Consider the following 53,837-nt stretch of genomic DNA (forward strand, 5'->3'; position numbering starts at 1 on the left):
CGCCTCCCGGTAGCCGACGACCATGCCCTCCCGGCTCGCGCCGACCGCGTCGAGCACCCCGCACATCGGCAGCCCGTCCAGCTCCCGGGCCAGCCAGAGCAGGCCGGCGCCCTCGGCGACCACCGGCCGGCCGGTGCGGGCCAGCTCGGCGACCGCTATGCAGAGCCGGCGGTTGGCGGAGAGCCGCTCGGCGTACGACTCGGGCAGGCCGCCGCCGACGACCAGCGCCCGGCTGCCGGCCGGCAGCGCCTCGTCGCGCAACGGATCGACAGTGACCACCTCGGCCCCGGCCGCCCGCAGCAGCTCGGCGGTCTCGGCGTGGCTGTAGCTGCCGCCCGGCCCGCCGGCCAGCGCCACCACCGGACGGTCCCCCGCCGGCGGCTCCCCGCCCGGCGCCGGCGACCAGGGCTCGGCGGGCAGCGGCGGAGCGGAGCGGGCCAGCCCGAGCAGCCGGTCCAGGTCGACGGTGGCGGCGACCGCCTCGCCGAGCCGGCGCACCGCCCGGGTCGCCTCGCCGGAGCCGGCGAGCGCCGGCACGGCGCCCAGGCGGCGCGCCGGCAGCACCGGCGGCAGATCCTGCCGGCGCAGCGCGCCGTAGACCGGCACGCCGATGTCGTCGAGCGCCTCACGCAGCAGCGCCTCGTGCCGGGCCGAGGCGACCCGGTTGAGGATCACCCCGCCCAGCCAGATCTGCTCGTCGTACGACCGGAAGCCGTGCACCAGCGCGGCCACCGACTGCCCGGTGGCGGCCACGTCGACCACCAGCACGACCGGGCTGCGCAGCGCGATCGCGACGGCCGCCGTCGACTCGGTCTCGGGACGGCCGGCGAGGCTGTCGTAGAGGCCCATGCTGCCCTGCACCAGGGCGAGCGCGGCCCCGGCGGCGCCGTGCCCGAGCAGGGGGGCGATCCGGTCCGCGCCGACCAGCCGGGGATCCAGGTTGCGCCCGGGCCGCCCGGCGGCGAGCCCGAGGTAGGCCGCGTCGACCTGGTCGGGGCCGATCTTGAACCCGGCGACGTGGTCGCCCCGGTCGGCGAGCGCGGCGAGCAACCCGATCGCCAGCGCGTTCTTGCCGTGCCCGGAGGACGGCGCGCTGAGCACCAGGCGCGGCACGACGGTCATCATCGACTCCCTCGCGGCGGCGGGTACGCGGTTACGGACCGCAGCCGCGGTCCGCCCGCGTGACGATAGCCGAACCGACCGCCGGGCGAGCGCCGCGAAGCGGGCGGGTCGCGGCGGGCGCCGCTGACGACGACACCCGGTCCGGCGCAGTGGCCCGGGTCATACGGGTAGCCTCGTGGGGGTGTACCGGTTCCTGCTGACGCCGCGCTGGCTGGGCATCCTCGCGCTGACCCTGGTCGCCGCGACGGTGATGGTGCTGCTCGGCAACTGGCAGCTGGACCGCTACCGGGGTCGCACCGAGGTCAACGAGCGGATCGACGCCGGCCTGCGGATGGCCCCGGTGCCGCTGCGGGAGGCGGTGCCCGCCCCCACCGGCGGCAGCGGCACGGCCGGCCCCGCGCCCGCCGAGGAGAAGGTCTGGACCCGGGTCACCGTGACCGGCCGGTACGACACCGCGAACGTGGTCCTGGTCCGCGGCCGGACGGCGGAGAACCGGGTCGGCTTCGAGGTGCTCACCCCGCTGGTGCTGGCCGACGGCACGGCGGTGCTGGTGGACCGGGGGTGGATCCCGCCGGCCCCGGGTGGCGCCACCGCCCAGCCGCAGGTGCCGGCCGCCCCGACCGGCGAGGTCACCGTGGTGGGTCGGGTGCACGAGACCGAGAGCGGGTCGGTCGGGGTGTCCCGGCGCGAGGGCCGGCTGGAGACCCGGCGGATCGGCGTCCCGCAGCTCGCCCGCGAGCTGCCCTACCCGGTGCACGGGGCGTACCTGCTGCTGGACGAGCAGACGCCGGCGGCCGACCCGGCCTTCACCGCGGTGCCGGTCGGGCACGCCAACAACTGGCAGAACTTCGGCTACGTCGTGCAGTGGTGGCTCTTCGCCGGGATGACGCTGTTCGGCTACGGCTGGGCGGCCCGCCGGGAGGCCCGCCGGTTGTCCGGGGGGACGCCGCAGCGGCCGGTCGACCGGGCCGCCGAGCCTGCCCCGAGCACCCCGGCCTGAGGGTGACCGGCGCTCCGGCGGGCCGGGGCGGTGGTCAGCCGGTGGGGCGGCCGGCGTGGATGGCGCGTACCGCGTCGATGGTGTCGGCCTCGGCGGCGGTCTTGTCGTCGCGGTAGCGCACCACCCGGGCGAAGCGCAGGGCCATCCCACCCGGATAGCGGGAGCTGGTCTGCACCCCGTCGAAGGCGATCTCCACCACCTGCTCGGGGCGGACCCGCACCACCCAGTCGCCCTTCTCCACCGCGAGGTCGAGGAAGCGCTCGGTCTGCCAGCGCAGCAGCTCGTCGGTGAGCCCCTTGAACGTCTTGCCGAGCATCACGAACTCGCCGGTGCGCGGGTCGCGGGCGCCGAGGTGCAGGTTCGACAGCCAGCCGGTACGCCGGCCGCTGCCCCACTCCACCGCGAGCACCACCAGGTCGAGGGTGTGCCGGGGCTTCACCTTCACCCAGGCGGAGCCCCGCCGGCCGGCGTCGTACGGTGCCTCGGGCGACTTGACCACGACGCCCTCCTGGCCGGCGTCGACCGCGGCGGCGAACGCCGCGCCGGCCTGCTCCGGCCCGTCCACCGCCATCCGCCCGACCAGCAGCGACGCGTCGACCGCGCCGGCCAGCGCCGCCCACCGCTCCCGGCCGGGCAGGTCGATCAGATCCTCGCCGTCGAGGTGCAGCAGGTCGAAGAAGTACGGCGTGAGCACCGTCTGGCCGGTGGCCTCGGCGGCGGCGAGCACCGCCGGGGCGACCGGTGCGCGGCCGGTGGTGCTCGGGGTGGTGCGCCGGGCGGCCCGGCTGGCGGTCTCCTGGAACGGCAGCGGCCGCCCGGTCGCGTCCAGCCCGATGGCCTCGCCGTCGAGCACCAGCTCGCGGCCGGGCAGCGCGCGTACGGCGGCGACCACCTCGGGCACCCGGGTGGTGATGTCGTCGAGGCTGCGGGTGAAGACGGCGATCTCCGACCCGGAGCGGTGCACCTGGATCCGGATGCCGTCGAGCTTGACGTCGACCACGGCCGGGGTGCCGGTGGCGGCGAGCGCCTCGTCGACCGACGGCGCGCTCTGCGCCAGCATCGGTGCCAGCGGGCGCCCGACCCGCAGACCGAAGCCGGCCAGCGCGGCGGCGCCGCCGGTGAGCGCGGCCACCGCCACGGCCCGCAGGTCACCGGCGAGCAGCAGGGCCCGGCGGACGGCGGTGAGCGGCACGCCGGCCGCCCTGGCCACGGCGTCGGCGAGCAGCCCAGCCTGGGCACCCTGCCGCAGTTCGCCGCTGAACAGCGCGGTGAGCAGGCGTTGCTCGTCGGCGGTGGCGGCGCCGAACAGCGCCCCGAGCAGCGCCCGACGGCGGGCCTGCGAGCCGGGCCCGTGCACCGCGGCGATCTCGTCAATCGCCGCGTCGACCGCGGCCACCGTCAGCGTGGACTGCTCGGCGGCCGGCGGCAGGTCGCGCAGGCTCGCCCAGCCCACCCCGGTCTGCCGCTGGCGCAGCTCGCCGGCGAGCCAGCCGGCGCCGGCCGCGATCTCCGCCGGGTCGAGCCGGCGCAGCGCGTCGGCGAGCAGCTCCACCTTGGCGCGCCGGCCGCTGGTGGCGCCGACGGCGGCGGAGGTGGCTGCCAGGTCGATGAACCGCACGGGTTCATCCTGCCAGCCACCCCCGACACCACCGCGGCATTGCCGTGCCCGGGCCGGCGCGGCCCCCCAGGACCACTCGCCACGCCGGCCACGATTCCGGGCACCCGCCGCGCGAACCGTACGCCGGTCAGGCCGAGACGGGCTCCTCGATGCGCAGGCCGCGGGCGCGGACCTCGTCGGCGACCCGGGAGAGCACCGCGTCCAGCGCAACCAGGGCGGCGGAGAGCTCGCCGAGCTGTTCCTTGAGCGTGTCCTCGGGCCACGCGGAGACGTCGACGTCCCCCAGAGCGCTGACGGCGGCCCCCAGCCGGGCCATCACCTCGTTCGTACTCATGTTCGAAAGGCTATAACAGCCCGGCGCCCGACACACCGCAAACTCCCACATCCATCGGGAAGTTACGGTTCCGACGCCTACCGGCCCTTCGTGCCCGCCTCGGCCACCTTGGCCAGCAGCAGGGTCTCGGCCAGGCAGACCCGCGCGAACTCGCCCAGGTGCAGGCTCTCGTTCGGGCCGTGCGCCCGGGCGTGCGGGTCCTCCACCCCGGTCACCAGGATCGCGGCCTGCGGGAACATCTCCTGGAAGGTGGCGATGAACGGGATCGACCCGCCCACGCCGATGTCCACCGGGTCGGTGCCGTCCCAGGCGGTGCGGAACGCCGACCGCGCGGCGTCGAACATCGGGCCGGCGGCGTCGATGACGCACGGGAAGCCGTCGTGCTCGAAGCTGACCTCCACCCGCGCCCCCCACGGCACGTGCTTCTCCAGGTGGGTGCGCAGCGCCGCGTACGCCCGCTTGGGGTCGTCGCCCGGCGCGAGCCGGACGCTGAGCTTGGCCTTGGCCGCCGGCACCAGGGCGTTCGGCGCCTCACCGGTGGCCGGCGCGTCGATGCCCAGCACGGCCAGGGCCGGCTTGGTCCAGAGCCGGTCGGTGATCCGGCCGGTGCCGATGAACGACACGCCCTCGGCCATCCCGGCCTCGGCGCGGAACCGTTCCTCCGGGTAGTCGACGGTGGCGCCCTCCCGCCCGACGAGGCCCTCCACGGCGACGTCGCCGGCGTCGGTGTGCAGGGTGGCCAGCAGCCGCACCAGGGTGGTGAGGGCGTCCGGCACGGCGCCGCCGAACATCCCGCTGTGCACCGCGTGGTCGAGCGTGCGCACCTCGACGAAGCAGTTCACGATGCCGCGCAGCGAGGTGGTCAGCGCCGGCACGCCGATGTCCCAGTTGCCGGAGTCGGCGATCACGATCACGTCCGAGGTGATCTCGTCGCGGTGCTCGGCGAGCAGCCGCTCCAGCGAGTCGGAGCCGTACTCCTCCTCGCCCTCGATGAAGAGCACCACGCCGACCGGGAGGGCGTCGCCGAACGCGCGCAGCGCCGCCACGTGCGCCATGATGCCGGCCTTGTCGTCGGCGGCGCCGCGGCCGTAGAGCCGGCCGTCCCGCTCCACCGGCTCGAACGGGTCGGACTCCCACAGCGACAGGTCGCCGACCGGCTGCACGTCGTGGTGGGCGTAGAGCAGCACCGTCGGCGCACCGGGCGGGGCCGCCTTCTTCCCGATCACCGCCGGTTGCCCGCCGGAGCGCACGATCTTCACGTCGAGGCCGCAGCCGCGCAGCAGCTCGGCCACCGCCTCGGCGGAACGCTCGACGTGCGAGTGGTCGAAACCCTCGAACGCGATGCCGGGGATGCGCACGAGGCGCTCCAGGTCGGCGCGGACGCCGGGCAGTTCCCGCTCGACGGCGGCCCGCAGGTCGGACTCGGACATGGTCGGTGTGGTCATGACCGGCATCGTATGCCGGCCTTACCGGGCCGCACCGCCCGAGGCGGCAGCAGCGCTGGTCAGGGCAGCCGCAGGTAGTAGCGGTCGGCGTCGTGCGGCAGCCCCGGCGCCCCGTCCACCACCACGTCGGCGCGCGCCCGGGTGCGGTCGGCGGCGAAGTGCGCCCGCTCGCCGGCGTGCCAGCGCCGCAGCTCCGGCAGGATCTGCGCGCCGTCCCGCTCGACCGCGCGGGCGAGCCGCAGCGGCGCCGGGGCGGTGACGTAGACGGCGAGGGTGAGGTCCGGCCGCGCTGCGGCCCGGGCCGCGCTCACCCCCTCGACGAGCAGCACCGGCGTCACCGGCACCGGCACCGGGCGCGGCAGGAATCGCCGCCGCACCCAGCTGTACCGCTGGTAGGCGCCCGGCCGCCCGGCGCGCAGCGGCGCCAGCACGCACGCCTCCAGCCGGGGCCAGAAGGTGAACTGGTCGGCCCAGCCGTCGAGCAGGTCGTCGGTGTGTACCACGGGCGGCCGCCCACCACCGGGCAGCCCGGCGAGCGCGTCCGCGAGGCGCGCCGCGAAGACGCTCTTGCCCGCGCCGCTGGGCCCGTCGACGGCCACCAGCCGGGTCCGCCCCAACCGCGCCGGCGCGGCCAGCACCCGGCGGGCCAGTTGGACGTACGCCTCGACCACGACCACCACCCGCCGACGGTAACCGGCCCACCCGGCCACGGGCCGGTTCGGACGGGTGCCGGCGTCCGGCGCGCCCCGGCCGGCGCGGACGCGGTGCGGTCGCCCGTTCGGGCGGTCGTGGCACGGACCAGGGCCGTTCCCCGGCCGGACACCGGGACGGGACGGGATGATCGGCTGGTGTCCCACAGCGTGATGAGTCCGGGCGTCGACGCCCTGCTGGAACAGGCCCGCGCCGGGGTACGCCGGCTGACCCCGCACCAGACCGTCGATGCGGTCCGCACCGGGGCGTTGCTGATCGACACCCGCACCGAACGGCAGCGGCAGGAACAGGGCGAGCTACCTGGCGCCATCGTCGTCGACCGCACCGTGCTGGAGTGGCGGCTGGACCCGGCCAGCGCCTGGCGGATCCCCGAGGCCACCGGGTACGACCTGCGGGTCGTGCTGGCCTGCCAGCACGGCTTCAGCTCCAGCCTGGCGGTGGCGAGCCTGCGGGCGTTGGGGCTGCACCGGGCCACCGACATGATCGGCGGAGTGCAGGCCTGGCTGGCCGCCGGGCTGCCGATGTCCGATCGCCCGGCCGACGTCCGCTACTGACCGGCGCCGGTACGGCCCGCGGGGGCGTGGACCGGATCGACTGGGCGAGCCCGGCGGGCTGCGCGTCGCCGGGCGGGATCCAGGCGCCCGGCTCGCCCGGCTGCGGAGCAGCCCCGCCGCGCCGCCGGGTGGTGTCAGTCGTCCAGCGGGTTCCCGGCGGGCGCGACCTTGGCCAGCCAGGCCGCCGCGTCGGCGGGGCCGAGTTCCCCGTCCACGACCAGCGAGCCGGGCACCGTCGGGTATCGGCGGACGTTCTCCCAGCTACGGGTGTAGGACGGCGGGTCCAGCACGACGACCCGGACCCCGTCCAGCAGCGGGATGTCGGCAGGAAGTCCCTCGTTCCAGATCCACGCGCCGTGGCCGTCCACCAGGTTGAAACTGCCGGTAACCATGCCGCCGAACCGCTCCGGCGGCGCGTCGGTGGCGACCGCGACCCACGCCGGGTCGACGGTGAGCCCGGCGATGCGGCCCGGTTGCGCCAGCGCTCCGGCCAGCAGGGTGTGCAGCTGGAAGTTGTCGCCCACGCCGTCGACGGTGACCCACCAGCCGCGGCCGGTCTCCCGGTGCAGGACGAGCAACCGCTCGGCGTCGAGCAGTCGCAGCAGCCCGAGCATGCAGTCCAGGTCGCTACGGGCGTCGGCCAGCCCGCTGCCCAGCTCACGCAGCCGCGCCCGGTGCGGGAACGTCTCCCGTAGGGCCGTCGAGTGCTGCAGCAGCGTCGTCGCCGGCATCGCCCAGTTGCCGGCCGAGAGCCAGCCCAGCGCCGCCCGGACGGTGCCGTCCTCGTCGCCCCCGGCCGCGGTCATCGCCGCGATCGCCGGCTCCAGCGCGGTGGGGTCACCCGGCTCGGGCAGTTCCTCGTCGGGGTGGACCCGTTCCCATGCGGCCCGGAACCGCTCGGCCTCGGTGAGGGCGTCCAGCAACCCGTCGGCGACGGTGCTGATCAGCGGATCCGGTCGGGCGCCCAGCTCCACCAGCGCACCGCAGAGCACCGCGAACTGCCCGCCCGCGCTGACTCCCAGCTCGGGCAGGAGCGCGACGCAGCGGGACAGCGCCTCGTCCAGCTCGGCGGGCGTGGCCTGCTGGGCCGCCTCCCACAACCGCGGCACGGCTTCGGTCATCCGGGCGCTGTCATGGGCCCGCACGGCCGCCTCCACCTCGGCGCAGCGATCAGTCAACTTTCCGGAACGATTCAAGAACACCCGGCGCACTCTAGCGATCCCGCCGCCCGCACGGTGTCCCGCCGGCGTCCACGCCAGCCGTCGTCGGCCGGCCGTTGCTTCGCTGGCCACCGCCGGTCTCGCCACCGGCCGGGACGGAAGGCCGGTGATCGCCGCCGGTCGGCGCACCGCCGCTGGCCGTCACCGGCCGTGTTCCGGAGGTCTGCCTGGCGCTGCACGCCGGCCGGCCGGCGCTGGTGTGGGTCCGCGCGACGCCTGCCCGGCCGCCGAGGGGCCGGACGACAGGTCAGTGGTCGACGCCGGGCGGGGCGCCGGGCGGGATGAAGGGCAGGCCGGGCGGCGGCCCGGTCTCGACCAGCCGCCAGAGGGCGTCGGTGTCCAGGTGCTCCTCGACCAGGTCGCCGAGCAGGTCCAGGGACCGTTCCCGGGCGGCGGCGAACGAGGTGTCCGGCGCGACCCGGAAGCCGTGCCGGCCGGCCATCCGGGCGGCCTCGGTGAGGAAGCGCCGGCGGAACTCGTCGGACTCGAACGCACCGTGCCAGTGGGTGCCGTGCACGGCCCCGGCGACGGCTCCCTCCCCGGTGCCGTCCGCGCAGGTCAGCAGCGGGGCCAGGGTGGGGTCGGCCGACGAGACGTAGCCGTGGTGGATCTCGTAGCCGCGTACCGGCACGCCGGGGCCGGCGGTGCCGGTGGACTGCCGGACGGTCTTGCGCGGGTGGAAGGTGATCTCGACGGGCAGCAGGCCCAGGCCGGGCACGCTGCCCCGCCGGCTCTCCACCGAATCGTGGATCGCCCGGGCCAGCATCTGGAAGCCGCCGCAGATGCCGAGCAGCGGCTTTCCCGCCGCCACGTGCGCCAGCACGGCGTCGGCGAGCCCGGTCTCCCGCAGCCAGGCCAGGTCGGCCACTGTCGACTTCGAGCCGGGCAGCACGACCAGGTCGGCGGCGGCCAGCTCGGCCGGTTCGACGGTCAGCCGGACCCGTACGCCCGGCTCGGTGGCGAGCGCCTCCACGTCGGTGGCGTTGCTGATCCTGGGCAGCCGGACCACGGCCACGTCGAGCCAGTCGGTGCCGTGCGGGCCGGCCGGCCGGCCGAGCACCCGGCCGTACGCGAGCGAGTCCTCCGCGTCCAGCCACAGGTCGAGCGACCAGGGCAGCACCCCGTACGTCGGGCGGCCGGTGACTCGGTGCAGCATGTCCAGCCCGGGTTGGAGCAGCCCGAGGTCACCGCGGAACTTGTTGATCACGAATCCGGCGAGCAACGCCTGGTCGGCCGGGTCGAGCAGGGCCAGGGTGCCGAACATCGAGGCGAAGACGCCGCCCCGGTCGATGTCGCCGACCACGATGGTGGGCAGCCCGGCGTGCCGGGCAAGTCCCATGTTGACGTAGTCGCCGGCGCGCAGGTTGATCTCGGCGGGGCTGCCCGCGCCCTCGCAGACCACCACGTCGTAGGCGGCGCGCAGCTCGGCGAGCGCCGCGTACGCCGTCTCGGCGAGCCGGGGACGCAACTGGCGGAAGTTGCCAGCGGTGACCGTGTCCACCGCCTCGCCGAGCAGCACCACCTGACTGGCCAGGTCGCTGCCGGGCTTGAGCAGCACCGGGTTGAACCGCAGGTCGGGGGCGAGGCCGCAGGCGGCGGCCTGCATCGCCTGCGCCCGACCGATCTCGCCGCCCCGGCCGTCCGCCCCGACCACCACCGCCGAGTTGTTGGACATGTTCTGGGCCTTGAACGGCGCCACCTTGACACCCCGGCGGTGCAGCCACCGGCAGATGCCCGCGGTGAGCACGCTCTTGCCGGCGTCCGAGGTGGTGCCGGCGACCAGCAGTCCCCCGTTCACCGGGCGCTCCCCCGCCCGCCGCCGAACACCCGGCGCCCGGCGGCGCTCACCAGCCGGCCCACGGTCACCGGATACGTGGCGGCCAGCCCCAGCGCGGCCAGCCCGACCGCGCCGGAGATCCGGGCCGCCCGCCTCAGGTGCCGGGCCTCGGGGCGGGGACCCTCACCGAGGAACGGGCGCACCTCCGACCGCCCGAAGTAGACGTTGCGCCCACCCAGCCGTACGCCGAGCGCCCCGGCCATCGCCGCCTCGCACTGCCCGGCGTTCGGGCTCGGGTGGTCGTTGCGGTCCCGGCACCAGACCCGCCAGGCCCGGTCCCGGTCGCCGTTCCCGGCTGGCGCCAGGGCGACGGTGAGCAGCCCGGTCACCCGGGCGGGCACCAGGTTGAGCAGGTCGTCGAGGCGGGCGGCCGGGGTGCCGAACCGGGCGTACCGCGGCGAGCGGTGGCCGACCATCGCGTCGAGGGTGTTCGCCGCCCGGTAGCCGAGCAGGCCGGGCAGCCCGGCGACCGCGCCCCACAGCAGCGGGGCGACGACCGCGTCGGAGGTATTCTCGGCGACCGACTCGACCGTGGCCCGGGCGAGTTCCGGCTCGTCGAGCGCGGACGGGTCCCGCCCGCAGAGGTTGCCGAGCCGTTGCCGGGCCGCCGGCAGGTCGCCGTCGCGCAGCGCCCGGCCCATCACGGTGGCCTCGTGGCGCAGGGTGCGCCCGCCGAGCACGGTCCAGGTGCCGGCGGCGACCAGCACCGCCCGGGCCACCGGCCGGCGTCGGGTGGCGATCGTGGCGGCCGTGCCGAGCAGCACCGGCACCCCGACCGCCATCGCCGTGAACGCGGCGCCGGCCGGCCGGTCGGGTCGGTACACCCGCCGTTCCAGGGCGCCCGCCGCGCGGCCGAAGCCCGCCACCGGGTGCCACCGCCGCGGGTCACCGAGGAGCGAGTCCAGGGCGTACCCCGCGGCCAGTCCCACCGCGTTCGCCACCGGCGCAGCCTGCCGCACCCGTCACCACCTCCGGCCGGCCAGCCTAGACCAGCCCCACGCTCCCACCCCGCCCCACGCTCCCACCCCGCCCCGCGCACCCGCCCGGCACGCTCCCGCCGCGCAGAACGCCCATGCTCGGGTCTCGGCCGGGCTTCGGACGGCCACGCTGACCAGGCACGGGACGACCGGACTCGGCCCGCCCGGCTCGGGACGGCCGAACTCGGGGCCGCCGGGCCGGGGCGGTTCCCGACTCCCGGGAAGGTGCGGTATCCGACCTCGCCGGACACCGCTACGTACCGCAAGTTGTGCGGTTCTGGGCTGAGCGGGCGGCGCGGAGGCGTGGCCGAAGCGGGGTGGCGGCGGTGGACCGCCGGCACACCCGCCCCCGTCGTCGGGACACCTCCGCGCCCCGCGCTCACGCCGGCTGCGGCACCCGACCCCGACCCCGTCGGCCGCGCCCGCTCGGAGTCGTCGCCGGGGCCTCCGGCGCCGGCCCCAGCTCGCCGTCCGGCGCCTCGTCCTCGCCGCCCAGCGGCGCCAACTCGTCGGCACCGACGGCCGGGTCGTCGTCGACGCCCAGCGGCCCGGTACCGCCCGTGTCGCCGGCCGGGCCGTCGTCGACGCCCAGTTGCCGGCTGCCGCCCGGGCCGGCGGCCAGACCGTCGACGGTCAACTCCACGCTGCGGGCGTCACCCGGCCGACCGCCGACCGCCGGCCCGGTGCCCAGTCCGTCGTCATCGTCGTCCGCCCGCTCGTCGAAGGGGTCGAGCGGCCCGGCGAAGGCGGCGCCGGTGGGCAGGCCGCGACCGGGCCGGGAGGCGGTGAACCCGGACAGCTCGAAGTCGTCGTCGAGCGGGCGCTCGTCCGGCCGGGCGGGCGCCTCGCCGGTCGGCACCGGCTCGGTCGGCTCGCCGTGCACCCGCTGCTCCGCCTCGGCGTCCTCGACGGTGCTGGTGGTCAGGCTGGGCCGGTTACGCAGGAAGCGGCCCCGGCCCCGGGACAGGTCGTGCCCGACCGCGACCGCCTCCAGCTCGTACAGCGTGCGATGGTTGCCGGCGTCGTCGGTCCAGTCGCGGGTGTAGAGCCGGCCGCACACCACCACCGGGTCGCCGACCATCACCGAGGCGGCCACGCCCTCGGCGAGCTTGCGCCAGCAGTTGACGCGGACCCGCAGGCTGTTGCCGTCGACCCAGCGGCCGCTGTCCCGGTCGAGCCGGCGCGCGGTCGAGGCGACCTTGAAGTTGGCCACCAGGGTGTTGCTCTGGGTGGTGCGGCGCCACTCGGGCGCGGTCAGCACGTTGCCGACGATCGTGACGTACGTGTCGAACATCGTCCCTCCAGGGGAGATCGGGCTTGGCATGGCGAGTCGACTCGTGCCGAGCCTGGCCCGGCGGTCCGCCCGGCGCCGGCTCGTGCCGCCCGCCTGTGGACAGCCCGACCGGCTGTGGACAACGCCCCGATCAAGCAGCCGGTGTGCTATGCCGGCCGAGCAGACGGCCGCGTCGATCGCGCCCGGCCCGACGTCCGTGACCGTGGGCACACCGGCGGGCACCAGCGGTCGGCCGCGGCGCGGGCCTGGGTCGGCCGGCGCTCCCCGCGCCCGGCGATCAAGGGCCGAGCGGCCCGGGTTCGACGCCCGGCCGGCCCTGGGCCGGCGGTGATCATGGCCGGACGATCGAGGTGCGACAAGCGTCGCGTTCCGGACGGAGCGCGGCGGGGTATGGATTTGATCAACCGCACCGCCGACAGCACGACGTCGAACGAAAGGTCAGCGCCATGATGACGACCACCACCCGTTCCCTTCGCGTTCCCGGCCAGGTGCGGCGATGAGCGCCGTCGCGAACCCCGCCACGGTGGCCGGGTGCCTGCGGGTCGGCGCCGGGTTCTCCCAGGGCGACCGGAACTGGATCGTCGAGCAGTTCGCCACCCTCGACGCCCGGCTGGCCGCCTTCCACGCGGACGCCACCGAGCTGGAGGTGTCGGTGAAGGACCGGGACTCCCGGGGCCAGAAGGTCACCCTGGAGTGCTGGATCGCCGGCCGGCAGAAGATCGTCACCACCTCGGCCGAGGAGGACCTGCGGGCCGCGCTGAACGACGCCCGCGACGACCTGCGGCGCCGGCTCAACGACGCGAAGACGAAGCAGGAGCCGCGGCACAACAAGCACGTCCGGGAGATCGGCCAGCCGAGCCCGAGGTCCGGGGAACCGGCGGGCGACGTCGACCCGGCGTGCGCCGACGCGGAGACCGCCTGAGGCGTACGCGCCGCGTCCCCGTCCGCCGGGTGCGGGCGGACGGGGACGCGGGAGCGCCGGAGGGCTACCGCCGGGTAGCTTCCGGGCGTACCGTCACCGACGTGGAACCGGACGTGCTGGGCCCGCCGTACGAGCGGCAGACGATCGACCTGGGCACCGACGACGAGGGGCCGGTGGTGGCCACCCTGGTCCGCCGCCGGGCCGACCGCCCCACCAGGCGCGCCGTGCTCTACACGCACGGCTTCACCGACTACTTCTTCCAGGCCCACCTCGGCCACTTCTTCGCCGAGCGGGGATGGGACTTCTACGCCCTCGACCTGCGCAAGCACGGCCGCAGCCTGCTGCCGCACCAGACCCCGAACTTCTGCCGGGACGTCGGCGACTACTTCCCGGAGCTGGACGCCGCGGCGGAGATCATCCGCGCGGACGACGGGCACGACACCCTGCTGGCCATGGGCCACTCCACGGGCGGGCTGGTCATGCCGCTCTGGGCGCACGCCCGGCGGGACGCCGGGATCATCGACGGGGTCTTCCTGAACAGCCCGTTCTTCGACCTGAACGCGCCCTGGCTGCTGCGCCGGCCGATCGCCGCGGCCGCCGCGCGGCTGGGCCGCCGGGCGCCGCGCCGGGTCCTGCCATTCGGGCTCGGCACCGTCTACAGCGAGACCATCCACGCCGACCACCGCGGCGAGTGGCAGTACGAGCTGGAGTGGAAACCGCTCGCCGGGTTCCCGGTCCGGGCCGGCTGGCTCAACGCGATCCGCACCGGCCAGCGGCAACTGCGCGCCGGGCTGGACATCCAGGTGCCGGTGCTGCTCGCCTGCTCGACCCGCTCGTTCAAGGGCACCCGGTGGCACGAGTCGGCCGCCCTCGCCGACGCCGTGCTGGACGTCGAGCACATGGTGCGCTGGGCGCCCCGGCTGGGCCGGCACGTCACGGTGGCCCGCTTCGACGGTGGCATGCACGACCTGACACTCTCCGGCCCGGCCGTACGGGAGCAGGTCTTCGCCGAGGTGGGCCGCTGGGCCGAGGCGTTCCTCGGCGCCGGGCCGACCGACGTACGCCCGACGCCCGCCGACGCCGGCGTGCCCGGCGGCCGGCGACCGGCGGACGAGCCGGACCCGGCGGACGCGGCCGCGCAGAGCGGCTGACCGCCCGGGCGCGACCGACCGGCGGGCCGGGTGTGCTCAGGCGGGGCCGGGTGCCGCCGGGATGGCGGCCCGGATCCGGTCGAAGGTCGCCACCGGGTGCCCACCCACGGTGGCCGGTAGGACCAGGCCCAGACAGTGCAGCGCGACCTCACCGGCGGCGTCGGCCTGCACGCCGAACACCGGTGCGCCGACGTAGCCCGGCGGCAGCTCCGTGGTGATCCGGACGGCGTCGCCGGACCGCACCACCTGCTCGATCGCCACCTCCAGCGGCCGGGACCCGTCCTCGCGGACCCCGTTGGCGAGCACGAACGCGGACCCCGGCTCCGCGCCGATCCGGGCTACCACGTCGGCGCCGGCCGCGACGCTCTCGGCCACCTGCTGGGTCCGCCACCGCCAGCCGGCCCGCCGGGCGTCCTCGTGCAGGCCGGCGGTGGGCAGGATCGCGACGCCGAGTTCGGTCCGGTGCAGCCAGGACTCCGGCGCCGGCACGACGTCGCCGGCCGCCCCCGCGGGCTCGGTCAGGCTCGCCCGCAGGCCAAGCTCGCCCAGCGGCGCGTCGGTGAGCGCGTCGGCGGTCAACAGGTACTCCCCCGCGGAGTCGCGGAAGAAGAACGCGGTGCCGGCGGTCGCCGGGACCTGGCCGATCCCGCGAAACGGCAGGATGGCGCGGCCGACGAGCTGGCACAGCTCGTAAGCGACCTCGTTCTCGACATCCGGGTCAAGCAGCACCAGGCCGAGGGTACGGATCGGAGGCGCCGTGGGGGGCGGCGGGCCGGAATCCGGGTGCCACCGGCCGGCAGCACGTGCGACGCTGATCGGCGGCGTGGCCTCCCGGGCACCCGTTCCACCGCTCGCGCCGGGGGCGGCGGTACCCTTCTGGCGCGACGACCACAGCATGCGCCCGTAGCTCAGCGGATAGAGCAGGGGACTTCTAATCCCAAGGCCGCAGGTTCGAATCCTGCCGGGCGCACCACCACCACCGCAGCTCACTGGCACCCGATCCCGCTTCTTGGCTGTGACAGTTCTAGGCCTCTGCCGACTGGTGCCTTGCCGCTCGCCTCCACAGGTGGGCCTCAGCCAACAACTGCGTCATCACTTCTTCCTTCGCGGCGCCGTACTGGGCCCGGCTGTGCGGCTGCAACTCGGCCGCACGTTTCTTTGCCGCCTCGTAGCGTCGGGCAGCGTCGGGGTTGGCCGCGAGGTAGGCGCGGAAGACTCGGTTCGCTTCTGGTACCAGCGACGTGACGCCGAAGACGTGTAGGTGGTGGCTTCGCTTCCCGGCGGTGTCCTTCGCGAAGAACAAGTGATCATCGTCCTCCGGGAAGGCCATCGGACGATAGACGTATCCCAGCAGCTCAAGTGGCCGGAGGTCGGCGACGACCGCCTCAACCTCAGGCACTACCGCCAGGATGTCAATGATGGGCTTGGCCGCTAATCCGGGGATGCTGGTGGACCCAAAGTGCTCGACGCTCAGCGCCGCAGGCAGCGCCTCCGACAACAGCCGTTGTTCGACCGTGAAGCGCACCGACCAGGCCGGGTCGTAAGGCACCACCTCGACTACGGGCGCATCGTCCTTCACGTCGGCCACCGTAGCGGCTCGATACAGCCATCCGTACGGCCAAGACCGCCCGCTGATGCCGACGCTCGCCGGCAGCGACGGACGGGCTGCGCGTGACCGGACGTACGCGATCTTCTTCCAGTCCCACGGGCCGCAGGTTCGAATCCTGCCGGGCGCACAGCACTTCCTTTCACCGCGATGCTTCGCTACGCGAGCCTGCGCCGCTCCACCGCTAACCGTGGTGAGTCTCCGGCCGGGTGATGCCGAACGGGTTGTCGATGATGTACCGCCAGCGGCCGTCGGGGCCGCGGCGGGCGACATCGGTGGCGGTGCCTTCAATGTGCACGGGTCGGCCGTCGCGATCGGTGCCGTCAATGGTCCAGTCGACGATGAGCAGGGCGATGTCGTCGGCGACGTAGACATGGCGGGGCCGCACCTCGATCGGGAGCCCGAGATCGAGGAAGCGCTGATTGGCCGCAATCCGGGCGGCACCGGTGACGGGCTGGCCGGGGACGGTGACGAGTAGGCCGCCGGGCTCGTAGACCTGCTCGACCGCCGCGATGTCCCCGGAGTTGAAGGCGCGGGCGAACACCGACGGGTGCTGGGCAGCGTTGTCGCTGAGCGGGACACTCGTGGAGTGGGTGTTGAGGTCGTGAGACATGTCGACAGTCAAGGTGCTGCTCGCGAAGGTAACCAAACGGTGAGCGGCGGCTGGGACCGTGACCTGGTGCCGGACCAGCGAGGCGCGGCCCGCCGGCCGGAGCCCGACTGCCCCGTCGAGGTCGCCCTGGCCGCGGTGAGCGGCAGGTGGGCCACCCTGGTGCTGCGGGAATTGATGCACGGCCCCCGATCGTTCGGTGATCTTCAGGCAGCGCTGCCCGACCTGAGCGCCAAGGTGCTCAGCGAGCGGCTCGCCGCGCTGACCCGACAGGGTCTGGTCGAGCGCGAGCGCTCCCGCACCTTCCCGCCGAGTACCTGCTACCGCCTCACCCGCGCCGGTACGGAGCTGCGCCCACTGCTGGTCGAGCTCTACCGGACCGGGGACGCGCTCTTGCGCGAGCGGGCGTGACGGTGGGTGGCTCGCTCAGGGCGCAATCGAGCCCGAGGAGCCGAGCGAGGCGGTCGGGCGGTACGTCGCGATGATCACGCCAGTCGTCGTCGGCACGGCCTCGACCAGCTCCAAGGTGCCGTACGCGTCCTCCCCCTCGGCGAACAGCTTCCGGCCGGTACCCAGCACGAGCGGGTGGATCGACAGCGTGTAGACGTCGACGAGGCCCGCTCTGGCCAGTGACCGCACCAGCTCCCCGCTGCCGAGCACGACCAGGTCGCCCTCGACGTCCCGCTTGAGCGCGGCCACGGCCTGCGTCACGTCGCCCGTCAGCAGGGAGGAGTTCCGCCACGGCAGCGGCTCGGCCAAGGTGCGCGAGGCGACGTACTTGTGCTTGCGGTTGAGCACCTCGGTGTACGGATTGCCGTCGGTCTGCTTCGACCAGAAGCCGTGGAACTGCTCGTAGGTACGGCGGCCGAACAGCATCACGCCGTCGTCGCTCATGCCCTTGCCCATCGTCTTGGCCATCACGTGGTCGGCGTACGGGTGTGCCCATCCGCCGTGCCGGAAGCCTCCCCACGTATCCTCGTCGGCTCCGCCCGGTGCCTGCATCACCCCGTCGAGCGTCACGTTCTCAACGACAACCAGCTCGCCCATCGCGGTCTCCTCGCGTGCGGGGCCAGCCCATCGCCGGCCCGTCACCAGCTACACGACCGACCCGCCGCCGGATCGACGGCGCGCGGGAAATTTCCCGGGCGGCAGCCCAGGCGCATGCCTCACGTGCGCGTGGTTTCACGCACGTCAGCCGGGCTGGTTAGTCCGGGGTGACGCCGTGGGCGCGGAGGATCTGGCGCACCCGCTCGCGGGTGTAGCCGGTAACTCGCACGATGTCGATCTGGCGCATGCCGTCCCGGGCAGCCTCCACAATGGCGGCAGCCAGCTGATCCCGGGCCTCGGTGACCTTCTCCCGATCCTGGGCTGCGCGCTCAGCGGAGGCGGCGGCGGTCGCCTGCGCCATGCGAAACACGTGCACGGCATCCGCTAGTCGGTTGGCCACATGCCAGATGATCTCACCAGCCAAGCAAGGCATCGCATGCGCGATCTAAGCTTGGCCAAGCGATGTGTGCTTTACATAGCATTGATTGGCCAAATATGATCTGATAGATTGGCCCATTAGGAGGACGGCCCTCGGGCAGCGACGCAACCGCTGACCGAGGGCCTTGATCGCCTGACCAGGAGGCGACCCGTGCGAACCCTACCCACCCTGCCCGCCTGCGAAGAACCCGCGACCGTCCGCATCGAGCTGTACAGCGCCGATTCCCTGGACGCCTGCGCGTACACCTGCGTCGCGCACGCGGTCCACGCCACCGCCGCCATCGCGCGGGTCGGTCTGGAGGCCCATCCGGTCGGCATGGCACCGGACGTGGCGCGGCCCTGCGGCCACGTGCACGTCTTTCCGACCGGCAACCTGGCCGACACCCCGCCCGCCGTGGAGCACCCGCGCTGATGCGACCGGGACGACTGCCAGCGCCGGGCCAGCACCGCTCCCTCGCTCACCAAGTGGACACCAACCAGCGCATCGCCGACGTGCCGAGCCGCCGCCGGGCCAGCAGGCACCAGCCTGGCTCGGCCCTCCAGGCCCTTACGATGACGTACGCCGGTATTGATCTTCACCACGGGAGCGCTGTGACTGATCCTGACGGCTCGACGCAAGCCGGAACCCGCCGATGGGCGCAGCTGGCGTTGGCGCGGCTGCGCGAGGAGGCTGCCGCGGAAACGCCCATCCCGCTGCGCCGCTACCCCTTGCCGGAGTCGTGGCGGGTCTCGCTGTACTTCCGGGACGAGTCACTGCGCCCCACCGGCAGCCTCAAACACCGCCTGGTCCGGCGGCTGATGGAAGACGCGGTCGTCCGGGGCGACATCCGGCAGGGCACCACTGTCGTGGCGGCGAGCGCCGGTAACGCCGCGATCGCCACCGCCTACTTCGCCCAACTGATCGGCGTACCGTTCATCGCCGTCGTGCCGGGCAGGGCGTCGCCGGCGAAACGGGAACGGATCGAGCGGTACGGCGGACGCTGCCATGCGTTTGATCCGCCCGCCGCCATCTACGACGAGGCCGTCCGGCTCGCCGCCGAGGTCGACGGCCACTACCTCGACCATCTCGCCTCGGCGGCGCAGGCGGAGGACTGGCGCGGCGCGGACAGCGTCGGGGCGGCCCTGTTGGCGCAGGTCGGCACGCAGGAGGGCCAGGCACCCGCGTGGGTGGTCGTGGGCGCCGGCACCGGATCGACCAGCGCCACGGTGGGACGACACATCCGTTACCACGGCCATCCCACCCGGCTGGCGCTGGTGGACCCGGAGAACTCGGCGTACTGGCCCAGTTGGGTCACCGGCTACGACGGCTACGGCACCGGAATGCCGTCCCGGATCGAGGGCATCGGCCGACCCCGGGTGGAGCCGGCGTTCCTGCCCGAGGTCGTCGACCTGGCGATGCCCGTACCGGATGCGGCGACTCTCGCCGCCATGCGCCACCTGGCGGCGACCACCGGCTGGTCGGCGGGCCCCTCCACGGGCAGCAACTTCTGGGGCGCTCTGCGCATCGCCCACCGGATGCGGCAGGGCGGCGAGTCAGGCAGCATCGCCACGCTGATCTGCGACGGCGCCGACGCCTACCGCGGCACCTACTACGACGACGGCTGGATCCGGCAGAGGTGGCTCGATCCGACCCCGTACGCCGAGACGATCGACCGCTTCCTCACCGACGGCCGGTGGACCGAGCCCTCCTGACCGCGCCTCGGCAGGTGCGCGGGTCTGCCACGCTCCGCGCACCTGCCGAAGACCGTACGGCGAGGCCGAGCGCGGTCGTCAGGCGCCGTCGAGGACCTCGCGCAGCTTGGCGGCGAACGCCTCGGGTTGGCCGGCGTAGCCGAACTCGCCGCCGAGGAAGCCCCCGTGGTGGCTGGGGAACACGACCGCCCGCTGGCCGAGCAGTTCGGCGGTGGCCACCGCGGTGCGTCCGGTGAGGACGTCCCCGGTCTCCTCGCCGATGGCGATCAGGACGCGGGTCGGCGCCGCGGCCAACGCGGCCAGGTCGGGACGGTAGCTGCTGACCGCCCAGGACCGGTCCGACAGGAGCGGATCGTCCCGGGAGCCGTCGTCCTCGCTCGGCATCCCGAACTGGCCCGGGTCGGGCGCGGGCTGGGCGAAGTAGTCGGCGGTGAACTCGCCCTGCCAGGCCGTCATGGCGAGGAAGGCCGCCATGCCGGCGTTCGACCCCTTGGCCTCGTACACGTCGCGAACACCGTCGCGGGCGCGCACGGCGGCCTCGGCATCGGGCAGCAGCGAGATCAGTGGTGGCTCGTGGGCCACCAGGGTGGTCACATCGTGGGGATACGCAGCAACCAGCGCCAGCGCGGTCACCGCGCCGCCGCTGCTGGCGAACAACTCGACCGGTCCGGCTCCCAGCGCCTCGATGACGGCGTGCACGTCGGTGGCCTGGACCGTGGGGTCGTGGTCGTCCCGGCCGTCCTTGCGGCGGCTGCGGCCGAGCCCGCGCGGGTCGTAGGTGACCACTGTGCGGTCGGGAAAGTACGACGCCAGGGTGGCGAAGCCGCCGGCCTCCATCGGCTGGCCGATCATGAACAGCGGTGGACGTCCGTCGGCCGGCGGCAGTGGGCCGCGCACGTCGTAGACGATGTCGACCTCGGCGGTCTCCAGTGTGTGCGTGTTCGTCATGACGGTGTTGACCCCTCCCGTGGTGAAAACTCATCGGCTCCGACTGTCAGTGCCACGACCAGTTGGCCACCAGCCCGGCGCAGCAGGCGATCGGCGCCAGGATCAGCAGCACGGCCAGGGCCAGGTTCGCCCCAACTGGAGCCCGTCGCTCAGCCCGTCGTCCTGCCGCACCCCCCGAGTATGCCGGCCGGCCGCGCGGAACGCCGGCAACCCTCACGACGACGCCGCACGCGGACCGCAATCGCGGCGGGGCGCGGCGAGACAAACCGGGTGACGGGCCGGCGCGGATGCGTCCACCATCGACGAATGCCGGAGCATCGACCCCCCGAGCCGGACATCGTGCGCTACTACACGGACGTCTTCGTCGAGGCGGACCGGCTGTCCCGCGCACCGCACGGGCGGCTGGAGGCGCTGCGTACCCGCGACCTGCTGGCCCGGCTGCTGCCACCGGCGCCCGCGACGGTGCTCGACGTCGGCGGCGGCCCGGGCGCCTACGCCGGCTGGCTGGCCGACGCCGGGCATCAGGTGCACGTGGTCGACCTCGTTCCGGCGCACGCGGCGGCGGCCCGCGACGTGCGTCCGGCGGTGACCGTGACGGTCGGCGACGCACGGCGGCTACCGCTGGCCGGCCGGTGCGCCGACGCGACCCTGCTGCTCGGGCCGCTCTACCACCTCACCGAACGCGCCGACCGGGTGGCCGCGCTGGGTGAGGCGCTGCGGGTGAATCATCGGTCCGCACCGGTTCGATGCACCGGACGACGACGTCGCCCCGGTGCTCGACCGGCGCCACGAGCTGGTGCCCGATCCGGGCGAGCGGGTGCTGTGGCGGCACCGGCTGCACGCCGCCGGCTACCTGCTCGGCCCGACCGAGGCGTGGCAGCGGTGGGCGCTGCCGGTGCCGGTGGCGGTGACCGTCACCGACCGGCGGATCGCGTACGCGGGCGGCGGGTGGCAGCTCGCCGTTGTCGGCGGGGTGCGGGACACCACCCGGCACCGCCGCCGGGTCCGGATGCCGGGTCTGATCGGTGGTCAGATCCGCTGGCAGTGGCCGTCCCGGCTGGAGCTGGTGCCGGCCGGGCCGGACCGGCCGGCCCAGCTGCTGGTGGTCTGCGGCGCACTGCGCACCATCTGGCAGCCGGCGCTCGCCCTGGCCGGCCCGGCCGACGAGGTCACCGAACTGGCCCGGCAGGTACGCCGGTCGGTGGCGACCTTCCGGCTGACCCGGCCGCAGCTGGTCGACCTCTCCCCGGCCGAGCGGGACGTGCTGCGGCTGCGCGCCGGGGGCGGGCCGCTAACCGGCGACGGGCGGATCACGCTGCCTGGGTCGCTGCCGGTGGTGTTCCGCTCCCGGGACGACTACTACCATCCGGAAGGCTCGGGCTCCGGTTCGCGCGGGACCGCAGCCGGCGCAGCATGCGGGCGTCGGTGAACCCGACCGTGCGGGCCGCCGCCTCCACCGTGCTGCCGTGCCCGATCAGGTGCTCGGCACGCTCCACCCGCAGCAGCTGCTGGTAGCCGAGCGGGGTCAGGCCGGTGGCCTGGCGGAACAGTCGGGTGAGGGTGCGCTCGGCGACCCCGCCGGCAGCGGCCAGCTCGGCCAGCGGCAGCGGCTCGGCGAACCGGGAGTCGATCAGGTCCTGCACCCGGTGCACCGCGTCGGACAGGTGCGACCGGTACCGCATCATGGCGCTGGCCTGCTGCTCGTGGCCGTTGCGGCGGGCGTAGACGACCAGCGTCCGGGCGATCCGGGCGGCCGCCGACGGGCCGTGCCGGGTGGCCACCAGGTGCAGCGCCACGTCGATGCCGCTGGCGATGCCGGCCGAGGTGACCACCCGGTTGTCGACCACGTAGAGCACGTCCCGGACCACCCGGGCCGCCGGGAACCGCCGGTCCAGGTCGTCCTGCACGTCGTGGTGGGTGGTGCAGCGCCGGCCATCGAGCAGGCCGGCCCGGCCCAGGGCGTACGCGCCCGCGCAGACGCTGGCCACCGTCCCGCCCCGGGCGTGGTGCTCGGCCAGCCGCCGCAGGTCGTCCGGGCCGACCGGCCCCTGCGGGCCGTGCGCGCTGGTCCGCCACCCGGGCACGACCACCAGGTCGTCGCGGGTCAGCTCGGGCCAGTCCGGCCCGGCCACCAGCGGTACGCCCTGCACGGTCGGGACCTGCGGCCGGTCGGCGACGTAGTGCAGCCGGTAGTCGTACCCGAGGTCGGCGGCGGTGGAGAAGACCTGGGCCGGCCCGGCGAGGTCCAGCAGGTGCACCTGCGGGACCAGCAGGAAGACGACCCGGGCCACGGCTCAGCCCCGGGCGCCGGCCGGGACCGCGCCGGTCACCTCGGCCACCGTCCGGACGGTGGCGAACCGGCCGGCCAGCGCGTACTCGGTGCGCGCGATCATCTCGTCGGTGGAGAGGGTACGCGGGTCGGCCAGGATCTCGGCCAGGGTGGCGGTCTCCGGCAGGTCCCGGTGCGGGGTCGGGAAGGTCACCGTGGCGTCGGTCACGAAGGTCATCTCGTAGCCGAGGTCGCAGCCGACCCGGGTGGTGGTCTCCACGCACTGCTCGGTGCGGATCCCGCAGACAGTGACCTCGCGGATGCCGGCCAGGGTCAGCACCTGCTGCAGGTTGGTGGTGGTGAACGCGTTGTGCGAGGTCTTCACCAGGGTCGGCTCCCCCGCCGCCGGTGCCAGCCCGTCGAGCAGCCGGACGTGCCCGTTCGCCGGGTCGAAGACGCCGCCGGTGCCGGGTTCGGCGTGCAGGACCCAGACCACCAGGTCGCCCCGCTCCCGCGCCGCGGCGACCAGCCGGTCGACCGCGTCGACGATGTCGGGGTTCGAGGCGTACGCCCAGATCGGGCGCTGCCGGAAGGACTCCTGGACGTCGATGACGACGAGTGCTGCTCTGCTCATGACCTGAATCCTGGCTGGCCGGGGGCCGGGGCGGCAGACACCATCCTGCCCCGCTGCGGAACGATCCGGCCACCGCCACCGCCACCGCTCCCGCGATCTTGCACGTTCCGCCCCTTCCTCGCGGCTTTTGCCGCGTTTGCCAGGGCACAAAGTGCAAGATCGCGGGGAGGCCGGGTCAGGTCGCGGAGGTGCGGCGGTCCCCGCGGTCGAGGGCGGCGGCCTCCTCCGGGGTGGGGGCGGTGCCGCCGAGGTGGGCGGGGAGCCACCAGCGGTCGTCCGGGCCGGCCGGTGCCTCCGGGTACTCCCGCTGGGCCCGGTCGACCAGCGCGTCCAGCCGCTTCTTCAGGTCGGCGGTCATCGCGTTCGGGTCCGGGTAGCCGGCCGGGTCCATCGGCTCCCCGACCAGGATGGTGATGGGGGTGTGCCGGCGGGTGAGGGTGCGCGGCCGGCCCTTGGTCCACAGCCGCTGGGTGCCCCAGAGCGCCACCGGCAGCACCGGCACGCCGGCCTCCTGGGCCATCCGGGTGGCGCCGCTCTTGAGCTCCTTGACCGTGAACGAGCGGCTGATCGTGGCCTCCGGGAAGACGCCGACCACCTCGCCCCGGCGCAGCGCGCTGACCGCGGTCGCGTACGACCCGGCGCCCGCCCGGCGGTCCACCGGGATGTGCCGCATGCCGCGCATCAGCGGGCCGGACACCTTGTGGGTGAACACGGACTGCTTGGCCATGAAGCGGACCAGCCGCTTCGCGGGGTGCGCGCCCAGGCCGCAGAAGATGAAGTCCAGGTAGCTGACGTGGTTGCTGGCCAGCACCGCCCCGCCGGTACGCGGGACATGGTGGGCGCCCTCGACGGTGATCTTCAGGTCGAGGACCCGGAACATCGTCTTGGCGGCGGCGATCACGGGCGGGTACACGAGTTCCGGCATCCGCAGAAGGTACCCCGCCGAGCTGTGGGTCACGCCAGGGCCGATCGACCCGTCGACCCTTCTGCCCTCGGCGTACCGGACTGGGCGGTCCGGCCGGGCGGGGCCAGGATGGCGGGATGACCGAACGCGGGGTACTGCTCTGGATACACGGCGGCGGCTGGCGGGCCCGCTCGACCGAGGACGGCGCGGCGCTGGCCCGGTACGGGCTGCGGGTGGTGCCGGCGACCTACCGGCTGGTGGACCAGGCGCACTGGCCGGCCCAGCTCGACGACGTACGCGCGGCGGCGCGGGCGGCGCGCGCGGCGGCCGGGGATCGTCCGCTGCTGGTGGCGGGCGACTCGGCGGGCGGCACGCTGGCCCTGCACCTGGCGCTGCGCGGGGTGGACCGGCCGGACGACGTGACCGCCGCACTGGCCTACTGGCCGGCCGTCGACCCGCTGGCCACGGACTGGCGGCGGCTGGGCCGCGCCGACGACCCGTGGGCCGGCCTGCTCGGCCACCCGCCCACCGCCGGCGATCCGGCCACCGTGGACGCGACCGTGACCACGCACGCCGGCAACCGGGTGCCGGTGCTGCTGGTGCACGGCGTCGCCGACCGCTCGGTGCCGGTCAGCCAGTCGGTGGACCTGGCGGCGGCGCTGCTGGCCGCCGGGCACCCGGTGCACGCCTGGATCACCCACGGCGGGCACGCGCTCGCGCTGCACCGCCCGGACCTGGCCGCGGTGACCGGGGCGTTCCTGGACACCGTCCTGCCACCGGCCTGAGCCGGCGCGCGCCGCCCGGGCAGGGCGGCGCGCGGTGTGCGGACGGCCGGTGGGACGCGGCGCACCCCGGGCGGGTCACCGCCCACCGTCAGCGGTGGCGTCTCCGCCGCCGGCCGACCGAGCCGCATCCGCCGGCGGACCAGCGCTCCGGTCAGTCGGGCTCCTCGATCTCCAGCCGGCCCCGGGCGAACGCGTCCACCCGGCCCCACCGGCCCGGGATGTCCAGCACCTCGATGCGGCCCATCCCGACCGGCAGCCGCGGCTCCACCGCGAGGTGCCCCTCGTGCGGTTCCAGGCCGAGCATGGTGCGCAGCAGCAGCATCGGGGTACCGGTCGACCACGCCTGCGGGCTGCACGCCGTCGGGTACTCGACCGGGAACTTGGTCAGGTCGCGCGGGTACCCGCCGAACGCCTCCGGCAGCCGGCCCTGGAAGTAGGTCGCCGCGTCCAGGATGCCGCTGGCGATGATCGCCGACTCCTCCGCGAAGCCGTACCGGCGCAGGCCCCAGGCGATGAAGGAGTTGTCGAACGGCCAGATGGTGCCGTTGTGGTAGCCGATCGGGTTGTAGCGGACCTCGCCCTCGGCCAGCGTCCGCACCCCCCAGCCGGAGAAGAGCCGGGGACCGACCAGATGCTGCGCGATCTTCTCGGCCCGCTCGTGGTCGACGATGCCGCTCCACAGCAGGTGCCCGATGTTGGAACTGAGCACGTCGCACTGCCGGCCGTCCGGGTCGAGGGCGAGCGCGTAGAACTCGCCGTCCTCCACCCAGAAGTCCCGGTTGAACCGCTCCTTCAGCTGCGCCGCCTCGCGCTCCAACTTGTCCGCGTACTCCGGGTCGGCCCAGAACTCGCGGGCCAGCCGCGCGGCGCGCATCTTCGCGTCGTACGCGTACCCCTGCACCTCACAGGTGGCCCGGGGAAACGGCGGCAGCGTGCCGTCGCGGTAGGAGACCGAGTCCCAGGAGTCCTTCCAGCACTGGTTCTCCAGGCCGGTGTCGGTGTTGCGCCGCTCGTACCAGATGTAGCCGTTGCCGACCAGGTCGGCGTAGTCGTCGACCCACTTCAACGCCGCCCGCGACTCCTGCTCCAGCTCCTTGACCAGCGCGCCGTCCCCGGTCCACTTCTCGTACTCGTCGAGCAGCACCACGAACAGCGGGGTGGCGTCCACCGAGCCGTAGTACGGCGTGTGCGGCTGCTCCTCGAAGGCGGCCGTCTCGCCGTAGCGCATCTCGTGCAGGATCCGGCCCGGGTCCTCGTCCCGGAAGTCGTCGAACCGGGTGCCCTGCAACGCGGCCAGGATCCGCAGCGTGGTCTGGGACAGCTGCGGCGTGAAGGGGAGCGTCTGCAGGCAGGTCAGGATGCTGTCCCGGCCGAACATGGTCATGAACCAGGGCAGGCCGGCCGCCGGCAGGGTCGCCCCGCCGAGCGAGATCGGCGAGAAGCGCAGCGCGGCCAGGTCGATCAGGCTCCGCCGGTAGGTGCTGCCCAGCTCCTCGTGCTGGGTGTTCACCTTGGGCGCTCTGCGCAGCCACTCCTCCAGGTCGTGCTGGAGGGCGAGCCGCTCGGTGCCGTGTGCCCGCAACCCCATCCGCAGGTCCCGGCCGCCCGGCCCGACCGCGATGGTCTGTACGTCGATCCGGGCGTCCCACTGCTGGTTGGGTTCGAGGTGGACGGTGTACGCGAAGCCCTGCCGGTCGTAGCGGGCCGGCGCGGACGAGGAGATCACCGTCTCCCGCCGGAAGTTGCCCCGCCGGTAGCCGATCCGCAGCCGATCCGCCTCGGGCTCGGCGTAGAGCTCCCCCTTCTTGTTCAGGATCTCGTCCTTGACCTGGAACAGGTCGGCGAAGTCGGCGCCCGCCTCCATCCGGATCTCCAGGTCGACCGGCTTCTCGTCGTGGTTGAGGATGGTCAACTGCTCGCGGAAGCTGCCGCCGACCGCGCGTTCCCGGATCACCGAGAGCTTGGCGTCGATGTAGTGCGTCGCCATCCCCGGCACCAGGAAGAAGCGGGCCTCGTAGTACTGGAGGTCGTCGTAGGAGAGAGCGTTGAGCCGCTCCCCGTTGACGGTCAGCACCCAGGTGGACAGGAAGCGCATGTCCAGGGAGAAGAGTCCGGTCGGCTCGGTCGGCGTCGCCTCGATGTCGCCGGTGTCCTCGGAGACCACGAAGGTGTTGCCGTCCAGGATCCGGACGGTGCTGCTCTGGCTCATCGCTGCGTCCCCCTCTCGAAGCGCCGGCGCGGCCCACGGCTGTCCGGCGGGCCCGGGAAGAGCCGTTCCACCTGCACCACCAGCCGGGCGTCACCGGTCACCGTCATGTCCCCACGGAACAGCGCCGCGATCCCGTTCTCCCGCCCGGCGGCCAGGTCCTCGAACAGGTCCGGCGTGGTCCCGACGACGGTGTCCGCCTCGGCGTCCTCCTGGCTCACCTCGACCCGGCCCCGGTCCATCCGCAGCAGCCAGTGCGTGGTCTGCGCCCCCTCGTGCAGATCGAAACGCAGGGTCCCCTTGGTCTTCGCCAGCACGGGTTCGAACCCCCGCCGGTCGAGATCCTCGAAGAACCTCGTGGTCGCGTCCACCATCGGGTCCTCTCCTCCCCGTCGGTCGGTCCCGGCTCCCCGCCGGGCGGGTGGGGCGGCGTGCCACGTACGTCCCACCGTCCGGCGTTCGGCCTCGGTGGACCGGGTCCCCGGCCGGCGCGGCGTCAACCTCGCCCGGATCGGGTGAGCCCGCGCCGGGCTGTCGCAGCCGGGCAGTAGCCTCCGGGAGAGCGGCCAGGTCGGGCAGCTCGGCGCGCCGGTGCAGGTGCGGTGCCCCGCGCATCGACCAGACCAGGCTGGCCGAGGTGCGGGCGGCCGGGCGGCAGGCCGGGCTGCCGGCCGACCGGCTGGACGCGCTGCGCGCCGCCCGGCCGGCGCCGGGAGTCCGGCTGCTGCCGCCCGGTGACCCGTTCCTGCAGGGTCGGGACCGCGACGTGCTGGTGCCGGAGAAGCCCCACCAGAAGCAGCTCTGGCGGATCATCGGCAATCCCGGCGCGCTGCTGGTCGACGGTGAGGTGGCCGGTGTCTGGCGGGCGAAGATGGCGGGCCGGGGCGCACTGGAGGTGACCGTCACCCCGTTCGACGGCCGCCCGCTGCCGGCCCGCGTCCGCCGCGAGCTGGACGCCGAGGCCGCCGTCGTGGCCGCCGCGGCGCCACCGACGGGCGGGTGGGCGTCGGGCCGGCCTGACGGCCCGCACGTCGCGGCGGCGCAGCGACGCATCCGGGCGCCGGGGCGCGGCTCATTCGGGGACCGCACCGGCGGAACGCCGCAAAAGCCGGCCCCCCGCACCGGGGAGCCGGCCTACCGCGGCGGACAGGTCAGTTGTTCGGGTCGTCGGCGCTGATGTCGGCAAGCACCGACTGGGGCTCCCGCTCGACCGCGAGGTCGCCCATGGACACCAGCCCGACCAGGCGCCCGTCGTCGACGACCGGCAACCGGCGGACGGCGTAGGTCCGCATCAAATCTGCGGCGGCCACCGCGTCGTCGTACTGGCTCACCGTGATCACGTCCTTGCTGGTGATCCGGTTGAGCGTGGTGGTGTTAGGGTCCAGGCTCTCCGCCACGGCCCGGACCGTGATGTCCCGGTCCGTGACGATGCCGACCACGTTGTCGCCGTCGGTCACCACGACGTCGCCGATGGCGCTGTCGCGCATCTCCTGCGCCGCCGCGGTGAGCGTGTCGTTGCCGTCCATCGTCACCAACCGGGTCGTCATGAACTCTCCGACCGTTGTCATGGTGCTCCCCTCTCGGTTCGGCACCGGCGGTCTACCCGCCGCCCCGCCGGGGTAACGCCCCCACCGCGCGGGCGGACGGTCCGGGCCGGATCAGCCGCGGGGCGGGGCGCCGTACACGCGCTCGACGTGCAGCCGCAGCACCAGCCGGCGTTCGGCGACCATCGCCCGCCGGTAGTCGTCCCAGTCCGGGTGCTCGCCCTGGATCGACCGGTACAGCCCGACCAGTTCCTCGACGGTCGCGTCGGCCGGGTCCGCGGCCACCGGGGTCAGCTCGGCCCGCGCGTCCGCCACCGCGTACGCCCAGCCGTCGTCGCTGCCGACGTGGAAGCTGGCTCGCGGGTCCCGGCGGAGATTGGCCGTCTTCGCCCGGTCGTCGGTCACCGACACCCGGATCAGGCCGCGGTCCCGGTCGAAGGCGTAGACCACTGTGGACAGCTGCGGCCGGCCGTCCCGGCGGATGGTGGCCAGCACCCCCATCCACCGCCCGGCGATCAGGTCGGTCAGTGCTTCCCGGGTACGGTCGTCCGGCACCGCATCCTCCTCGTCGAGTCGGGGTCGGGTCGTCATGTCAACCCCACACGGGGTCGGGTCAGCGCAACTCGGCGGCCACCAGCTCGGCGATCTGCACGGCGTTGAGCGCCGCGCCCTTGCGCAGGTTGTCGTTGGAGCAGAACAGGGCAAGACCGTGCTCGACGGTCTCGTCGGCCCGGATCCGCCCGACGTAGGTCGGGTCCTGCCCGGCCGCCTGCAACGGGGTGGGCACGTCGTTCAGCGCCACGCCGGGCGCGTCGGCCAGCAGCTCGCGGGCCCGCTGCGGGGTGATCGGCCGGGCGAACCGGGCGTTGACCTGGAGCGAGTGGCCGGTGAAGACGGGCACCCGGACGCAGGTGCCGGAGACCTTGAGCCCGGGGATCTCCAGGATCTTGCGGCTCTCGTTGCGCAGCTTCTGCTCCTCGTCGGTCTCCTCCGATCCGTCGTCGACGATGGAGCCGGCCAGCGGGAGCACGTTGAACGCGATCGGCTGGGCGAAGGAGCGCGGGGCCGGGAACTCGACGGCGGCGCCGTCGAAGGTGAGGCCGCTGGCGTGCTCGGCGACCTTGCGGACCTGCTCGTCCAGCTCGGCCACGCCGGCCAGGCCGGCGCCGGAGACCGCCTGGTAGGTCGAGACGACCAGGCTGACCAGCTCCGCCTCCTCGTGCAGCGGGCGCAGCACCGGCATCGCGGCCATCGTGGTGCAGTTCGGGTTGGCGATGATGCCCTTCGGGCGTACGGCGGCGGCGTGCGGGTTCACCTCGGCGACGACCAGCGGCACCTCCGGGTCCATCCGGAACGCGGAGGAGTTGTCGATCACGACCGCGCCGGCGGCGGCGACCCGGGGGGCGAGCTCCTTGGCAGTGCCCTTACCAGCGGAGAAGAGCACGATGTCCAGACCGGCGTAGTCGGCGGTGGCCGCGTCCTCCACGGTGATCTCGCCGTCTCGCCAGGGCAGCGCACGCCCGGCCGACCGGGCCGAGGCGAACAACCGCACCTGCTCCGCCGGGAACTCCCGCTCGCCCAGCACCTGCCGCATCACGCCACCGACCTGGCCGGTGGCCCCCACAATGCCGATCCTCATGCCCGCGAGGCTACCCAGCCCCGACCCCGGACCGGGAACGCTTTCCCACCGCCCGGGCGGACGCCACACCGGGCCCGGGCGGCGCCGCAGGCAGGCCGGGGCGGTCCGCGGACCGCAACCACCCCGCCCGTACGCGCCCACCCCCGGAAGATTCGCGGCTGATCGCCACCTTCCACCGCAACATCGTCACCGGCCCCCACGTCCGGTGCCCCGCCAACCCACCCAGCCGACCAGCGACCCACATCACAACCCAACAAGCAGAGACGCAATCCACACCGCGCACCCGCCGTGACGGACAGGCGGGCAGGCAGGCGGCCAGGGTCAGGGCGCCGTGGACACCACCTCGCCGAGACCGGTGGCCACCAGCTCGTCGCGGATCACCGCCGCGTCCCCCTCCACGACCAGGGTGAGCGACTCCGGACGCAGGTGTGCCGCCGCCGCGGCGGAGACCTGGTCGACGTCGGCGGCGAGCAGCGACTCCCGCAGCCGGGCGTGGTAGTCGTCCGGCAGGTCGTGCACCACCAGCGTGGTCAGCGCGGAGGCGATCGCCCGCGGGCTCTGCAGCTCGACCGAGAGCTGGCCGGCCCGCCAGGAGCGGGCCACCGCCAGCTCGTCCTCGGTCACCCCGCCGGCCTGGGTACGGGTGATCTCGCCGACCGCCTCGACCAGCGCCGGCGCGGTCACCGCGGTCTGCACCCCGGAGCTGACCGCGAACCGGCCGAACCGGCGGGACGAGGCGAAGTCGCCCCGGATGCCGTACGTGTAGCCGCGCACCTCGCGGATCAGGTGGTTGAGGCGGGAGGTGAACGCCCCGCCGACCACCGTGCCGGCGAGCGTCATCGGCACGTGGTCGGGGTGGGCGCGGTGCGGCGACGGGTGCCCCAGCCGCAGCGTGGACTGCACCGAGCCGGGCCGGTCCACCAGGATGATCCGCCGGCCTTCCCGGAAGCGCACCTCGATCGGTCCGCCCCGGTCGACCGGGCCGCCACCAGCGCCGGCGAACGCGGTCGCGCCGAGCGCGTCCAGGTCGAGCCGGTCGAGGTCGCCCGCCACGATCAGCGTGCCGGGCCGGATGAACCACTCGGAGTGGAATACCGTGACGTCCTCCGGGTCGATCGCGGCTACCGAGTTCGGGTCGCCGTACATCGGACGGCCCCAGCGGTTCTCGGCGCCGAACAGGTCGGCGCGCAGCGCCGCGTCGGCCCGCGGGCCCGGGTTGGCCCAGTCCATCCGCAGCGCGGTCGCCTCGTCGTCGCGGACCCGGCGCACGTCAATCGGGTCGAGCCGGGGCGTCCGCACCGCCTCGGCGAGCAGTTCCACGGCGGCGCCCAGCCGGTCCACCGGCACCTGCACGCTGACCTGGAACGAGTCCCAGTCCAGCCCGGTCACCAGCTCGGTGCCGAGGGCCTCGATCGCCAGCGCGTACGCCGTCGCGTCGCGCTGCGCGGTGCCCTCCTCCAGGGCCTTGGCCAGCACCCCGGCGAGCCCCTCGTTGCCGACCGGTTCGCGTGCCGCGCCGGCGTCGAGCAGCAGCAGGGCGACGGCGAGATTCTGCCCGGGCAGGTGCGCGGCGACGACCTGACCGCCGGCCACGGCGCGACGGACCACCGGCGGGAACCGGTACGGGCGGGCGGCGCCCGGGCCGGGACGGTGGGCGATCAGCGTCATGACGTCTCCTCGGGCAGGTAGGTCAGGGTCACCCGGTCGGCGGCGCCGAGCACCTCGGCGGCGGCCTCGGCGATCTGCTCGGCGGTCACCGCGAGCCAGGCGGGCAGCCGCTCGCCGGCCTTCGCCGGGTCGTCGAACTGGGTGGCGTAGCGGCCGAGCGTGTCCGCCCGTCCGTCCACCGTGGACATCTGCCGCCACCAGGCGGTGGTCAGCAGCGCCTTGGCCCGCTCCAGCTCGGTGGCGGTGACCGGCACGGTGGCCAGTTCGTCGACCACCTCGGCCAGCCCGGCGGCCAACCGCTCGCCGGTCACGCCCGGGCGGGCGGTGGCGGTGGCGATCAGCGGCGCCGGGGCGTGCGCCAGGTCCACCCCGTACGCCCCGACCAGGTCCGGCTGCGCGATCCGCTCGCCGTCGGCGAGCCGCTGGTAGAGCCGGCTGCCCCGGCCGCTGCCGAGGACGGTGGCGAGCACGGTGAGCACGTCGTAGCCGGGGCTGCCGAAGGGGTAGGTGCGGTGCGCCACGTACACCCGGGGCGCGGGCACGTCGCCGGTGACCGTCTCGACGGCGGGCCGGCCGGTCGCCGGGACGATCCGCCCGTCCGGCGCGGGCGGGATGTCGGCCCGGGCCGGGATGGCGCCGAAGTACTTGTCGGCCAGCGCGAAGACCTCGGCGGCGGAGGCGTCGCCGACCACGGTGAGCACCGCGTTGTTCGGCGCGTAGTAGGTCTGGTGGAAGGCCTGGAAGGTGGCCAGGTCGGCGGCGTTCAGGTCGGCCATCGAACCGATCGTGGCGTGGTGGTACGGATGCCCGGGCGGGTAGAGCAGGGGTAGCAGCCGCAGCCAGGCGTCGCCGTACGGGACGTTCTCGTAGCGTTGCCGCCGCTCGTTCTTCACCACGTCGCGCTGGTTGTCCAGGGTCTCCTGGGTCAGCGCCGGCACCAGGCCGCCCATCCGGTCGGCCTCCAGCCAGAGCGCCAGCTCCAGGTGCTCGGCCGGGACCGTCTCGAAGTAGTTGGTGCGGTCCGGGTTGGTCGTGGCGTTCAGCGAACCGCCCGAACCCTGCACCAGCTTCATGTGCTCGGTCTTCGCCACGTTGACCGAACCCTCGAACATCAGGTGCTCGAAGAGGTGGGCGAAGCCGGTCTGTCCCGCCGGTTCGTGCCGGGAGCCGACGTCGTACCAGAGGTTCACCGCGACCGCGGGGGCGGTGCGGTCCTCGCTCACCACCACGCGCAGGCCGTTGTCCAGTCGGGTCGTCTCGATGGGCCAGGGGTAACCGCTGTCGGGCATGGCCCGACGCTATCCGATCTCGCGGGCGGAAACGTCACACGCCGTACGCCGGAGGCATCGACCGCGGGCCGCCGGGTACCGGAGGGGCATGTCCGTCCCGACCGGCGCCACCGCCCGGGCCGGCGCCGCCCTGGAACGGGCCGCCGCCGCCCTGACCCGGCTCCGCCGCGCCCGCCTGCTGCATCCGCTCGGCCGCTCGTTCACCGGCGAGGTGACCATCTGGGGCGTCGCCGGGCCGCCGACCGGGGTCGGGATGCTGGACCGGCCCGGCCGTTACCCGGCCACGGTCCGGCTGTCCCGGGGCGTGCCCACCCCCGACGGCTGGCCGGACGTGCTCGGCCTGGCGGTACGGATGCACCGGGGCGGGGACCGCCCGTACGACCTGCTGGTCAGCTCCAGTTGCGCGGCGCCGGTGCTGCGCCACCTGCCGCTGCCGCGGCGGCGGTTCGCCGGCACGTACAGCTCGATCATGTCCTACCGGGTGGGCCGGCGGCGGATCTGGCTGGCCGCGCTGGCCGACCCGGAATCGGTGGACCTGGGTCGGAGCCTGGCCGACGTGGCGGCGGCGACCCGCGCGGACGCGCCGCGGCTGGTGCTCGCGGTCGCGTCGGCGGTCGGGCCGTGGCGGCCGGTCGGCCAGGTCGCGCTCGGCGACCAGCTCAGCGCCCGGACGGATGCCGCGCTGGCCTTCGACCCGATCGGCAACCTGCCGCCCGGGCTGCGGGCGGCCGGGCCGCTGGCCTGGGTACGCGAGCACACCTACCGGGGCTCCCGCCGGGCGCGCGGCGCCCGGGTTCAGTCCGGCGGCTCGCTCGGCGTGACCGTCTGATCCGACGTCCGCCGTTCCAGTACGGTGTCCGGGGCGGCGGTGCGGTCCTCCTCCCGGACGTCGGACTCGTCGAGGATGACGTCCGCCTGCGCCACCGGGTCGTCGCTGCCCACGGTGGCCTCCTCCGGCAGCAGGTGGGCGCGGGACTCCACCCGTTCCTGGTCGCTCTGCTCGTGCGTCATGCCGATCCCATACCCCGGGCGCGTACCGGGCACGCCAGCCGGGTGCCACCGACCGTCGCGTCGGGTAGGCTTGCCGGCGTGACGCGGTCGTATCGATGGTTTAGGCAGCCGGCTCGCCAGCCGGTGACTTCACCATGATCTGACGTCACCGCACCACGAGCCGGCCGGGCAGGAGCACTGTGTTCCTGCCCTTTCGCATGCGAGCAGCCGGCTCGACCCCGGGCACCGGCACCGGGCGCGGTCGGCGGAAGGATGCCCACCGTGACGACCCCGGAGACCGATCGGGTCAGCGATCAGCGGATCGACCGCGTCGTGCCGTTGACCACCCCGGCACTGCTGCACCACGAGCTGCCCCTGGACGACACGCTCGCCTCGGCCGTGCTGGCCGGCCGCCGCGCGGTCGGTCGGGTGCTGGATCGCGCGGACGACCGCCTGCTGGTGGTGGTCGGCCCGTGCTCGGTGCACGACCCGGCCGCCGCCTTGGACTACGCGCACCGGCTCCGCGTCGCGGCCGACCGTCTCGCCGACGACCTGCTGGTGGTGATGCGGGTCTACTTCGAGAAGCCGCGCTCCACGGTGGGTTGGAAGGGCCTGATCAACGACCCGGGGCTGGACGGCTCGGGCGACGTCAACACCGGGCTGCGTACCGCCCGGGCGCTGCTGCTCGACGTGCTGCGGCTGGGTCTGCCGGTGGGCTGCGAGTTCCTCGACCCGATCACCCCGCAGTACATCGCCGACACGGTGGCCTGGGGCGCGATCGGCGCCCGCACGGTGGAGAGCCAGGTGCACCGGCAGCTCGCCTCCGGGCTGTCGATGCCGATCGGGATGAAGAACCGGCCGGACGGCAGCATCGCCACCGCGGTGGACGCCATCCGCGCCGCCGGGGTGCCACACGTCTTCCCCGGCATCGACGTCTCCGGCACCCCGGCGATCATGCACACCCGGGGGAACGCCGACGGGCACCTGGTGCTGCGCGGCGGTGGCGGCCGGCCCAACTACGACGCGGAATCGGTGGCCGGGGCGCTGGAACTGCTCCGGGCGGCCGGGCTGCCCGAGCGCGTGGTGGTGGACGCCAGCCACGCCAACAGCGGCAAGGACCACCGCAACCAGCCGACGGTGGTCGCGGACGTGGCCGGCCAGCTCGCCGCCGGCCAGCGCGGCATCGTCGGGATCATGCTGGAGAGCTTCCTGCTCCCGGGCCGGCAGGACCTCGACCCCACTCGGGAGCTGACCTACGGGCAGTCGGTCACCGACGCCTGCATGGGCTGGGACACCACCGCCGAGGTCCTCGACCAGCTCGCCGCCGCCGTCCGCACCCGCCGCCGCACCCCCGCCCCCACCCCGGCCTGACCACTCCCACCCGGAACCCGAGCCCGTTGATCATGAGGTTGGCGGCGAAGCCTCTCCCAGCCGCGGCCAACCTCATGATCAACGGGTGAGAGGGGGGCGGGCGAGGGGTGGGGTTTGGTCGGTTGGGGGGCGGGTAGCTGGGCGGGGTGACCGAGGACGTACCCGTGACCGACAGACCCGTGGCCGACGAGCCGGACATCCGGCGGCTCGACGACCTGCTGGAGGACCTGTACCACGGCCAGGAGCGGATCACCCAGGCCACCATCTACCGCCGGGCCGTGGCCGCGGAGCTTCCCGCTCAGCTGCTCACCCGGATCGCCGCGCTGCCCGAGGGCGAGTACGCGGTGGACGAGGCGGCGGATCTGCTCGGCGGGTCGGTCACCTGACGTCCCGGCGCCCCCCGCGAGAGGAGAGCGAGATGTCCCACCACGAGCAGCGGCACGAGAAGATCCCGGCGCTGGGCCAGCCCCCGGAGGGGGTCGACACGCTGCCGGAGCCGGACTTCGCCAACGAGCACGACAAGACCGCGGTGGACCGGGACGTGATCACCGGCGCGGACGAGGACGAGCGGGAGCCCGAGTCGCCCCGGGGCTGGGCCGGCGAGAACCACGGAACCACCCCGACCTGACGGGCGCGGCTGACGACCACGACAGCGGGGGCCGGCGGATCGCCAGCCCCCGCTTCCGTCCGGTAGGTGTCAGTCCTCGTCCCGCTCGGCGGCCTGCTGGGCCACCGCGTACGCCATCTGGAGGAAGTCCGAGGCGGCCACCGCGGTCAGCGCGGTGGCGACCAGCCGGGTCAGCCGCGGGGCGAGCACCAGCCCGCCGGTGAGCCCGGTGGCCACCCAGACGGCCAGGCAGAACGGGCAGCTGAGCAACTCGCCGATGGCGTGCCTGGTGGAGCTGCCCGAGTCGCGTACCTGCTCCATCACCTCGCCGCTGCCGATCGGCTTGTCGTAGCGGGTGAACGGGGCGCGCAGCGGGCTGGTCACCGCGTCCTTGGACAGCAGCCGGCTCAGCTTGTGGGTGGCCACGCAGAGCAGCACCACGTCCGCCGCGGCGGGGCGCTCGGGCACCGGCCGGCCGGTCAACCGGACCAGGCCGGCGATCGCCCCGGTCACCCCCGCGTAGGTGCCCATCGCCGCCAGGTAGCCACCCAGCGGCCGGTACTGGTTCGGCGCGTACGCCTGGCGCAGCCGCGCCACCTTGTCACTCACACTCAGGTCGGTCACCCGGTCTCCTCGTGCTCCGCGCCGGCTCAGCCGGCCTGCAGGTTGTCGGCCACCTCACGGGCGAGGCTGTCCAGGGCCTCGCCGGCGAGCCGGTCGGGGTCGGCGCCACCGGTCAGGTCGAGGCGGACCCGGGCGCCGCCGGCGTCGACCGGGTCCACCCGCAGCTCGGCGCTCCAGTCGCCCGGGGCGGTCCAGCACGCCGACAACTCCTCCGCGTCCGTGTGCTCGGCGGGAGCGCCGTCGGCGCGCAGCGGCTCGGGCAGCCACGCCGACGCCCGGTCCGGGTCGACAGCGGTGCTGAACACCACCTCCGGTGGCGCGGACACGCCGCGCTCGGCGGACCCCATCACTCGTCCCGCAGCCGGCTCGGGTCGACCTCGCGGCGCGGGTGTCGGGCGAGGTACTCGGTCTCCAGCTCGGCCGTGCGGCGCAGGTGGTTCGCCAACGCCGAGTCGGATGCGTGCCGCAGCGTGTCCAGCCGGGTGCGGTGCAGGCTGTGCATCTCGCGGACCAGGTCCTCGTCGGCCAGTTCGGCGGGGTCCACGCCGATCAGGTCGTCGTCGTCCGCGCCGGTGGACGCCATGTCGTGGACCTGGTCGCCACCCCACTCGGGCATCCGCTGCTCCGGGCTCGGGAACTCGTCCTGTCGTATCGATCCGGTCATCACGCCCCCCTGGTGGAGTTTTGGGCTGGCGTCTAGACGGATGCCCACACCGGGTCGCACCAAACCATTCCGGCGCGGGCGGACTACGACACCGCGTCGGAGAACGCCGGCGGCCCGGTACCCTCGATGCCATGAAGCGGCTCTGGACCCCGGCGTGGATCGTGCGCCACGTGGCCATGGTCGTGCTGGTCGTGGGCTTCCTGGCGCTGGGCTGGTGGCAGATCGGCCGGGCCGCCTCGGGCAACTCGCTGAGCTGGGCGTACGCCTTCGAGTGGCCGATCTTCGCGGGCTTCGTGGTGTTCGTCTGGTGGCGTGAGGTCCGCCACGCCCTGCGCGGGCCGGCCGCCGCGGAGCCGGCCGCGACCCCGCCGGCGCCGTCCGGGTCCACCACCCGGCCGGGCGTACGCCGGCCGGTGCGGGTCGCCCGGGTGCCGGTGCCCGCCGCCGACGACGAGGACACCGACCTGGCCGCCTACAACCGCTACCTGCAATGGTTGAACGCCAATCCGGGCGCCCGGCCCGGTGACTACCCCGGCTGACCCCGGGTCGGAAGGACGGACGAAGGTGGGCGCAGCCCTTACCCGGTACCGCGTGATCGCCTGGATCGTGGGCGTGGTGCTGATCCTGCTGGTGGTGATCGGCATGCCGCTGAAGTACGGCTTCGACAACCCGGTCGTGGTGGAGACGGTGGGCCCGGCGCACGGTTTCCTCTACATGGTCTACCTGGTGGCCGCGTTCGACCTGGCCCGCCGGGCCGACTGGCCGCTGAAGCGGATGCTCGCCGTGATGCTGGCCGGCACCGTGCCGTTCGTCTCCTTCTACGCCGAGCGCCGGGTCAGCTCCTGGGTCACCGCCGGGCGCGCCGAGCCGGCCACCGAGCCGGCCGTGCCGGCCCCCCGCTGACCCGGCCCGGTTCCGCCGCCGCCACCGCGGTCACCGGGTCGGCCGCCACGGGTCCATCGAGGCGACCGGTTCCTCCCAGCCGCCGTAGCGGTTCATCTCCCGGGCCCGGCGCAACGCCCGGGACACCTGGCCGAACTGCCGCTCGTCGTCGCTGCTGAACAGCAGCACCTCGGTGCCCCGGTGCCAGCCCCACAGCTCGTACGCCGGCGGCCGCCACCGGTCCCCGGCCGCGGCGAGCAGCACCGGCAGCAGGAACACCACCCCCAGGGTGAGGTACGCCCCGGCGGTGAGCCGCTGCAGGCCGCCGGTGAAGCCGAGCAGCAGGCCGACGCCGGCGATCACCACGCCGCTGGCGGCGACCGCGCGCATCGCCACCCGGTCGTGCGGCCCACGAGTGGTGTGCAGGTGGGTCAGCTCGGCCACGCGCCAGGTTCTGCGGCCGACGGTGAACCGGTCGACCGTGACGATGATCCCGGGCTGCGCGTAGAGCAGCGTGTTCTTCTTCTCCGCGCTCACCTTGGCGGGTCGGGGCGGTCGCGGCGGTCGGGTCGTGGCGCCATCGTGGTTCACGGCTACCTCCCACGGCTGGTGCGCCGGGTCGGCCGCCGCCGGCACGGGCGTCAATGCCCGCCGGCGGGATTCCCGGCTCCGCGCTTCATTGTGTTGCCGCCCCGCCAGCCCGGACCGTCGTTTTCGCCACCTCTGGCAGTGCTGGTCACCGGCGGTCCGCCGGATAGAGCCAGCCAAGTCCGTCTTATCGGTTATAGCGCGCCGACAACCGCCGGCATACGCCTGGAACGACGTATCCGACAAGTCCCTCCGTACCCCGAAAAGGCCGGCGACTCTGGCGCCTGACGGAGCGACCCGCCACACACGTGCCGTGACGGCACGTGTGCCATCGCCGCCCCCTTTGTCAACATTCGCCCCGGCTTTCACTGCGGGCCACTCCTGCCCCGGGTTAGGTTGAGCGAGCCCGGCCCGGTCGAACGCCGTCCACCCGGATGGCTCCGGCCCGGGTGCCGCCCGAGGCCCCAGCAGCTTCGGCGGCCGGTGGGGAAGGAGCCTTCCGCTCTTGTCGTCCCTCAGGAACACGCTGCGCGGTCTGGCCGTCACGGTGCTGTCGGCCGCACTGCTCGCGCCGGCCACGGTGGCCCGGGCGGAGCCGTCCGCCGCGGAACTGACCCGGCGGATCGAGAAGGCCTCGGCCGAGCTGGAACACGTGGTCGAGGCGTACAACAAGCTCCGCGAGGAGATGAAGGAGAACCGCGCGGCCGTCGCCGGTCTGCAGGAGCGCATCGAGCCGCTGGAACGGCAGAGCGAACAGAGCCGGGCCGACGTGGGCGCGCTGGCGGTGACCGCGTACAAGACCGGCGGCGACCTGAGCACCGCCGACGCGCTGCTGCGACCCGACTCCGCCGGCACCCTGCTGGACCGGCTCGACGCCCTCGACCAGCTCACCCGGCAGCGGCAGGAGCGGATCGCCGGCTTCGCCGCCGACCAGCGCGCGCTGCTCGCCGAGAAGACCCGGCTGGACGTCACGCTCAGCCGGCAGGCCGCCCAGGCCCGGGAGCTGGCGGCCGGGAAGAAGCGCATCGAGCGCGACCTGGCCCGTCTCTACGACCTGCGCCGCCAGGCGTACGGCCGGGCCACCGAGCAGCCCGCCGCGCGGCCGGGCAGCGCCGACGAAGCGCCCGCCATCTCCGGCCGGGCGGGGGTGGCGGTCCGCTACGCCTACGGCGCGCTGGGCAAGCCGTACCGGTGGGGCGCCGACGGCCCGGACGGCTACGACTGCTCCGGCCTCACCTCGGCGGCCTGGCGGGCGGCCGGCAAGTCACTGCCGCACAACACCCGGATGCAGTGGGGCGTGGTGGCCCGGATCAGCCGCGCCGACCTGCGCCCCGGCGACCTCGTGTTCTACAGCGGCCTCGGCCACGTGGCGCTCTACGTCGGCGGCGGGCAGGTGATCGACGCGCCCAGCGCCGGGCGCAACGTGCTCAAGCGGGGCATGAACCTGATGCCCATCCAGGGCTACGGCCGGGTCCGCTGACCCGCCGGCCCCGGGCAGCCACCTGACGACGGCTCGCGGAAAGGCCCGGCACGCCTCGCGGGCGGCTGTGGCCCCGGACACGGCGAGCGGCCGGCGTCCCCCTATCGGACGCCGGCCGTTCGTCGTCATTACTATCAGCTCAGGCTGCCTGCAGCCCCTCGGCGCGGGCCAGCTCGCGGAGCCGGCCGAGCGCCTGGATCTCCAGCTGGCGGATCCGCTCCCGGGAGAGCGAGAACCGCGAGGCGACCTCGGTGAGCGAGTGCTCCCGGCCGTCCTCCAGCCCGTACCGGGCCCGCATGATCCCGGCCGAGCGGTCGTCGAGGTGGTTGAGCAGGCCCTCGATCCGCTGCCGCTCCAGGCCAGTCAGGACGATCTCCTCGGGCGACGGGGCGTCGCTGTCGGCGACCAGGTCACCGAGGTTGGTGTCCCCGTCGTCGCCGACCGGCGTGTCCAGCGACACGGTGTCCTGCGACCACCGGACCAGCTCGTTGACCCGCTCGACGGTGACCCCCAGGGCCGCCGCGATCTGCTCCGGCTCCGGGTCGCTGCCCAGCTCGCGGGTGAGCTGCCGGGCCACGTTGCGCATCCGGTTGACGTCCTCGACCAGGTGCACCGGCAGCCGCACGGTGCGCTCCTGCTGGGCGATCGCCCGGCTGATCGCCTGGCGGATCCACCAGGTCGCGTAGGTGGAGAACTTGTAGCCCCGCTCGTAGTCGAACTTCTCGACGGCCCGGACGAGGCCGGTGTTGCCCTCCTGGATCAGGTCCAGCATGGGCATCCCGGAACGCACGTAGCGCCGGGCGATCGACACCACCAGGCGCAGGTTCGCCCGGATGAACAGGTCCTTGGCCCGCTCGCCCTCGGCGACCAGCCGCTCCAGCTCGTCCCGCCCGGCACCGGCCGGGACGCGGTCCTCGGCGAGCAGGTGCTCGGCGTAGAGGCCGGCCTCGATCGCCTTGGAGAGATCGACCTCCTTGGCGGCGTCCAGCAGCGGCGTCCGGGAGATCTCGTGCAGGTAGACGCCGACCAGGTCACGCTCCTCGGCGACCTCGTCGGTTCGCATGCCGATGTTCTTGTCCACGTTGCCCACGGTCCCCTCGCTCGCGCCGGTTGCCCGGTTCCTTGCCATCCCCACCCGGTTCCTTGCCGTCCCCACGTCCATCAGCCCTCCCCCGTAACTTCCGCCGTGCCCACCGGTGCTGACACCTACACAACAGATGAGACGTGTCGGGGATTCCATGTCGTGAGTCGAAAGTGTCACGAATGCCTGATAATCAGCTGAGAGCACGGTCCATGTTTGCTGTCAGCACCCCGTCGGGCTGCTCATCGCTCGGCACCACACACGGGTTACGGATCGACGGACGCCGTCCGCCCGGTCCATGGCAACACCGCCCGTCCCGGGAGCACAGCGACCCGGGTCACCGCCGCGCTGCGATCCTGGTCACTGCCACATACGCGCTGGGCGGCCGGGTCGGTTCATCCACGCCCATGGTGATACCCCACGGCAGGTTGAACAATCCGGGGCCTCCGGTTATGCCCGACGCGGCGGGCCGGTACCGGACGGGTCGGACGACACGTTCCGGGCCGCCCGGAGTGGCACGTCCCGGGGTGACCGGGCCAGCGCCGGCGCCTCAGGAGGCGAGCAGGGCGAGCGCGCCGCGTACCTGATCGGCGGAGCGGGCCAGGGCGGCCCGGGCGACCGACACGTCGGCACCGGAGACGAGCGACACCAGGGCCGTCTTCAGGTCACCGTCGGCCTCGTCGAGGGCCCGCCGGCAGATCTCCTCCGCGCACCCGGTCGCCTCGACCAGGATCGAGATCATCCGACCTCGCAGCTTCGCGTTGGTCGCCATCATGTCGATCATGAGGTTCGAGTAAACCCGACCCAACCGCACCATCACTGCGGTGGAGAACGTGTTCAGCACCAGCTTCTGCGCGGTGCCCGCCTTCATCCGGGTCGACCCGGTGATCACCTCGGGGCCGGTGTCCACGCCGATGAAGACGTCGACCGCCCGGGCGGCCTCCGCCTCCGGGTTCGCGCAGAGCAGCACCGTCGCGGCCCCGGCGGCCCGGGACGCGGCGAGCGCCCCGAGGACGTACGGGGTGCGCCCGCTCGCGGCCAGGCCGACCACCACGTCACCGGAGCGTACGCAGTCGGCCGCCTCGGTCGCGCCGGCCCGATCGTCGTCCTCGACGTTCTCCACCGCCTGCCACATGGCGTCCGGACCACCGGCCAGGTGGGCGCAGAACCAGTGCCGCGGGGAGTTGAAGGTGGGGGCGAGCTCGGCGACGTCGAGCACGCCAAGCCGGCCCGACGTGCCGGCGCCGAAGTAGTGCACCCGGTGCCCGCCGCGCAGGGCGGTCACCGCGAGGTCGACCGTCTCGGCGATCTCGTCGAGGACGGCGGCGACCGCGCCCGGCACCCGCCGGTCCGCCTCGTTGATCACCGACAGCACCTCGCGGGTCGACATCAGGTCGAGGTCGACGCTGAGCGGGTTGCGGCGTTCGGTGGGCGCGCCGACCCGGATCGCCGGCCCGGCCGCCATCGAAGGCGCCTGCTCGTCCGGCTCCACAGCCGTCATGCCCGCCTCCGGCCCGAGCCCACCCGGTGCGACTGGACGGCCTCGGCGGTCGCCTCCAGCGCCTTCCTGGCCCGGGCGCGGTTGCGCGCCGCCACCCCGACGAAGAGGCAGTCGACCACGGTGAGCTGGGCCAGCCGGCTGGCCATGGCGCCGGACCGGTAGGTGGTCTCGCGGGCCGCCGTGGTGAGCACGAAGTCGGCGACCTCGGTGATCGGCGAGCGCGGGAAGTTGGTCAGCGCCACCGTCGCCGCGCCCCGGGCGCGCGCCTGCTCCAGCACCTCCACCACGTCGGAGGTGGTGCCGGTGTGCGAGATGCCGACCGCGACGTCGCCCCGGCCGAGCAGTGCGGCCGAGGTCAGCGCGGTGTGCACGTCCGGGAAGTAGAAGGCGGTGCGGCCGATCCGGTGCAGCTTCTGCTGGAAGTCGGAGGCGACGAAGCCGCTCGCGCCCGCGCCGTAGACGTCGATCCGGCCGGCGTTGACGATGGCGTCCACGACCTGCTCGCAGACCGCCGGGTCGAGCTGCTCGGCCGTCTCCTCGACGGCGCGGGCGTCGTTGAACGCGATGGTCGCGATGATCTGGGCGAGGTCGGCGCCGGGTGGGATGTCGCCGCCGACGACCCGGGCGTCCGGCGGCTCGACCCGGCGGGCCGCCTCGGCGGCGAGCCGGATCCGCAGCTGCGGGTAGCCGTCCATGCCGACCGACCGGCAGAACCGGATCACGGTCGCCTCGGACGTCTCGGCGGCGGTGGCGAGGTCGGTGATCGTCCGGCGGGCGGCGTCGGCCGGGTCGGCGACGACCAACCGGGCGACCCGCTGCTCGGCCGGGGACAGCGAGGGGAGCAGGCCGCTGATGTGGACGATCAGCCCACCCGGCTCGTGACTCGCAGAAATCTTCGGACTCTTCGCCACGGATGAAACTTACTTTCATGAGGCGTGAGCGTCAACCATGACTCCGCGTGTTGGCGAAAGTACCGCCAATCGGCGCGCTCCGCAGGACAGGGTGCCACTGCGTAGCAACTTGACAGCGTGCCACCGCCGTGGTGGCCGGCGCCTCCGCCCACCGGGCCGGACCGGCCTGCCGGTCGGTCGCCGGCCGCCGCCCGGGCGGGGACCACGCCGCGCCGAACCGCCGCTAGCGTGGGCGGCATGGCGGATCGCAGTGTGCTGGTGACCGGAGGCACGGGTGGGCTCGGCGGTGCGGTCACCGCCGCGTTCGTCGAGGCGGGCTGGCGGGTGGTCGTACCGCAGCGGAAGGGCCCGGCCACGACGGCGGACGGGCCGGTCCGCGTGGTGGCCGACCTGACCGAGCCGGCCGGGGCGCACCGCGCGGTCGAGGCCGCCGCCGGCGACCCGGCGGCGCCGCTGCGCGCGGTGGTCAACCTGGTCGGCGGGTACGCCGGCGGCGGCAAGGTGCACGAGACGCCGGTCGACGAGTTCGAGCGGATGCTGACCGTCAACCTGCGCCCCACCCACCTGGTCACCCGGGCGGCCCTGCCGCACCTGGTGGCGGCCGGCGGCGGCGCGGTGGTCTGCGTCTCGTCCCGGGCCGCGGTCGCCCCGTTCGCCGGGGCCGCCGGTTACGTCACCGCCAAGGCCGCGGTGCTCGCCTTCGCCGCCGCGGTGGCCGTCGAGTACCGGCCCGCCGGGGTGCGTTGCAACACCGTGCTGCCGAGCGTCATCGACACCCCGGCCAACCGGGTCGCCCAGCCCGACGCCGACCACTCCCGCTGGGTCGACCCGGCCGAGATCGCCCGGGTGATCCGGTTCCTGGCCTCCGACGAGTCGGCGCCGACCAGCGGCGCCAGCATCCCGGTGTACGGCCGGGCCTGAGCCGCCGACCCGGTGTCGGCCTGCGGGAGGCCCGCCTAGGGCACGACGCGCGCCGGCAGCCGTCCCGGCGGCGTGCGGTCGACCGGCCGGGTCGCCGGACCGGCGCCGGCGGGCGGCGGGTCGTCGGGCCGCGGTTCAGCCGCCGACAGCCAGCCGGCCAGGTGGTCCTGGATCTGCCGGGACACCTCCTCCGCCGATCGCCCGGCGTCGACCAGCACGAACGTCGGGTACTCGGGCAGCGTCCGGTAGGCGGTGTCGGCCGCGGTGAGATAGCGGATGCTCTCGTGGTCGGTGCCGCGCCGCTCGATCCGCCGGTACGCCTCGGCCGGGTCGACGGCCAGCAGGAAGGTCAGCTGCGGCGCCGGGAAGAGCCGGTAGCCGACCCGGGCCAGCCGCTCCCAGCGGTGCCCGCCGTGCGCCCGGATGCTGGCGTACTGGCAGGCGGAGTAGCGGTCCATCACCGCGACCCGGCCGGTCACCAGGCAGCTGAGCAGGGCGGCGGCGATGGCGAGCCAGCGCAGCACGGACTCCACCGCGAGCAGGCCGGTGCGCCCGACCAGCCGCTGGGCGTCCGGACGGCCGAGCCGCTGCGCGACCCGGCCGAGCCAGCGCCGGCCGCCGGCGTTGCGGTGGTAGGTGGCGGGGCGGCCGGCCGCGGTGAGCGCGTCGGCGAGGCGGTGCGCCTGGGTGGTCTTGCCCGAACCGTCGATGCCGATCAGGGCGACGGCGCGCAATCGGGCCCTGCCGCGCCGCGTCCGCGTTGATCTGGCCACCCGACACAGGCTATCCGACGCACGCTCGCGTACCGGGTGATTTGTCCGTCATGCTCCCGGTTGGCACCCACCCGGGACCGGGCCAGGTGTGGGCGACCGGAATGCCGGGTATCGAAGTTCGATCCCAACCGCCTGTCCACCTCACGACGACGGGAGATCCAGATGGCCGAGCGCGGGGACGAGACCCTGGTAACCACCCTGAAGAAGGTCGCCGCCGTGCTCAAGCAGTCCGAGATCCCGTTCGCCCTGGGCGGCAGCTTCGCGGTCTACGCGCACGGTGGCCACTCCAGCGAGCACGACGTGGACTTCCTGATCCGCGGCGAGGACGTCGACCGCGCCCTGGAGGCGCTGGTCGAGGCCGGCTTCACCGCCGAGCGCCCACCGGAGGACTGGCTGGTGAAGGTCTACGACGACGGGCGGATGGTGGACCTGATCCACCGGCCGATCGAGACCCCGGTGACCGAGGAGACCTTCGCCGACACCGTCGTCCGGCCGGTCGACGCCATCCACATGCCGGTGCTCTCGGCCACCCAGCTGATGGTGCACAAGCTGCTCAGCTTCTCCCAGCACTACTGCGACTTCGCCCGCGGTCTGCCACTGGCCCGCTCGTTGCGGGAGCAGATCGACTGGGAACGGGTACGGAAGGAGACGCAGCACTCGCCGTACGCGGAGGCGTTCCTGGTGCTGCTCGACCGGCTGGACGTGGTGCCGTACACCGGCACCCCGGAGGGGAAGGGGACACCGTGACCGTGCATCGCGGCGCCGGGCCGCCCGACGAGTACGTCGAAGCGGAGATCCAGCGGATGCTGACCGAGGACCCGGACGTGGCCGAGCAGGGCATCAACGTGATCCGCCGGGAACACGCCCTCGTGCTCTCCGGCGAGGTGGAGAGCCCGCACCGGCGCGAGGAGATCCTGCGCCGGGTGGCCGAACGCTTTCCCGACGTGCCGATCACCAGTGACATCGGGGTGATCCGTGCGCAGGCGCCCACCCAGGTCGAGGAACTGCCCTGAGGGAGGTTCGATGGTGATCCGGATCGCCGCCGTGGGCGACGTGCATCTGGACGAGGACGTGGTCGGGCGGTTCCGGCCGGCCCTGGAGGAACTGCCCGAGCACGCCGACGCGCTGCTGCTCGCCGGTGACCTGACCCGGCACGGGACCGAGTCGGAGGCGCGCTGCGTGGCCCAGGAGTTCGGTGGGCTCGGCGTGCCGGTGGTGACCGTGCTCGGCAACCACGACCACCAGTGCGACCAGGTGCCGCAGGTGGTGCGGGTGCTGGAGGACGCCGGCATGACCGTGCTGGAGGGCAACGGCGTGGTGCTGGAGTGCGCCGGCGGCCGGCTCGGCATCGCCGGGGTGAAGGGCTTCGGCGGCGGGTTCGCCGGCCGGTGCGCCAGCGACTTCGGCGAGCCGGAGATGAAGGCGTTCGTGCGGACCACCACCGACAGCGCGGACCGGCTGGCCGAGGCACTGCGCTCGCTCGACTGCGACCTGCTGGTGGCGCTCACCCACTACGCGCCGGTGCCGGACACGCTGGCCGGCGAGCCGCTGGAGATCTACCCGTTCCTGGGCGCGTACCAGCTGGGGCAGGCGATCGACTCGGCGCCGACCGTGCTCGCCCTGCACGGGCACGCGCACGCGGGCACCGAGCGCGGGACCACCCCGGGCGGGGTCCGGGTGCGCAACGTCGCCCACCCGGTCATCAAGCAGGCCTACAGCGTCTTCCACCTGGGCGACCACCTCGATCAACACCAGGTTTCCCGGATCGGAACCTCGGGTATGGAGCGGTCATGGAGCTGATTCTCTGGATTCTCGCAGTCGTACTCGTGGTCGCCGGCATTCTCGCGCTGTTCCGCCGGCAGATCCTGTGGGGCGTCGTCCTCATCGTGGTGGGCCTGCTGGTCGGGCCGGGTGGTGTCAGCATCTTCAGTTGACGTGGCGGCTCGACGCCGCCGCCCGAGGACCCGCCGGGGTCGTCGTGGCCGGAACTCCGTCCTCCCGACAGGAGCCTCCGGACACGACGACCCCGGCGCTGTGTTGTCCGGGTTCCGTGACGACCCCGGCCCCGCGCGTCCGGGCCAGGGAGCGCCGCGAGGGCCCGACCGCCGTCACGCTGGGCTAACGTTGATCTCGCAATGGGCACGGGCAGCGCCCGCCGTCGGCGCGTCACGCGGATCGCGGCACCGCCGGACGCCGCGCCCGGGGGAAAGTTCCGCCGCCCGAGCTCCCCGTCATCGGCCACAATTCCGAAGCGCCGCCGATCCATGATGGACACGTACGATAATCGGATCGCGGCTTTCCGCCACCCGCATCGAACACATGCCGCTCATTGGGCGCCGGCAATTCTCGCAAGCGATTTCCCAACACGCGTGGGGCAATCATTACCAACATGTTGGGCCAATCGTTTCCAACATGTCTGGGCCAATCAGCTCCCCACTTGACCGGGCGTCCCGTGCCGGGCCAGGATGTCGACATCACCGCCGAGACCCTCGCCGTCGGTCGCGCGTGTCGCCTCATTCTGCCGCGGTTTCTTCAGCCTGAGGGAAACGCCGTTTCCACGAGGCTGGAGGCCGCCCGCGCGGTGGTCTCGGTCAAGCACAACGAGGAGATCGTAGATGCGCAAGCCCCGTACCAGGCTCTTCGCACTGGCCGCCGCCGCCGGTGCGCTCCTGGCACTCACGGTTTCGAGCCCCGCCTCGGCCGCCTACCACGGCACGGAGACGGATTACGCCACGGCCTCCAGCGCGCCGGGCGATTATCATCACGTATGCACCTCGATCGAAGAAGGAAAGATCTGCTACCAGCCCTACGGCGACAAGTGGTACGTCTACGACAAGGCCGCTGACGGAAACTCCGTCGCCGCCAACTGGAATGACGACGGCAGCGGCCGTTCGGGAGCCTGCGTCAACAAACTGGGCGCCGGGCGTTGGGGTGTGTGCAACAAGAACTACACCGAGGGCAACGACCTCTACTTCCGTGTCGGCGTCTACAACAACGGCAACTGGGTCGACGAGCAGTGGAGCTCCACCTGGTCCCCCGCCTGATCGTCGCCCCTGACGACGGGCTCTGACGCAGTAATCCGGCCGGGCCACCGCGGTGGCCCGGCCGACCGTCGTCGACACGCAGCGTGACGGCCGTCGGGCGGTGGGTTTACCGGCCGCCAGACGGGAGATATCTCGACCATGGAGATGTCTCGGAGCGTCGGGCGGACGAGCGGCGCGCGGCAGTGGTGGGCGCTGCTCGGCTTCGCGGCGGCGGTCTTCGTCGCCGCCGCCGTCGGCGGGTTGGGCGTACGGGGCACCACGGCGGAGTACGCCAACCTCGAACAGCCCTCCTGGGCCCCGCCGTCCTGGCTCTTCGGGCCGGTCTGGACCCTGCTCTACGCGACGATCGCGGTGGCCGGCTGGCTGGTCTGGCGGCGGGTCGGTTTCGGCCCGGCCCTCTGGGCGTGGATCGCGCAGTTGGTGCTCAACGCGGTCTGGACGCCGCTCTTCTTCGGCGCGGGCCGGTACGGCTGGGCGTTCGTCGAGATCCTGGTGATGTGGGTGGCGATCGGCGTGACCGTCGCCCTCTTCCGGAAGGTGTCCCGCCCGGCGACGCTGCTGATGCTGCCCTACTGGGCATGGGTCACCTTCGCCGCCGCCCTGAACTTCGCCATCTGGCGCCTGAACAGCTGACCCGTCGCGCCAGGACGCGTGACGGGCCGGCCCCGGCGGGGTGCCGGGGCCCCGGCGGGGTGCCGGGGCCCCGGCAACCCGCTCAGCAGCGTGGCACGTTCGGGATGTAGCCGTCGTAGCCGGTGTAGACGTAGGCGTCGGCGATGAAGCGGCCGGTGCCGATCCGGTCCCAGATCGAGCTGGTGCCGTAGGTGCCGGTGACGCTGGTGCCGCTGGTCTGGCAGTAGATCGTGACCCGGGTGCCGTCGGCGACGGTGCCGACCACGGCGTAGCCGGTGCCCGGGCCGGAGCGCACGTTGAGCGGGGTGCCGCTGGTGTTCACCGTGCCGGAGCCGGTCGTACTGCCGCAGCCGTTGTCACTGGTGTAGTTCTTGGTGCCCCAGTAGAGCGCCAGCGTGCCGTTGAACCGGACCTGGACGTCGTTGCCGTTCAGCCGCTGCTCGTAGTGCAGGTGCGGGCCGGTCGAGCCGCCGGTGCTGCCGACCCAGCCGATCACCTTGCCGTAGCCGACACTCTGCCCGACCGAGACGTTGAAGCCGTTCAGGTGGGCGTAGTAGGTGTGGTAGCCGCCGCCGTGGTCGATCCGGACGTACTTGCCGTAGCTGGTGCCGCCCAGGTCGGTGACCCGGTCGACGGTGCCGGGGGCGCTGGCCACCACCGGGTCGCCGAGGTCGTCGGTGCGGTTGAAGTCGACCGCGTACGCGGGGCTGTGGTTGGTGCGGGTCTGCCCGGACCAGGTCTGCCCGCAGGGGAACGGGACCTTGAACGTCGGCGCGGCCATCGCCGGGGCCGCCGGGAGCGTGATCCCCACCACGAGCAGGCCCGCCGCGATCAGGCCTAACCACCGCTTAGCCATCCAGCACCTCCTATGTCGAAATCCTTCGATCGCCTGCCTTTAGCGTGACAGAAATCGCCATCGATCGAAAGAGGTGAAAATGCGGGGTGGGAGCGTGCCCACCGGGGGCGGGCGGGTTTCCGGATTGTTACTCGGTCGTGTCCGGCAGGGGCTGGACCGGACCAGATGCAAGCGCTTACATGTGGGGACGCCCATCGGACCGGCGCCAGGTCACGACCGTGACCGCGCCGGCAAGGAAGGAGGACGGCATGGCGGTCTTTGCCAGACCACGCCAGGCCTTCGTAATCGCCGGCGTACTGGGGCTGGCGTTCAGCGCCACCGCCTGCGGCACCGGCGGCGACGACGACAAGAGCAGCAACGCGGGCTCCGCGGAGTGTGCCGCATACGAGAAGTACCAGGGCCACGAGGGCAAGAAGGTCTCGATCTACTCGTCGATCCGGGACATCGAGGCCGACCGCCTGGAGCAGTCCTGGGAGCAGTTCACCGAGTGCACCGGGATCGAGATCGACCACGAGGGCAGCGGTGAGTTCGAGGCGCAGCTCGGCGTCCGGGTCGACGGTGGCAACGCCCCCGACCTGGCCTTCATCCCGCAGCCGGGGCTGCTGAAGCGCTTCGTCGACCAGGGCAAGCTGAAGGCGGCCGGCGCGGACACCAAGGCGATGGCCGAGCAGAACTACCCGGCCGACTGGCTGAAGTACTCGACCGTCAACGGCACCTTCTACGGCGCCCCGCTCGGCTCGAACGTCAAGTCGTTCGTGTGGTACTCGCCGAAGACGTTCAAGGAGAAGGGCTGGACCGTCCCGACCAGCTGGGACGACCTGATCAAGCTCAGCGACACAATCGCCGCGACCGGCACCAAGCCGTGGTGCGCCGGCATCGAGTCCGGTGACGCGACCGGCTGGCCGGCCACCGACTGGATCGAAGACCTGATGCTGCGGACGCAGACCCCCGAGGTCTACGACCAGTGGACCACCCACGGCATCCCGTTCAACGACCCGAAGGTCGCCGAGGCGCTGGACCGGGCCGGCCAGATCCTCAAGAACGACAAGTACGTCAACGGCGGCTTCGGCGGGGTGAAGAGCATCGCCACCACCTCCTTCCAGGAGGCCGGCGTGCCGATCACCACCGGCAAGTGCGCGCTGCACCGGCAGGCGTCGTTCTACGCCAACCAGTGGCCCGAGGGCACCAAGGTGGCCGAGGACGGCGACGTCTTCGCCTTCTACTTCCCGGCCATCGACCCGGCCAAGGGCAAGCCGGTGCTGGGCGGCGGCGAGTTCGTCGCGGCCTTCGCCGACCGCCCCGAGGTGCAGGCGGTGCAGACCTACCTCGCCTCCGGTGAGCACGCGAACAGCCGGGCCAAGATCGGCGACTGGGTGTCGGCGAACAACAAGCTCGACCTGGCCAACGTCGCCAACCCGATCGACAAGCTCTCCGTCCAGATCCTGCAGGACAAGAGCACGGTCTTCCGGTTCGACGGTTCCGACCTGATGCCGGCGACGGTCGGCGCCGGGACCTTCTGGAAGGGCATGGTCGACTGGGTGAACGGCAAGGACACCGCGACGGTGCTCCAGGGCATCGAGAGCACCTGGCCGAAGTGACCTGAGACGGTGGGCCGGCCCGTGACCGCGGGCCGGCCCACTCGCCTCGCGGACACCCCTGGGAGGGTTGATGAACTTCGACTTCGCCGACGAGTCGCCGAAGCTGATGATGTTGCTCTGGGGACTGGTCGCCTTCGTCGCGCTGATCGGCGGCCTGCTCCTGCTGCTCGACGCGGTGCCGTCCTGGTTCGCCCGGCGCCGCGAGGCCCAACTGATCGCCGCCTCGGCCAGCGGCGCCCCGCTCCCCCGGCGCACCAAGCCCCGCGAGGGCCTCTTCGCGCTCTTCTTCCTGCTGCCGACGGTGCTGCTGCTCATCGTCGGCCTGGTCGTCCCGGCCATCCGCACCACACTGCTGTCGTTCATGGACGGCAACAGCCAGAACTGGGTCGGCCTGGGCAACTACGAGTGGATGTTCACCGATGACTCGATCGTCCGGGTACTGCTGAACACCCTGGTCTGGGTGCTCCTGGTGCCCCTGGTGGCCACCTCGATCGGCCTGCTCTACGCGATCATGGTCGACCGGGTCCGGTTCGAGGCGCTGGCGAAGTCGCTCATCTTCATGCCGATGGCGATCTCGTTCGTCGGCGCCAGCATCATCTGGAAGTTCATCTACGCGTTCCGGGGCGAGGAGCAGGAGCAGATCGGCCTGCTCAACCAGATAGTGGTCAGCCTGGGCGGCGAGCCGAAGCAGTGGCTGCTCGACTCGCCGCTGAACACGCTGCTGCTGATCGTGATCATGGTGTGGATCCAGGCCGGCTTCGCCATGGTGGTGCTCTCCGCCGCGATCAAGGCGATCCCGGCGGACATCGTGGAGGCGGCCCGCCTCGACGGGGTCAGCCCCTGGCAGATGTTCTGGCAGATCACCCTGCCGAGCATCCGGCCGGCCCTGATCGTCGTGGTGGTCACCATCTCCATCGCCACCCTGAAGGTCTTCGATATCGTCCGGACCTCCACCAACGGCAACTACGACACCAGCGTGATCGCCAACGAGATGTACAACCAGGCGTTCCGGTACGGCCAGAACGGGCAGGGCTCCGCCCTGGCGGTCTTCCTCTTCGTCCTGGTCATCCCGATCGTGATCTACCAGATCCGCAACCTGCGTCAGCAGCGGGAGGGCTGAGATGACCACCACCACGCCCACGCTCGCCACCGGCGCGCAGGCGACCGACCAGCCGAAGACCCGGGCCGCCCGGGTGCGCAAGCGGCTGACCAGCCGCACCGCCACCCTGGTCTCGATCGTCATCGCGCTGGTCTGGACCATCCCGACCTTCGGCCTGTTCATCTCCTCGTTCCGGCCGGAGGACCAGATCAAGACCACCGGCTGGTGGACGTTCTTCAGCGACCCCCAGTTCACCCTGGAGAACTACCAGGAGGTGCTGTTCGGGCGGTCCTCGTCGTCCGGGCAGCTGGCCAGCTACTTCATCAACTCGCTGGCGATCACCATCCCCTCGGTGCTGTTCCCGCTGGCCTTCGCGGCCCTGGCCGCGTACGCGCTGGCGTGGATCAACTTCCGCGGCCGGGACTGGGTCTACATCGCGATCTTCGCGATGCAGATCGTGCCGCTGCAGATGGCCCTGGTGCCGCTGCTCAGCTTCTTCTCCAACGGGGTCACCCTGGCCGGGGTGACCCTGCTGCCCGCCTGGGACCTCGACGGCGCGCAGAAGTTCGCCCAGGTGTGGTTCGCGCACACCTGCTTCGCGCTGCCGTTCGCCGTCTACCTGCTGCACAACTTCATCTCGCAGCTACCCGGAGATCTGATGGAGGCGGCCCGGGTCGACGGGGCCACCCATCCCAAGATCTTCCGGACCATCGTCCTGCCGCTGATCACGCCAGCGCTGGCCGCGATCGG

62 protein-coding genes, 1 tRNA gene and 1 pseudogene (2 of these 64 running past the window's edge) are annotated in these 53,837 nt (G+C 73.5%); 29 read left to right on the plus strand and 35 right to left on the minus strand.

What is annotated here, in order from left to right; translation table 11 throughout:
* Positions 1-1,122, minus strand: the 5' portion of a protein-coding gene (locus tag FHX32_RS03415) for a cobyrinic acid a,c-diamide synthase CobB (protein WP_167179372.1). 270 nt of this gene lie to the left of the window's left edge; only the first 1,122 of its 1,392 coding nucleotides appear in the window; its start codon is at positions 1,120-1,122; its stop codon lies beyond the left edge, outside the window.
* A 175-nt stretch (positions 1,123-1,297) separates the two neighbouring features.
* On the opposite strand from FHX32_RS03415, the gene FHX32_RS03420 reads away from it, so the two are divergent.
* Positions 1,298-2,122, plus strand: coding sequence for an SURF1 family cytochrome oxidase biogenesis protein (locus tag FHX32_RS03420; protein WP_486480893.1), 825 nt, complete (start codon positions 1,298-1,300; stop codon positions 2,120-2,122).
* 34 nt (positions 2,123-2,156) lie between these two features.
* Here the strand turns inward: FHX32_RS03420 and FHX32_RS03425 are convergent, their stop codons facing one another.
* The 4 genes from FHX32_RS03425 to FHX32_RS03440 all read right to left on the minus strand — a co-directional run bounded on the left by FHX32_RS03425 (position 2,157) and on the right by FHX32_RS03440 (position 6,199).
* Entirely contained in the window at positions 2,157-3,740 is a 1,584-nt protein-coding gene (locus FHX32_RS03425) for an ATP-dependent DNA ligase (RefSeq protein WP_167179376.1), read from the minus strand.
* Between the two features lie 127 nt (positions 3,741-3,867).
* Positions 3,868-4,074, minus strand: coding sequence for a hypothetical protein (locus FHX32_RS03430; protein WP_109902554.1), 207 nt, complete (start codon positions 4,072-4,074; stop codon positions 3,868-3,870).
* A 77-nt stretch (positions 4,075-4,151) separates the two neighbouring features.
* Positions 4,152-5,504 carry a dipeptidase gene (locus tag FHX32_RS03435; RefSeq protein WP_208418265.1) on the minus strand — a complete coding sequence of 451 codons (1,353 nt, stop codon included), beginning with the start codon at positions 5,502-5,504 and terminating at the stop codon, positions 4,152-4,154.
* Positions 5,505-5,578: 74 nt separating this feature from the next.
* On the minus strand, positions 5,579-6,199 hold the full coding sequence (locus tag FHX32_RS03440) for a uridine kinase family protein (RefSeq protein ID WP_486480894.1): 621 nt from the start codon (positions 6,197-6,199) through the stop codon (positions 5,579-5,581).
* Positions 6,200-6,382: 183 nt separating this feature from the next.
* On the opposite strand from FHX32_RS03440, the gene FHX32_RS03445 reads away from it, so the two are divergent.
* Positions 6,383-6,784: a rhodanese-like domain-containing protein gene (locus tag FHX32_RS03445; protein ID WP_167182167.1), complete on the plus strand. Its 402-nt coding sequence runs from the start codon at positions 6,383-6,385 to the stop codon at positions 6,782-6,784.
* Between the two features lie 134 nt (positions 6,785-6,918).
* Here FHX32_RS03445 and FHX32_RS03450 read toward each other — a convergent pair whose 3' ends face one another.
* The 4 genes from FHX32_RS03450 to FHX32_RS03465 all read right to left on the minus strand — a co-directional run bounded on the left by FHX32_RS03450 (position 6,919) and on the right by FHX32_RS03465 (position 12,112).
* Positions 6,919-7,986: a hypothetical protein gene (locus FHX32_RS03450; RefSeq protein ID WP_167179380.1), complete on the minus strand. Its 1,068-nt coding sequence runs from the start codon at positions 7,984-7,986 to the stop codon at positions 6,919-6,921.
* Between the two features lie 265 nt (positions 7,987-8,251).
* Positions 8,252-9,802: a cobyric acid synthase gene (locus tag FHX32_RS03455; RefSeq protein WP_167179382.1), complete on the minus strand. Its 1,551-nt coding sequence runs from the start codon at positions 9,800-9,802 to the stop codon at positions 8,252-8,254.
* The gene (locus FHX32_RS03460; protein WP_167179384.1) at positions 9,799-10,800 is read right to left on the minus strand and encodes a cobalamin biosynthesis protein; all 1,002 of its coding nucleotides are present in this window, start codon (positions 10,798-10,800) and stop codon (positions 9,799-9,801) included. Before FHX32_RS03460 ends, FHX32_RS03455 begins: the two co-directional genes overlap by 4 nt.
* A gap of 397 nt (positions 10,801-11,197) precedes the next feature.
* Positions 11,198-12,112 (minus strand): single-stranded DNA-binding protein, encoded by a 915-nt coding sequence (locus FHX32_RS03465; protein WP_167179386.1) that lies wholly within the window; start codon positions 12,110-12,112, stop codon positions 11,198-11,200.
* Between the two features lie 496 nt (positions 12,113-12,608).
* On the opposite strand from FHX32_RS03465, the gene FHX32_RS03470 reads away from it, so the two are divergent.
* Together FHX32_RS03470 and FHX32_RS03475 are read left to right on the plus strand one after the other, a co-directional pair.
* Positions 12,609-13,034 carry an HPF/RaiA family ribosome-associated protein gene (locus FHX32_RS03470; protein WP_167179388.1) on the plus strand — a complete coding sequence of 142 codons (426 nt, stop codon included), beginning with the start codon at positions 12,609-12,611 and terminating at the stop codon, positions 13,032-13,034.
* A gap of 101 nt (positions 13,035-13,135) precedes the next feature.
* Complete coding sequence (locus FHX32_RS03475) at positions 13,136-14,185, plus strand: alpha/beta hydrolase (RefSeq protein ID WP_167179390.1); 1,050 nt, start codon at positions 13,136-13,138, stop codon at positions 14,183-14,185.
* 36 nt (positions 14,186-14,221) lie between these two features.
* On the opposite strand, the gene FHX32_RS03480 is transcribed toward FHX32_RS03475, so the two are convergent.
* Positions 14,222-14,914, minus strand: coding sequence for a hypothetical protein (locus tag FHX32_RS03480; RefSeq protein WP_167179392.1), 693 nt, complete (start codon positions 14,912-14,914; stop codon positions 14,222-14,224).
* A 168-nt stretch (positions 14,915-15,082) separates the two neighbouring features.
* Here FHX32_RS03480 and FHX32_RS03485 point away from each other — a divergent pair.
* A tRNA-Arg gene (locus FHX32_RS03485) sits at positions 15,083-15,158 on the plus strand.
* A 51-nt stretch (positions 15,159-15,209) separates the two neighbouring features.
* Here FHX32_RS03485 and FHX32_RS03490 read toward each other — a convergent pair.
* The gene (locus tag FHX32_RS03490) at positions 15,210-15,764 is read right to left on the minus strand and encodes a GrpB family protein (protein ID WP_167179394.1); all 555 of its coding nucleotides are present in this window, start codon (positions 15,762-15,764) and stop codon (positions 15,210-15,212) included.
* 211 nt (positions 15,765-15,975) lie between these two features.
* The gene (locus FHX32_RS03495; protein WP_167182170.1) at positions 15,976-16,404 is read right to left on the minus strand and encodes a DUF4440 domain-containing protein; all 429 of its coding nucleotides are present in this window, start codon (positions 16,402-16,404) and stop codon (positions 15,976-15,978) included.
* Positions 16,405-16,470: 66 nt separating this feature from the next.
* On the opposite strand from FHX32_RS03495, the gene FHX32_RS03500 reads away from it, so the two are divergent.
* Entirely contained in the window at positions 16,471-16,812 is a 342-nt protein-coding gene (locus FHX32_RS03500; protein WP_233257642.1) for a winged helix-turn-helix transcriptional regulator, read from the plus strand.
* A gap of 15 nt (positions 16,813-16,827) precedes the next feature.
* Here FHX32_RS03500 and FHX32_RS03505 read toward each other — a convergent pair whose 3' ends face one another.
* A complete protein-coding gene (locus FHX32_RS03505) occupies positions 16,828-17,448 on the minus strand; it encodes a dihydrofolate reductase family protein (RefSeq protein ID WP_167179396.1) in 621 nt (206 codons plus the stop codon).
* A gap of 157 nt (positions 17,449-17,605) precedes the next feature.
* The gene (locus tag FHX32_RS03510; protein ID WP_146228020.1) at positions 17,606-17,872 is read right to left on the minus strand and encodes a hypothetical protein; all 267 of its coding nucleotides are present in this window, start codon (positions 17,870-17,872) and stop codon (positions 17,606-17,608) included.
* Between the two features lie 165 nt (positions 17,873-18,037).
* On the opposite strand from FHX32_RS03510, the gene FHX32_RS03515 reads away from it, so the two are divergent.
* Together FHX32_RS03515 and FHX32_RS03520 are read left to right on the plus strand one after the other, a co-directional pair.
* On the plus strand, positions 18,038-18,298 hold the full coding sequence (locus FHX32_RS03515) for a hypothetical protein (protein ID WP_167179398.1): 261 nt from the start codon (positions 18,038-18,040) through the stop codon (positions 18,296-18,298).
* 179 nt (positions 18,299-18,477) lie between these two features.
* The gene (locus tag FHX32_RS03520) at positions 18,478-19,578 is read left to right on the plus strand and encodes a pyridoxal-phosphate dependent enzyme (RefSeq protein WP_208417932.1); all 1,101 of its coding nucleotides are present in this window, start codon (positions 18,478-18,480) and stop codon (positions 19,576-19,578) included.
* A 78-nt stretch (positions 19,579-19,656) separates the two neighbouring features.
* On the opposite strand, the gene FHX32_RS03525 is transcribed toward FHX32_RS03520, so the two are convergent.
* Positions 19,657-20,526: an alpha/beta fold hydrolase gene (locus FHX32_RS03525; RefSeq protein WP_167179400.1), complete on the minus strand. Its 870-nt coding sequence runs from the start codon at positions 20,524-20,526 to the stop codon at positions 19,657-19,659.
* 306 nt (positions 20,527-20,832) lie between these two features.
* On the opposite strand from FHX32_RS03525, the pseudogene FHX32_RS03530 reads away from it, so the two are divergent.
* Together FHX32_RS03530 and FHX32_RS03535 are read left to right on the plus strand one after the other, a co-directional pair.
* Positions 20,833-21,189 (plus strand): annotated as a pseudogene (locus FHX32_RS03530) (class I SAM-dependent methyltransferase); the annotation flags it as partial.
* A 61-nt stretch (positions 21,190-21,250) separates the two neighbouring features.
* Positions 21,251-21,955 carry a hypothetical protein gene (locus FHX32_RS03535; protein ID WP_167182176.1) on the plus strand — a complete coding sequence of 235 codons (705 nt, stop codon included), beginning with the start codon at positions 21,251-21,253 and terminating at the stop codon, positions 21,953-21,955.
* Here FHX32_RS03535 and FHX32_RS03540 read toward each other — a convergent pair.
* The 3 genes from FHX32_RS03540 to FHX32_RS03550 form a co-directional block, all read right to left on the minus strand.
* Positions 21,837-22,817, minus strand: coding sequence for a DJ-1/PfpI family protein (locus FHX32_RS03540; protein ID WP_167179402.1), 981 nt, complete (start codon positions 22,815-22,817; stop codon positions 21,837-21,839). The two genes, FHX32_RS03535 and FHX32_RS03540, sit on opposite strands and share 119 nt — an antisense overlap.
* 3 nt (positions 22,818-22,820) lie before the next feature.
* Positions 22,821-23,429 (minus strand): isochorismatase family protein, encoded by a 609-nt coding sequence (locus FHX32_RS03545; protein WP_167179404.1) that lies wholly within the window; start codon positions 23,427-23,429, stop codon positions 22,821-22,823.
* Positions 23,430-23,604: 175 nt separating this feature from the next.
* The gene (locus FHX32_RS03550) at positions 23,605-24,354 is read right to left on the minus strand and encodes a lysophospholipid acyltransferase family protein (protein ID WP_167179406.1); all 750 of its coding nucleotides are present in this window, start codon (positions 24,352-24,354) and stop codon (positions 23,605-23,607) included.
* Between the two features lie 116 nt (positions 24,355-24,470).
* Between FHX32_RS03550 and FHX32_RS03555 the strand changes: the two genes are divergently transcribed.
* Positions 24,471-25,118 carry an alpha/beta hydrolase gene (locus FHX32_RS03555; protein WP_167179409.1) on the plus strand — a complete coding sequence of 216 codons (648 nt, stop codon included), beginning with the start codon at positions 24,471-24,473 and terminating at the stop codon, positions 25,116-25,118.
* 151 nt (positions 25,119-25,269) lie between these two features.
* On the opposite strand, the gene FHX32_RS03560 is transcribed toward FHX32_RS03555, so the two are convergent.
* Complete coding sequence (locus tag FHX32_RS03560) at positions 25,270-27,327, minus strand: amylo-alpha-1,6-glucosidase (protein ID WP_167179411.1); 2,058 nt, start codon at positions 27,325-27,327, stop codon at positions 25,270-25,272.
* Positions 27,324-27,698 (minus strand): SCP2 sterol-binding domain-containing protein, encoded by a 375-nt coding sequence (locus FHX32_RS03565; protein WP_167179413.1) that lies wholly within the window; start codon positions 27,696-27,698, stop codon positions 27,324-27,326. The genes FHX32_RS03560 and FHX32_RS03565 overlap by 4 nt, the downstream gene beginning before the upstream one ends.
* A 263-nt stretch (positions 27,699-27,961) precedes the next feature.
* Between FHX32_RS03565 and FHX32_RS03570 the strand changes: the two genes are divergently transcribed.
* Positions 27,962-28,501: a DNA glycosylase AlkZ-like family protein gene (locus FHX32_RS03570; protein ID WP_486480895.1), complete on the plus strand. Its 540-nt coding sequence runs from the start codon at positions 27,962-27,964 to the stop codon at positions 28,499-28,501.
* On the opposite strand, the gene FHX32_RS03575 is transcribed toward FHX32_RS03570, so the two are convergent.
* From FHX32_RS03575 to FHX32_RS03595, 5 genes are all read right to left on the minus strand, one after another.
* Positions 28,476-28,892 (minus strand): CBS domain-containing protein, encoded by a 417-nt coding sequence (locus FHX32_RS03575; protein ID WP_167179417.1) that lies wholly within the window; start codon positions 28,890-28,892, stop codon positions 28,476-28,478. The two genes, FHX32_RS03570 and FHX32_RS03575, sit on opposite strands and share 26 nt — an antisense overlap.
* Positions 28,893-28,982: 90 nt before the next feature.
* On the minus strand, positions 28,983-29,459 hold the full coding sequence (locus FHX32_RS03580) for a PPOX class F420-dependent oxidoreductase (protein ID WP_167179419.1): 477 nt from the start codon (positions 29,457-29,459) through the stop codon (positions 28,983-28,985).
* Between the two features lie 22 nt (positions 29,460-29,481).
* Positions 29,482-30,507, minus strand: coding sequence for an aspartate-semialdehyde dehydrogenase (locus FHX32_RS03585; protein ID WP_167179421.1), 1,026 nt, complete (start codon positions 30,505-30,507; stop codon positions 29,482-29,484).
* A gap of 321 nt (positions 30,508-30,828) precedes the next feature.
* The gene (locus FHX32_RS03590; protein WP_167179423.1) at positions 30,829-32,175 is read right to left on the minus strand and encodes a M16 family metallopeptidase; all 1,347 of its coding nucleotides are present in this window, start codon (positions 32,173-32,175) and stop codon (positions 30,829-30,831) included.
* Complete coding sequence (locus FHX32_RS03595; RefSeq protein WP_167179425.1) at positions 32,172-33,464, minus strand: M16 family metallopeptidase; 1,293 nt, start codon at positions 33,462-33,464, stop codon at positions 32,172-32,174. Before FHX32_RS03595 ends, FHX32_RS03590 begins: the two co-directional genes overlap by 4 nt.
* Positions 33,465-33,552: 88 nt before the next feature.
* On the opposite strand from FHX32_RS03595, the gene FHX32_RS03600 reads away from it, so the two are divergent.
* Complete coding sequence (locus tag FHX32_RS03600) at positions 33,553-34,293, plus strand: phosphodiesterase (protein WP_167179427.1); 741 nt, start codon at positions 33,553-33,555, stop codon at positions 34,291-34,293.
* Here the strand turns inward: FHX32_RS03600 and FHX32_RS03605 are convergent.
* Positions 34,260-34,475, minus strand: a complete 216-nt coding sequence (locus tag FHX32_RS03605; RefSeq protein WP_208417933.1) for a hypothetical protein — start codon at positions 34,473-34,475, stop codon at positions 34,260-34,262. The two genes, FHX32_RS03600 and FHX32_RS03605, sit on opposite strands and share 34 nt — an antisense overlap.
* 252 nt (positions 34,476-34,727) lie before the next feature.
* On the opposite strand from FHX32_RS03605, the gene FHX32_RS03610 reads away from it, so the two are divergent.
* The 3 genes from FHX32_RS03610 (at position 34,728) to FHX32_RS03620 (ending at position 36,453) form a co-directional block, all read left to right on the plus strand.
* On the plus strand, positions 34,728-35,825 hold the full coding sequence (locus tag FHX32_RS03610; RefSeq protein ID WP_167179429.1) for a 3-deoxy-7-phosphoheptulonate synthase: 1,098 nt from the start codon (positions 34,728-34,730) through the stop codon (positions 35,823-35,825).
* 146 nt (positions 35,826-35,971) lie between these two features.
* Positions 35,972-36,211, plus strand: a complete 240-nt coding sequence (locus tag FHX32_RS03615) for a hypothetical protein (RefSeq protein ID WP_167179431.1) — start codon at positions 35,972-35,974, stop codon at positions 36,209-36,211.
* A 32-nt stretch (positions 36,212-36,243) separates the two neighbouring features.
* Positions 36,244-36,453 (plus strand): hypothetical protein, encoded by a 210-nt coding sequence (locus FHX32_RS03620; protein ID WP_167179433.1) that lies wholly within the window; start codon positions 36,244-36,246, stop codon positions 36,451-36,453.
* 69 nt (positions 36,454-36,522) lie between these two features.
* On the opposite strand, the gene FHX32_RS03625 is transcribed toward FHX32_RS03620, so the two are convergent.
* The 3 genes from FHX32_RS03625 to FHX32_RS03635 are packed head-to-tail and all read right to left on the minus strand — an operon-like array spanning position 36,523 to position 37,723.
* On the minus strand, positions 36,523-37,047 hold the full coding sequence (locus FHX32_RS03625; RefSeq protein ID WP_208418272.1) for a DUF1360 domain-containing protein: 525 nt from the start codon (positions 37,045-37,047) through the stop codon (positions 36,523-36,525).
* Positions 37,048-37,082: 35 nt separating this feature from the next.
* A complete protein-coding gene (locus FHX32_RS03630; protein WP_167179437.1) occupies positions 37,083-37,403 on the minus strand; it encodes a hypothetical protein in 321 nt (106 codons plus the stop codon).
* The gene (locus FHX32_RS03635; protein WP_167179439.1) at positions 37,403-37,723 is read right to left on the minus strand and encodes a DUF6158 family protein; all 321 of its coding nucleotides are present in this window, start codon (positions 37,721-37,723) and stop codon (positions 37,403-37,405) included. The genes FHX32_RS03630 and FHX32_RS03635 overlap by 1 nt, the downstream gene beginning before the upstream one ends.
* A 128-nt stretch (positions 37,724-37,851) precedes the next feature.
* On the opposite strand from FHX32_RS03635, the gene FHX32_RS03640 reads away from it, so the two are divergent.
* On the plus strand, positions 37,852-38,259 hold the full coding sequence (locus FHX32_RS03640) for a hypothetical protein (RefSeq protein WP_167179440.1): 408 nt from the start codon (positions 37,852-37,854) through the stop codon (positions 38,257-38,259).
* Between the two features lie 25 nt (positions 38,260-38,284).
* The gene (locus FHX32_RS03645) at positions 38,285-38,623 is read left to right on the plus strand and encodes a DUF3817 domain-containing protein (protein WP_167179442.1); all 339 of its coding nucleotides are present in this window, start codon (positions 38,285-38,287) and stop codon (positions 38,621-38,623) included.
* 30 nt (positions 38,624-38,653) lie between these two features.
* Here the strand turns inward: FHX32_RS03645 and FHX32_RS03650 are convergent, their stop codons facing one another.
* The gene (locus FHX32_RS03650) at positions 38,654-39,193 is read right to left on the minus strand and encodes a DUF6232 family protein (protein ID WP_486480896.1); all 540 of its coding nucleotides are present in this window, start codon (positions 39,191-39,193) and stop codon (positions 38,654-38,656) included.
* A 502-nt stretch (positions 39,194-39,695) separates the two neighbouring features.
* On the opposite strand from FHX32_RS03650, the gene FHX32_RS03655 reads away from it, so the two are divergent.
* Complete coding sequence (locus tag FHX32_RS03655) at positions 39,696-40,670, plus strand: C40 family peptidase (protein WP_167179444.1); 975 nt, start codon at positions 39,696-39,698, stop codon at positions 40,668-40,670.
* 139 nt (positions 40,671-40,809) lie between these two features.
* Here the strand turns inward: FHX32_RS03655 and FHX32_RS03660 are convergent, their stop codons facing one another.
* The 3 genes from FHX32_RS03660 to FHX32_RS03670 form a co-directional block, all read right to left on the minus strand.
* Positions 40,810-41,799: a sigma-70 family RNA polymerase sigma factor gene (locus tag FHX32_RS03660; RefSeq protein ID WP_208417935.1), complete on the minus strand. Its 990-nt coding sequence runs from the start codon at positions 41,797-41,799 to the stop codon at positions 40,810-40,812.
* A 502-nt stretch (positions 41,800-42,301) separates the two neighbouring features.
* The gene (locus FHX32_RS03665) at positions 42,302-43,252 is read right to left on the minus strand and encodes an N-acetylmuramic acid 6-phosphate etherase (protein ID WP_167179448.1); all 951 of its coding nucleotides are present in this window, start codon (positions 43,250-43,252) and stop codon (positions 42,302-42,304) included.
* Positions 43,249-44,163 (minus strand): MurR/RpiR family transcriptional regulator, encoded by a 915-nt coding sequence (locus FHX32_RS03670; protein WP_088992263.1) that lies wholly within the window; start codon positions 44,161-44,163, stop codon positions 43,249-43,251. Before FHX32_RS03670 ends, FHX32_RS03665 begins: the two co-directional genes overlap by 4 nt.
* Before the next feature lie 237 nt (positions 44,164-44,400).
* On the opposite strand from FHX32_RS03670, the gene FHX32_RS03675 reads away from it, so the two are divergent.
* Positions 44,401-45,084, plus strand: coding sequence for an SDR family NAD(P)-dependent oxidoreductase (locus FHX32_RS03675; RefSeq protein WP_167179450.1), 684 nt, complete (start codon positions 44,401-44,403; stop codon positions 45,082-45,084).
* Between the two features lie 35 nt (positions 45,085-45,119).
* Here the strand turns inward: FHX32_RS03675 and FHX32_RS03680 are convergent, their stop codons facing one another.
* Positions 45,120-45,857, minus strand: a complete 738-nt coding sequence (locus tag FHX32_RS03680) for a dTMP kinase (protein WP_167179452.1) — start codon at positions 45,855-45,857, stop codon at positions 45,120-45,122.
* Positions 45,858-46,013: 156 nt separating this feature from the next.
* On the opposite strand from FHX32_RS03680, the gene FHX32_RS03685 reads away from it, so the two are divergent.
* From FHX32_RS03685 to FHX32_RS03710, 6 genes are all read left to right on the plus strand, one after another.
* A complete protein-coding gene (locus FHX32_RS03685) occupies positions 46,014-46,604 on the plus strand; it encodes a nucleotidyltransferase (protein WP_486481073.1) in 591 nt (196 codons plus the stop codon).
* Positions 46,605-46,660: 56 nt separating this feature from the next.
* Positions 46,661-46,870: a hypothetical protein gene (locus FHX32_RS03690; RefSeq protein WP_208418277.1), complete on the plus strand. Its 210-nt coding sequence runs from the start codon at positions 46,661-46,663 to the stop codon at positions 46,868-46,870.
* A 10-nt stretch (positions 46,871-46,880) separates the two neighbouring features.
* Positions 46,881-47,657, plus strand: coding sequence for a metallophosphoesterase (locus FHX32_RS03695; protein ID WP_167179457.1), 777 nt, complete (start codon positions 46,881-46,883; stop codon positions 47,655-47,657).
* Positions 47,648-47,791 (plus strand): GPGG-motif small membrane protein, encoded by a 144-nt coding sequence (locus tag FHX32_RS03700; RefSeq protein ID WP_167179460.1) that lies wholly within the window; start codon positions 47,648-47,650, stop codon positions 47,789-47,791. Before FHX32_RS03695 ends, FHX32_RS03700 begins: the two co-directional genes overlap by 10 nt.
* A 681-nt stretch (positions 47,792-48,472) precedes the next feature.
* Positions 48,473-48,901 carry a hypothetical protein gene (locus FHX32_RS03705; RefSeq protein WP_167179462.1) on the plus strand — a complete coding sequence of 143 codons (429 nt, stop codon included), beginning with the start codon at positions 48,473-48,475 and terminating at the stop codon, positions 48,899-48,901.
* A 138-nt stretch (positions 48,902-49,039) separates the two neighbouring features.
* Positions 49,040-49,534: a TspO/MBR family protein gene (locus FHX32_RS03710; RefSeq protein WP_167179463.1), complete on the plus strand. Its 495-nt coding sequence runs from the start codon at positions 49,040-49,042 to the stop codon at positions 49,532-49,534.
* 82 nt (positions 49,535-49,616) lie between these two features.
* On the opposite strand, the gene FHX32_RS03715 is transcribed toward FHX32_RS03710, so the two are convergent.
* Positions 49,617-50,390 (minus strand): peptidoglycan DD-metalloendopeptidase family protein, encoded by a 774-nt coding sequence (locus FHX32_RS03715; protein WP_167179464.1) that lies wholly within the window; start codon positions 50,388-50,390, stop codon positions 49,617-49,619.
* A 248-nt stretch (positions 50,391-50,638) separates the two neighbouring features.
* Between FHX32_RS03715 and FHX32_RS03720 the strand changes: the two genes are divergently transcribed.
* The 3 genes from FHX32_RS03720 to FHX32_RS03730 all read left to right on the plus strand — a co-directional run.
* Positions 50,639-51,988 (plus strand): ABC transporter substrate-binding protein, encoded by a 1,350-nt coding sequence (locus FHX32_RS03720; protein ID WP_167179465.1) that lies wholly within the window; start codon positions 50,639-50,641, stop codon positions 51,986-51,988.
* Between the two features lie 70 nt (positions 51,989-52,058).
* Positions 52,059-53,108 carry a carbohydrate ABC transporter permease gene (locus FHX32_RS03725; RefSeq protein ID WP_167179466.1) on the plus strand — a complete coding sequence of 350 codons (1,050 nt, stop codon included), beginning with the start codon at positions 52,059-52,061 and terminating at the stop codon, positions 53,106-53,108.
* A 1-nt stretch (position 53,109) separates the two neighbouring features.
* Positions 53,110-53,837, plus strand: the 5' portion of a protein-coding gene (locus FHX32_RS03730) for a carbohydrate ABC transporter permease (RefSeq protein ID WP_167179467.1). The gene runs 238 nt beyond the window's last position; the window shows 728 of its 966 coding nt (coding positions 1-728); the start codon lies at positions 53,110-53,112; its stop codon lies beyond the right edge, outside the window.

The sequence above is a fragment of the Micromonospora sp. CNZ280 genome (assembly GCF_011759515.1).

What these genes read in the sequence shown, in the direction of transcription:
- FHX32_RS03660 (WP_208417935.1), bottom strand. Translation starts at nt 41,799, where the DNA reads ATGGCAAGGAACCGGGCAACCGGCGCGAGCGAGGGGACCGTGGGCAAC.
- FHX32_RS03605 (WP_208417933.1), bottom strand. Translation starts at nt 34,475, where the DNA reads ATGACGCACGAGCAGAGCGACCAGGAACGGGTGGAGTCCCGCGCCCAC.
- FHX32_RS03620 (WP_167179433.1), top strand. Translation starts at nt 36,244, where the DNA reads ATGTCCCACCACGAGCAGCGGCACGAGAAGATCCCGGCGCTGGGCCAG.
- FHX32_RS03445 (WP_167182167.1), top strand. Translation starts at nt 6,383, where the DNA reads ATGAGTCCGGGCGTCGACGCCCTGCTGGAACAGGCCCGCGCCGGGGTA.
- FHX32_RS03690 (WP_208418277.1), top strand. Translation starts at nt 46,661, where the DNA reads ATGCTGACCGAGGACCCGGACGTGGCCGAGCAGGGCATCAACGTGATC.
- FHX32_RS03545 (WP_167179404.1), bottom strand. Translation starts at nt 23,429, where the DNA reads ATGAGCAGAGCAGCACTCGTCGTCATCGACGTCCAGGAGTCCTTCCGG.
- FHX32_RS03675 (WP_167179450.1), top strand. Translation starts at nt 44,401, where the DNA reads ATGGCGGATCGCAGTGTGCTGGTGACCGGAGGCACGGGTGGGCTCGGC.
- FHX32_RS03505 (WP_167179396.1), bottom strand. Translation starts at nt 17,448, where the DNA reads ATGGGCGAGCTGGTTGTCGTTGAGAACGTGACGCTCGACGGGGTGATG.
- FHX32_RS03575 (WP_167179417.1), bottom strand. Translation starts at nt 28,892, where the DNA reads ATGACAACGGTCGGAGAGTTCATGACGACCCGGTTGGTGACGATGGAC.
- FHX32_RS03610 (WP_167179429.1), top strand. Translation starts at nt 34,728, where the DNA reads ATGCCCACCGTGACGACCCCGGAGACCGATCGGGTCAGCGATCAGCGG.
- FHX32_RS03630 (WP_167179437.1), bottom strand. Translation starts at nt 37,403, where the DNA reads ATGGGGTCCGCCGAGCGCGGCGTGTCCGCGCCACCGGAGGTGGTGTTC.
- FHX32_RS03580 (WP_167179419.1), bottom strand. Translation starts at nt 29,459, where the DNA reads ATGACGACCCGACCCCGACTCGACGAGGAGGATGCGGTGCCGGACGAC.
- FHX32_RS03525 (WP_167179400.1), bottom strand. Translation starts at nt 20,526, where the DNA reads ATGACGAACACGCACACACTGGAGACCGCCGAGGTCGACATCGTCTAC.
- FHX32_RS03430 (WP_109902554.1), bottom strand. Translation starts at nt 4,074, where the DNA reads ATGAGTACGAACGAGGTGATGGCCCGGCTGGGGGCCGCCGTCAGCGCT.
- FHX32_RS03725 (WP_167179466.1), top strand. Translation starts at nt 52,059, where the DNA reads ATGAACTTCGACTTCGCCGACGAGTCGCCGAAGCTGATGATGTTGCTC.
- FHX32_RS03600 (WP_167179427.1), top strand. Translation starts at nt 33,553, where the DNA reads ATGTCCGTCCCGACCGGCGCCACCGCCCGGGCCGGCGCCGCCCTGGAA.
- FHX32_RS03555 (WP_167179409.1), top strand. Translation starts at nt 24,471, where the DNA reads ATGACCGAACGCGGGGTACTGCTCTGGATACACGGCGGCGGCTGGCGG.
- FHX32_RS03495 (WP_167182170.1), bottom strand. Translation starts at nt 16,404, where the DNA reads ATGTCTCACGACCTCAACACCCACTCCACGAGTGTCCCGCTCAGCGAC.
- FHX32_RS03720 (WP_167179465.1), top strand. Translation starts at nt 50,639, where the DNA reads ATGGCGGTCTTTGCCAGACCACGCCAGGCCTTCGTAATCGCCGGCGTA.
- FHX32_RS03665 (WP_167179448.1), bottom strand. Translation starts at nt 43,252, where the DNA reads ATGACGGCTGTGGAGCCGGACGAGCAGGCGCCTTCGATGGCGGCCGGG.
- FHX32_RS03695 (WP_167179457.1), top strand. Translation starts at nt 46,881, where the DNA reads ATGGTGATCCGGATCGCCGCCGTGGGCGACGTGCATCTGGACGAGGAC.
- FHX32_RS03435 (WP_208418265.1), bottom strand. Translation starts at nt 5,504, where the DNA reads ATGTCCGAGTCCGACCTGCGGGCCGCCGTCGAGCGGGAACTGCCCGGC.
- FHX32_RS03715 (WP_167179464.1), bottom strand. Translation starts at nt 50,390, where the DNA reads ATGGCTAAGCGGTGGTTAGGCCTGATCGCGGCGGGCCTGCTCGTGGTG.
- FHX32_RS03640 (WP_167179440.1), top strand. Translation starts at nt 37,852, where the DNA reads ATGAAGCGGCTCTGGACCCCGGCGTGGATCGTGCGCCACGTGGCCATG.
- FHX32_RS03585 (WP_167179421.1), bottom strand. Translation starts at nt 30,507, where the DNA reads ATGAGGATCGGCATTGTGGGGGCCACCGGCCAGGTCGGTGGCGTGATG.
- FHX32_RS03590 (WP_167179423.1), bottom strand. Translation starts at nt 32,175, where the DNA reads ATGACGCTGATCGCCCACCGTCCCGGCCCGGGCGCCGCCCGCCCGTAC.
- FHX32_RS03550 (WP_167179406.1), bottom strand. Translation starts at nt 24,354, where the DNA reads ATGCCGGAACTCGTGTACCCGCCCGTGATCGCCGCCGCCAAGACGATG.
- FHX32_RS03465 (WP_167179386.1), bottom strand. Translation starts at nt 12,112, where the DNA reads ATGTTCGACACGTACGTCACGATCGTCGGCAACGTGCTGACCGCGCCC.
- FHX32_RS03560 (WP_167179411.1), bottom strand. Translation starts at nt 27,327, where the DNA reads ATGAGCCAGAGCAGCACCGTCCGGATCCTGGACGGCAACACCTTCGTG.
- FHX32_RS03565 (WP_167179413.1), bottom strand. Translation starts at nt 27,698, where the DNA reads ATGGTGGACGCGACCACGAGGTTCTTCGAGGATCTCGACCGGCGGGGG.
- FHX32_RS03470 (WP_167179388.1), top strand. Translation starts at nt 12,609, where the DNA reads ATGAGCGCCGTCGCGAACCCCGCCACGGTGGCCGGGTGCCTGCGGGTC.
- FHX32_RS03710 (WP_167179463.1), top strand. Translation starts at nt 49,040, where the DNA reads ATGGAGATGTCTCGGAGCGTCGGGCGGACGAGCGGCGCGCGGCAGTGG.
- FHX32_RS03705 (WP_167179462.1), top strand. Translation starts at nt 48,473, where the DNA reads ATGCGCAAGCCCCGTACCAGGCTCTTCGCACTGGCCGCCGCCGCCGGT.
- FHX32_RS03595 (WP_167179425.1), bottom strand. Translation starts at nt 33,464, where the DNA reads ATGCCCGACAGCGGTTACCCCTGGCCCATCGAGACGACCCGACTGGAC.
- FHX32_RS03700 (WP_167179460.1), top strand. Translation starts at nt 47,648, where the DNA reads ATGGAGCTGATTCTCTGGATTCTCGCAGTCGTACTCGTGGTCGCCGGC.